This window comes from Paraburkholderia ferrariae NBRC 106233, from assembly GCF_000685035.1.
In the GTDB taxonomy this organism is placed as follows: Bacteria; Pseudomonadota; Gammaproteobacteria; order Burkholderiales; family Burkholderiaceae; genus Paraburkholderia; species Paraburkholderia ferrariae.
Map to the genome: position 1 here is coordinate 55627 of NZ_BAYB01000034.1, position 47839 is coordinate 103465.

Annotated in this window: 40 protein-coding genes and 3 pseudogenes (1 of these 43 cut by a window edge); 11 read left to right on the forward strand and 32 right to left on the reverse strand. The window is 60.5% G+C overall.

From position 1 onward, the window contains the following. The 7 genes from BFE01S_RS29500 to BFE01S_RS29530 form a co-directional block, all read right to left on the reverse strand. Positions 1-113, reverse strand: the 5' end (the start) of a protein-coding gene (locus tag BFE01S_RS29500; RefSeq protein ID WP_028228594.1) for an alpha/beta fold hydrolase. The gene continues 709 nt to the left of window position 1, outside the view; the window shows 113 of its 822 coding nt (coding positions 1-113); the start codon lies at positions 111-113; its stop codon lies beyond the left edge, outside the window. 241 nt (positions 114-354) lie between these two features. Next, positions 355-1293: a helix-turn-helix transcriptional regulator gene (locus tag BFE01S_RS40700; RefSeq protein WP_084170233.1), complete on the reverse strand. Its 939-nt coding sequence runs from the start codon at positions 1291-1293 to the stop codon at positions 355-357. Positions 1294-1677: 384 nt separating this feature from the next. Then, a complete protein-coding gene (locus BFE01S_RS29510; RefSeq protein ID WP_028228595.1) occupies positions 1678-2424 on the reverse strand; it encodes an SDR family NAD(P)-dependent oxidoreductase in 747 nt (248 codons plus the stop codon). A gap of 171 nt (positions 2425-2595) precedes the next feature. Then, positions 2596-3237: an HD domain-containing protein gene (locus BFE01S_RS29515; protein ID WP_028228596.1), complete on the reverse strand. Its 642-nt coding sequence runs from the start codon at positions 3235-3237 to the stop codon at positions 2596-2598. 66 nt (positions 3238-3303) lie between these two features. Continuing rightward, a complete protein-coding gene (locus BFE01S_RS29520) occupies positions 3304-4773 on the reverse strand; it encodes a catalase (RefSeq protein ID WP_028228597.1) in 1470 nt (489 codons plus the stop codon). A gap of 150 nt (positions 4774-4923) precedes the next feature. After that, positions 4924-5220: a hypothetical protein gene (locus tag BFE01S_RS44680; protein WP_156967191.1), complete on the reverse strand. Its 297-nt coding sequence runs from the start codon at positions 5218-5220 to the stop codon at positions 4924-4926. Positions 5221-5223: 3 nt separating this feature from the next. Further along, a complete protein-coding gene (locus BFE01S_RS29530) occupies positions 5224-6702 on the reverse strand; it encodes an efflux transporter outer membrane subunit (RefSeq protein WP_028228599.1) in 1479 nt (492 codons plus the stop codon). A gap of 100 nt (positions 6703-6802) precedes the next feature. Here BFE01S_RS29530 and BFE01S_RS29535 point away from each other — a divergent pair, with 100 nt between their 5' ends. From BFE01S_RS29535 to BFE01S_RS29545, 3 genes are all read left to right on the forward strand, one after another. Continuing rightward, positions 6803-7420, forward strand: a complete 618-nt coding sequence (locus BFE01S_RS29535; RefSeq protein WP_028228600.1) for a TetR/AcrR family transcriptional regulator — start codon at positions 6803-6805, stop codon at positions 7418-7420. Positions 7421-7496: 76 nt separating this feature from the next. Then, the gene (locus BFE01S_RS29540; protein WP_042338993.1) at positions 7497-8618 is read left to right on the forward strand and encodes an efflux RND transporter periplasmic adaptor subunit; all 1122 of its coding nucleotides are present in this window, start codon (positions 7497-7499) and stop codon (positions 8616-8618) included. Then, complete coding sequence (locus BFE01S_RS29545) at positions 8615-11713, forward strand: efflux RND transporter permease subunit (RefSeq protein ID WP_028228602.1); 3099 nt, start codon at positions 8615-8617, stop codon at positions 11711-11713. The genes BFE01S_RS29540 and BFE01S_RS29545 overlap by 4 nt, the downstream gene beginning before the upstream one ends. Positions 11714-11740: 27 nt before the next feature. On the opposite strand, the gene BFE01S_RS29550 is transcribed toward BFE01S_RS29545, so the two are convergent. The 5 genes from BFE01S_RS29550 to BFE01S_RS40705 form a co-directional block, all read right to left on the reverse strand. Then, positions 11741-11971, reverse strand: coding sequence for a hypothetical protein (locus BFE01S_RS29550; protein ID WP_028228603.1), 231 nt, complete (start codon positions 11969-11971; stop codon positions 11741-11743). A gap of 147 nt (positions 11972-12118) precedes the next feature. Then, positions 12119-13093 (reverse strand): NAD(P)H-dependent flavin oxidoreductase, encoded by a 975-nt coding sequence (locus BFE01S_RS29555; protein ID WP_028228604.1) that lies wholly within the window; start codon positions 13091-13093, stop codon positions 12119-12121. A 115-nt stretch (positions 13094-13208) separates the two neighbouring features. Further along, complete coding sequence (locus BFE01S_RS29560) at positions 13209-13997, reverse strand: enoyl-CoA hydratase/isomerase family protein (protein ID WP_028228605.1); 789 nt, start codon at positions 13995-13997, stop codon at positions 13209-13211. Positions 13998-14007: 10 nt separating this feature from the next. After that, entirely contained in the window at positions 14008-14775 is a 768-nt protein-coding gene (locus tag BFE01S_RS29565; protein WP_028228606.1) for a 3-hydroxyacyl-CoA dehydrogenase, read from the reverse strand. Positions 14776-14788: 13 nt separating this feature from the next. After that, complete coding sequence (locus BFE01S_RS40705; RefSeq protein WP_245621227.1) at positions 14789-15223, reverse strand: acyl-CoA dehydrogenase family protein; 435 nt, start codon at positions 15221-15223, stop codon at positions 14789-14791. Positions 15224-15528: 305 nt separating this feature from the next. On the opposite strand from BFE01S_RS40705, the gene BFE01S_RS40710 reads away from it, so the two are divergent. Continuing rightward, positions 15529-17106 (forward strand): AMP-binding protein, encoded by a 1578-nt coding sequence (locus BFE01S_RS40710; RefSeq protein ID WP_052421020.1) that lies wholly within the window; start codon positions 15529-15531, stop codon positions 17104-17106. A 394-nt stretch (positions 17107-17500) separates the two neighbouring features. Here the strand turns inward: BFE01S_RS40710 and BFE01S_RS40715 are convergent. After that, a pseudogene (locus BFE01S_RS40715) lies at positions 17501-17728 on the reverse strand (transposase); the annotation flags it as partial. Between the two features lie 93 nt (positions 17729-17821). Here BFE01S_RS40715 and BFE01S_RS29595 point away from each other — a divergent pair. From BFE01S_RS29595 to BFE01S_RS29605, 3 genes are read left to right on the forward strand one after another with little or no spacing between them, the layout of a single operon-like run. Then, positions 17822-19024, forward strand: coding sequence for a CaiB/BaiF CoA transferase family protein (locus BFE01S_RS29595; RefSeq protein ID WP_028228608.1), 1203 nt, complete (start codon positions 17822-17824; stop codon positions 19022-19024). Between the two features lie 22 nt (positions 19025-19046). After that, positions 19047-20201, forward strand: a complete 1155-nt coding sequence (locus BFE01S_RS29600) for an acyl-CoA dehydrogenase family protein (RefSeq protein WP_042339025.1) — start codon at positions 19047-19049, stop codon at positions 20199-20201. Positions 20202-20229: 28 nt separating this feature from the next. Next, positions 20230-21012 (forward strand): SDR family oxidoreductase, encoded by a 783-nt coding sequence (locus tag BFE01S_RS29605; RefSeq protein ID WP_028228610.1) that lies wholly within the window; start codon positions 20230-20232, stop codon positions 21010-21012. A gap of 87 nt (positions 21013-21099) precedes the next feature. On the opposite strand, the gene BFE01S_RS29610 is transcribed toward BFE01S_RS29605, so the two are convergent. The 13 genes from BFE01S_RS29610 to BFE01S_RS29670 form a co-directional block, all read right to left on the reverse strand. Beyond that, entirely contained in the window at positions 21100-22632 is a 1533-nt protein-coding gene (locus BFE01S_RS29610) for a methyl-accepting chemotaxis protein (RefSeq protein ID WP_028228611.1), read from the reverse strand. 486 nt (positions 22633-23118) lie between these two features. Then, positions 23119-24597 carry an aldehyde dehydrogenase family protein gene (locus BFE01S_RS40720; RefSeq protein ID WP_084170235.1) on the reverse strand — a complete coding sequence of 493 codons (1479 nt, stop codon included), beginning with the start codon at positions 24595-24597 and terminating at the stop codon, positions 23119-23121. A gap of 163 nt (positions 24598-24760) precedes the next feature. Then, a complete protein-coding gene (locus tag BFE01S_RS29620) occupies positions 24761-25432 on the reverse strand; it encodes an OmpW/AlkL family protein (RefSeq protein ID WP_169742679.1) in 672 nt (223 codons plus the stop codon). A gap of 285 nt (positions 25433-25717) precedes the next feature. Next, positions 25718-26902, reverse strand: a complete 1185-nt coding sequence (locus BFE01S_RS29625; RefSeq protein ID WP_028228613.1) for an acetyl-CoA C-acyltransferase — start codon at positions 26900-26902, stop codon at positions 25718-25720. Positions 26903-26952: 50 nt separating this feature from the next. After that, positions 26953-27303: a hypothetical protein gene (locus tag BFE01S_RS29630; protein ID WP_156967192.1), complete on the reverse strand. Its 351-nt coding sequence runs from the start codon at positions 27301-27303 to the stop codon at positions 26953-26955. A 90-nt stretch (positions 27304-27393) separates the two neighbouring features. After that, positions 27394-28536: an acyl-CoA dehydrogenase family protein gene (locus BFE01S_RS29635; RefSeq protein WP_028228615.1), complete on the reverse strand. Its 1143-nt coding sequence runs from the start codon at positions 28534-28536 to the stop codon at positions 27394-27396. Further along, positions 28533-29342 carry an SDR family NAD(P)-dependent oxidoreductase gene (locus BFE01S_RS29640; protein WP_028228616.1) on the reverse strand — a complete coding sequence of 270 codons (810 nt, stop codon included), beginning with the start codon at positions 29340-29342 and terminating at the stop codon, positions 28533-28535. The genes BFE01S_RS29635 and BFE01S_RS29640 overlap by 4 nt, the downstream gene beginning before the upstream one ends. A 166-nt stretch (positions 29343-29508) precedes the next feature. Continuing rightward, entirely contained in the window at positions 29509-31659 is a 2151-nt protein-coding gene (locus tag BFE01S_RS29645; RefSeq protein WP_028228617.1) for a 3-hydroxyacyl-CoA dehydrogenase NAD-binding domain-containing protein, read from the reverse strand. Between the two features lie 34 nt (positions 31660-31693). Beyond that, positions 31694-32902 (reverse strand): acetyl-CoA C-acetyltransferase, encoded by a 1209-nt coding sequence (locus BFE01S_RS29650; protein WP_028228618.1) that lies wholly within the window; start codon positions 32900-32902, stop codon positions 31694-31696. An 82-nt stretch (positions 32903-32984) separates the two neighbouring features. Then, positions 32985-34154: a 2Fe-2S iron-sulfur cluster-binding protein gene (locus tag BFE01S_RS40725; protein ID WP_084170238.1), complete on the reverse strand. Its 1170-nt coding sequence runs from the start codon at positions 34152-34154 to the stop codon at positions 32985-32987. After that, positions 34108-35229 (reverse strand): fatty acid desaturase, encoded by a 1122-nt coding sequence (locus tag BFE01S_RS29660; protein ID WP_028228619.1) that lies wholly within the window; start codon positions 35227-35229, stop codon positions 34108-34110. The genes BFE01S_RS40725 and BFE01S_RS29660 overlap by 47 nt, the downstream gene beginning before the upstream one ends. Before the next feature lie 555 nt (positions 35230-35784). Further along, positions 35785-38391, reverse strand: coding sequence for a LuxR C-terminal-related transcriptional regulator (locus tag BFE01S_RS29665; protein ID WP_169742680.1), 2607 nt, complete (start codon positions 38389-38391; stop codon positions 35785-35787). Positions 38392-38953: 562 nt separating this feature from the next. Continuing rightward, entirely contained in the window at positions 38954-39781 is an 828-nt protein-coding gene (locus tag BFE01S_RS29670) for a crotonase/enoyl-CoA hydratase family protein (RefSeq protein ID WP_028228621.1), read from the reverse strand. 425 nt (positions 39782-40206) lie between these two features. Between BFE01S_RS29670 and BFE01S_RS43540 the strand changes: the two genes are divergently transcribed. After that, positions 40207-40374 (forward strand): hypothetical protein, encoded by a 168-nt coding sequence (locus BFE01S_RS43540; RefSeq protein WP_174464471.1) that lies wholly within the window; start codon positions 40207-40209, stop codon positions 40372-40374. 107 nt (positions 40375-40481) lie between these two features. Here the strand turns inward: BFE01S_RS43540 and BFE01S_RS43545 are convergent, their stop codons facing one another. Next, complete coding sequence (locus BFE01S_RS43545) at positions 40482-40748, reverse strand: hypothetical protein (protein ID WP_084170241.1); 267 nt, start codon at positions 40746-40748, stop codon at positions 40482-40484. A 194-nt stretch (positions 40749-40942) separates the two neighbouring features. Here BFE01S_RS43545 and BFE01S_RS29690 point away from each other — a divergent pair, with 194 nt between their 5' ends. Next, a complete protein-coding gene (locus tag BFE01S_RS29690; protein ID WP_028228624.1) occupies positions 40943-41194 on the forward strand; it encodes a type II toxin-antitoxin system Phd/YefM family antitoxin in 252 nt (83 codons plus the stop codon). Further along, positions 41191-41580 (forward strand): type II toxin-antitoxin system VapC family toxin, encoded by a 390-nt coding sequence (locus tag BFE01S_RS29695; protein ID WP_028228625.1) that lies wholly within the window; start codon positions 41191-41193, stop codon positions 41578-41580. Before BFE01S_RS29690 ends, BFE01S_RS29695 begins: the two co-directional genes overlap by 4 nt. A gap of 43 nt (positions 41581-41623) precedes the next feature. On the opposite strand, the pseudogene BFE01S_RS29700 reads toward BFE01S_RS29695, so the two are convergent. The 3 genes and pseudogenes from BFE01S_RS29700 to BFE01S_RS29705 all read right to left on the reverse strand — a co-directional run. After that, positions 41624-41839 (reverse strand): annotated as a pseudogene (locus BFE01S_RS29700) (transposase); the annotation flags it as partial. 160 nt (positions 41840-41999) lie between these two features. Next, on the reverse strand, positions 42000-42818 hold the full coding sequence (locus BFE01S_RS44685) for a hypothetical protein (protein WP_156967194.1): 819 nt from the start codon (positions 42816-42818) through the stop codon (positions 42000-42002). Between the two features lie 105 nt (positions 42819-42923). Continuing rightward, positions 42924-43136, reverse strand: a complete 213-nt coding sequence (locus tag BFE01S_RS29705; protein ID WP_156967195.1) for a Clp protease/crotonase-like domain-containing protein — start codon at positions 43134-43136, stop codon at positions 42924-42926. 330 nt (positions 43137-43466) lie between these two features. Here BFE01S_RS29705 and BFE01S_RS40730 point away from each other — a divergent pair, with 330 nt between their 5' ends. Further along, the gene (locus BFE01S_RS40730) at positions 43467-45674 is read left to right on the forward strand and encodes a TonB-dependent siderophore receptor (protein ID WP_042339001.1); all 2208 of its coding nucleotides are present in this window, start codon (positions 43467-43469) and stop codon (positions 45672-45674) included. Positions 45675-46096: 422 nt separating this feature from the next. Here the strand turns inward: BFE01S_RS40730 and BFE01S_RS29715 are convergent, their stop codons facing one another. After that, positions 46097-47545 (reverse strand): MFS transporter, encoded by a 1449-nt coding sequence (locus tag BFE01S_RS29715; protein WP_028228628.1) that lies wholly within the window; start codon positions 47543-47545, stop codon positions 46097-46099. A gap of 110 nt (positions 47546-47655) precedes the next feature. Beyond that, positions 47656-47839, reverse strand: a pseudogene (locus BFE01S_RS29720) (urocanate hydratase); the annotation flags it as partial.

Consider the following 47839-nt stretch of genomic DNA (forward strand, 5'->3'; position numbering starts at 1 on the left):
GCATCCCATGCGTCGGCACAGAGAGGCCATCCATGGGAGAAGACGATCGGGGTGCCGGTGCCCCAGTCCTTATAGAAAATTTCGGTACCGTCCGTGGATTTGAAATAGCTCATTATGCAGTCCTGATAAAAATGGATTGACGGGATACTTCGGTCCGGGCAATACGGCCGTCAGGCCGGATCGGCGATTGCGAACAGTCCGCGGTACTGGCACCGTCGCCTTTGATTTCCAGCGTACCTGCAGAAACCCACGTAATCTTGGACGAAGCAACGATACGATGGATAAACCATGGGCGATCGCGGCGGAGCCGAACCGCCCCAGCTTCGATGCGTCGCCGGCGATGCTGGCGTGAACCTAGCGTCCGCGATTGTGTTGACGCCAATCCCTCGGGCCACACCCTTCATGGCGCGAAAATACGCGCGAGAAGTGACTCTGGTCGAAAAATCCGCAGTTCGACGCGATAGTGGCCAGGCTCTCGTCGGTGTCGCGCAATTGGGTTTTGGCGCGTTCGATCCGGTGCTTCAGCAGCCACTGATGGGGCGTGAGTCCGGTTGTCTGTTTGAACGCCTCGGAAAAATAGCTTGCGGAAAGGCCGCACTGGCCCGCGAGGTCGAGGATGGAAGGATTGTCCTGCAGATGAACCTCGAAGAACTCGTTGACTCGCCGCATCTGCCACGGGGCCAGTTCGGCGCGGCGAGCACGATTCGGCGTACTGGTATCGCTATACCGTACGACCACATGCTCGCAGAAAGCCAGCGCAATGTAATCGATAAGCAATGAACTGGCGGTATCGGTCTGTTCCAGAATCGTCTGCAATGTTTGCGAAAGGCGAAACAGGACGGGATCGCTTGCGCCGAAGCCCCGTTGCATGAGACCTCCGATGCGCCGCCGCCCTTTTTGATAGGCAAATTCCTCAAGGGTGCTTTGGGAAAGATAGAGCCGGATGTTATCGAACGGAAAATCGAGCCGGCGCGTCGGCCCCGTGCGCAGGTCGAAAAGATAACTATGGCCCGGTATGCACGACGTCGCTTCGTTGAAACTTGCCCCTGAATAACGAACGTCGGAATCCGGACACATGACCAGCGGAATCTGGAAAACAAACGCCTCTTCCGGTCGTGGCGGCAGAGAGCGTCCGGGTTGCGGCCGGTCGTTTGTTAACCTCGAGAAGGAGATGGGGGGACTCTGCGAAACGATACCTGCGCACACGGTCGGCGCTTCCGGCAGGCTGAACTGCCTGGCGATCGTTTCCTCCAGCGACGGCACATCCAGATCTACCGGACTTCTCTCGTTCATTCATCTCGCTCGCGAAGGGGCCGTGCCGACGATTCTGCCGTTGCCGGGTGACGGACGGGTGGCGGGGGAAGACGGAATGGCCAATCTAACCGAATTTTATTACGGCTGCGCGAACCGGTCATCGTTGTCGAAAATAGCTGGCGGTTGGAGCCTGGGGTTGCGGTCAGGCTCGCAATGATTGACCTGGTGGAAGAGAGGTGACCCGCGAATGCGGGTCACAGTCGGGAGGGGGCACGCGTGATCAGTTTGCTTCAGCGGCCTCAGTCGTCGCGCGTCAGTTAGACGGGTAATACACAAAAACCCGGGCAATCCGGAACGACCGTGACGTTTGCTTCGCGGGTTCGCGTATGCAGACCGTGCGGGTGCAGCTTCGCTAACGATGCTTCATCGCATGCCGCCGCTGGCAATAATGTGTTCACCGGTCAACCACTTTGCATCGTCGGAGGCGAGGAAAACCGCGATCGACGCCACGTCGTCCGGTCTGCCCACGCGCCCGAGCGGCGTCTGTCCGACCGCCGAACTCTCGAACTCCGATCCGATCACGCCGGCGCTTTGTGCGCCTTCGGTTACGATCACGCCCGGATTGATCGTGTTCACGCGGATCCCGCGCGGCCCGAGTTCGCGGGCGAGCGCGCCGGTGATGGAATCGACCGCGCCTTTCGTGCCGCTATAGACGGCGGTCATGGCTGGCGTGAACGTCGAGACGACGGAACTGACGTTGATGATGCTGGCGCCTTCGCCGAGATGCTGGACGGCGGCCTGCGTGGTGAGCAGAACGCCCAGCACGTTGACGTCGAACTGCTTGCGGTATTGCGCTTCCGTGAACGCTTCGATGGGTGCGAACTCGTAGACGCCCGAGTTGTTCACGAGGATGTCGAGGCGGCCATACGTTTCGATCGCTGCGTCGACGATGCCTTTTGCGTCGGCGGCTTTCGACACGTCGCCGCCCACGGAAACCGCGTTTCCTCCGGCCGAGGCAATCGCGGCTACGACATCATCCGCGCCGGTCTTGCTGCTCGCGTAGTTCACCACGACCGACGCGCCTTCTGCCGCGAGCGCCTTCGCGATGGCGGCGCCGATACCCTTCGATGCGCCGGTTACGACGGCCACTTTTCCTGCCAGCTTGCTCATGATGTTCACCTCAGTGTGCATGAATCCGTTGATGGAAACCTGAGTCGCGGCGCACTCGATGCGAGCGCCAATGCTTTCTGCCAGTGCGGCCTTGTGCGCCGGTTCGGTATCGAAGTGCAGAACGCGTAGCGCGAAGCGAGTCGTCGCGCGTCGATCCGCAGGATTTTTTCCTTAGCCCGGCCACGACGAATTGCGGATCACGGAACAAAAATTCCCGCGATGGAAATGCGGTTCCTTGTCGGCGATCACGTCGGCCTTCACGTTGCCGAAGGTGGTTTCCGGTTTGTGTTTGATGCCGTCGTAGAAGGCCTGAATGATCTCCTCCTTGAAGTGTGGCGGGCGTGGATGCGCGTGCGTCACGGCTTCGCGTTCCTCGTCGGAAAACTCGTGGTAGGAGAGTCCGAGCACGTCCATTTCGACGCCGGCCGTCACCAGCGCGACGATCGGGTGCATGTGGCGTGGAATGCCGGGCGTCGTATGCAACGCAATGGCCGTCCAGACGAGATCGATGTCGCCCGCCGTGATGCCCCGCGCCGAGAGAAAGTCGCGAGCCGCATTGGCCCCGTCGACTTCGAAGCGCTCGGTGGCGCTGCTGTACGCACCGGCAAGCCCCACGTCATGAAACATGGCGCCCGCGTACAACAGTTCCGGATCGAATTTCAGGCCGCGGCGCGCCCCCTCCAGCGCACCGAACAAATACACGCGGCTCGAATGATGAAAGAGCAGCGGGGTGGACGTGTCGCGCACGAACTCGGTAATTTCGCGTGCAAGCCGACTGTCGGGCACGGCGACATCCTGAACGAACTGTGACATGGCGTTTCTCCATCGAGAGGTGAACGCACGCAGGCGCCCAGGCGGACGCCGCGCGCGAATGGCCCGCTACTTCGTTTCACTCGTCGCCGCGAGTCTGGCCAGGGCCTCGCGAACGCCGGCGCCGTACTCGGGGTCGGCCTTCGAGCAATTGAGGATGTGCCGTTCCTGGATCGAAGCCTGAACGGAGGCCATCTGGCGAGCGGTGTTATCGAACAGCACCTGCTGCTGCGCCTTGCTCATCAGACGAAACAGATCGCCGGGCTGCGCGAAGTGATCCACGTCCACGCGATGGTCCCAATGGGCGGCATCGCCTTCGAGGTGCAGCGGCGGCTCGTGAAGCCCGGGGCGCACTTCCCACTCGCCTGTGCTGTTCGGGTAGTAAGAGGGCGTGCCGCCGAGGTTGTCGTCGGTGCGCATGGCGCCGTCGCGGTGGTAGCTGTGCACGGGGCACTTCGGCGCGTTGACGGGAATGTGATTGAAGTTCACGCCGAGCCGATACCGCTGCGTGTCGCCGTAAGAGAAGAGGCGCGCCTGCAGCATCTTGTCCGGCGAAAAGCCAATACCGGGCACCACGTTCGCGGGCGAGAAGGCCGCCTGTTCGACCTCGGCGAAGAAATTGCCGGGGTTGCGGTTCAATTCGAGAACGCCCACCTCGATCAGCGGGAAATCGCGTTTCGGCCAGACCTTGGTGAGATCGAACGGATTGAATGGCAGCAAGCTGGCTTCGTCGTCGGTCATCACCTGAATGAAGAGCGTCCAGCGCGGAAATTCGCCGCGCTCGATGCTCTCGTAAAGGTCACGGCCATGCGTTTCGCGGTCCTTGCCCACGAGTTGTTCGGCTTCGCTATCGGTCAGATTCTCGATGCCTTGCTGCGTACGAAGGTGAAACTTCACCCATGTCCGGCGATTGCCGGCATCGACAAGACTGAACGTATGGCTGCCGAATCCGTGCATGTGGCGATAGCTGCGCGGAATACCCCGATCGCTCATGACGATGGTGACCTGGTGAAGCGCCTCCGGCAAAAGCGTCCAGAAGTCCCAGTTGCTGTTTGCGCTGCGCAGTCCCGTGCGCGGATCGCGCTTGATCGCGTGGTTCAGATCGGGAAAGCGTAGCGGATCGCGGAAAAAGAACACGGGCGTGTTATTGCCCACGATGTCCCAGTTTCCTTCTTCGGTGTAGAACTTCACCGCGAAGCCCCGGATGTCGCGCTCGGCATCGGCGGCGCCGCGCTCGCCCGCCACGGTCGAAAAGCGCAGGAATACCGGCGTGGTCTTGCCGATTTCCGAAAAGAGCTTTGCCTTGGTGTACTGCGTGATGTCGTGCGTCACCGTGAAGGTGCCGTGGGCGCCCGATCCTTTGGCGTGCATGCGTCGTTCGGGAATGACCTCGCGGTCGAAGTGTGCGAGTTTCTCGATCAGCCAGATATCCTGCAGCAGTGCAGGACCGCGCGGGCCGGCCGTTTCAATGTTCAGATTGTCGACAACGGGCGCGCCCGTTGCGTGATCAAGACGCGTAGACGTATCGCGATTTGTCATGCCACGACTCCAGGAGGTTGTGCGGGACCGGCGCAGCGCCGTAGCGTTCCGGGCTGGTGGACGCGCGAAGCTTTGCGGGCAAATCAGTGTGCTGTTTCTGCAGGCGCAGCGAAAGCGGGAGGCAACTGCCGCGCTGCGGCGGCCGCTCGATCAACGCGTGATGAACGGCGGAGGCATCGACTTGTCGATGTGAGGCAAGCGTACCTGTTGGGTAGCAGAGCGATCTTGGATAAAACCACGATTCGATGGACGAATCGTGGGCGGTTGTACGCACAGTAGGCGTGCGCTGTTGTGGGAAGGCGAGGGGAATCCGGCGCGTGGTGCGCCGGTTTCCCGCAACAGCGATTTCGCGCGCTCGATACGGCGCATCTGCCGCGTGACGACATGCTCGCAAAAAGCGGCTGCGAGCGAATCGACGAACGGCGAATCGACGAACGGCGCGCTCATTCATCAGCGCGAGGACAGCGACGGCTGCGTCTGGAGCGAGGCCGGGTCCCAGCCGCCGCCGAGCGCCTTGAACGTCGAGATCGCCGCACGCGCGGATTCCGTTTGCGCTTGCGCGCGTTCGTCGGCGGCCTGAAGCAGGGTTTCGTTGGCGTGCAATACGTCGATGAAACTCGCGGCGCCGCTCCGGTATGCGGTCATGGACGAATCCTTCGCTTTGGACAGCGACGATTCCGCGTGCGCTAGCCTGGCCGCCTGCGACTCGCGATTCACCAACGACGAGAGCGAGTTTTCCACGTCCTCGGTGGCGCGGAGGACGGACTGGCGATACGCCGCGAGCGCTTGCGCGTCGGCGCCCTTCGCGGCGTTGACATCGGCGTTGATGCGCGCGAAGTCGAACAGGCGCCAGCGCAGCCCGACGAGCCCGGCCGCCTGGCTGGCGCCGCCCGAGAACAGCGTACCGGCCGCGGCCGAGGTCGCGCTGCCGAGGAATGCGTTCAGCGAGATCGTGGGGTAGTACTCGCTGATCGCCGCGCCAATGCGCGCGTTGGCGGCGGCGAGACGACGTTCGGCGGCGATCAGGTCGGGACGCCGTTGCAATAGATCGGCGGGCGTGCCCATGTCCGCGAGCGGCGGCGCAACGGGAATCAGGGACGGCGGACTCAACTCGGCCCGGTGCGTGCCAGGTGGTGAGCCCAGCATCACGTCGAGCGAATTCAACGCCGCATCCAGCGCCGCCTGGAGAACGGGTACGCTGGCCTGAACCTGGTCGAGCGCGCCTTGCGCCTGCTGAACCTGATAGTCGGCGGCCGCGCCCTTCGAATACAGGAGCGTCACGTCTGCGAGCAGCGCCTGCTGTGTCTGCACCTGCCGGTTCGCGATATCCAGACGGGCCTGGAGGCCGCGTATCGTGACGTAGATATCCGCAGTCTGGGCCGCGACGGCGAGCCGGGTGGCGACCGCCGCCGCCTGCGTCGCGGAATAATCGGCGAGCGCGGCCTCCCGCTGGCGCCGCAGGCCACCAAAAAGATCGATCTCCCAACCGGCCTCCAGATCGGTTTCGTACTCGGTGCCCCAGCGCGCGTAATCCGGCGTGGCATTGAGCAGTTGCCCCACCGGCGTGTCGATCGACTGATAGGCGCGCGCCGCCGAGGCGGAAACCGAGGCCGAGGGAAGCAGCGCCGCGTTGGCCGTGCCGAGGCGCGCGCGTGCCTGATCGATTTGCGCGACGGCCTGGGCCAGGTCCAGATTCCGGGCCAGCGCCAGCGAAACATAGTGCGTGAGCAGCGGGTCGTTGAAGCCTTCCCACCATGCAGAAAGATCGGCAGCCGGAACCGTTGCCGCGCTGGCCGCCGGCGGCTGGGTCACGTAGTGCTGCGCGAGCGGTGCATCGGGGCGGTGGTAGTCGGGACCCACGGCGCAGGCCGAAAGGGTGGCGGCACCGGTCAGGAGAACCAGTAGAACAAGTGGACGACGCAAAGACATGATCATCTCGGGAGCGACAACGGGAAGGAGGGGAGATTGTGACCAATATACAATACGGTCACAAGTTGTCAACCACCGTGTGAGGGGCTAAGCTTGAGACATGAACAAGCCTATTCCCTCCGCCTCCCCGTCCCGTGGCCCCTCGGACCACGAAGTTCGCGCCCAGATCGTCGAAGCTGCAACGCAATACTTCAGTCGCTACGGCTATGAAAAGACCACGGTTTCCGATCTCGCGAAGGAAATCGGGTTTTCGAAAGCCTATATCTACAAATTTTTCGACTCGAAACAGGCGATCGGCCAGGTCATCTGCGCCAATCGCCTCGCCGCCATGATTGCGGCCGTCAGAGAAAATGTCGACGACGCGCACAGTGCGACGGAGAAATTTCGCCGTATGTTCAAGGCTTTACTGGAGTCGGGTAGCCGGCTTTTCTTCCAGGATCGCAAGCTTTACGATATTGCCGCTGTGTCGGCCGCTTCGCCCTGGCCGTCCATCAAAGGCTATGAAGAACAGATTCGCCAACTCATTGCCGACATCCTGCGGCTCGGCCGTGAAACCGGCGAATTCGAACGCAAGACGCCGATGGACGAGGCGGTGAATGCGATCTTTCTGGTGATGAAACCGTACTTCAATCCCTTGCTGCTCCAGTACAACCTCGACGCCGCCGACGAAGCAACGGTCCAGCTCGCGAGCCTGGTACTCAGAAGTCTTGCCCCCTGAATCCGGATGTGACTATTGACTAATTTAGTCACTAGAATCAAAATGAGACCTCCTGTTCTTTGCGAGGTGCGACCTCATGTTCCGGCGCCATCATTTTGTCTACACACTGAGCCTGGCTTCGCTCGTCCTCGCGGCGTGCGGCGAGCGGCCTGCCGCTGATCCGCGTACCGAGGCGCCGCTCGTGCGGACGAGCGTCGTCCACGACGCGGCGCGCGCGAACCGGTCGTTTTCTGGCGTCGTGGGCGCTCGCGTTCAGAGCGATCTCGGTTTCCGGGTTCAGGGCAAGGTCATCGAGCGCCTGGTCGATGCGGGCCAGACGGTCAGGCGCGGCCAGCCCCTGATGCGTATCGATCCGATCGATCTGGGACTGCAGGCCCGTTCGCAGCAGGAACTCGTGGATGCCGCACAGGCGCGCGCCACGCAGACGGCCGACGACGAGGCCCGCTACCGGGATCTCGTTGCGGCAGGCGCTGTGTCGGCGTCGACCTACGAGCAGCTCAAGGCGGCCGCCGATGCCGCCCGGGCCCAACTCGTCGCGGCGAAGGCGCAAGCGGTGCTCGCCAGTAACGCCTCCGGCTACGCGGTCCTCGTGGCGGACGCCGACGGCGTGGTGGTCGAGACACTGGCCGAGCCGGGCCAGGTGGTCGCGCCGGGGCAGATCGTCGTGCGGCTCGCGCATGCCGGCCCCCGCGAGGCCGTTGTCCAGCTTCCCGAGACACTGCGTCCCGCGCCGGGCTCGATTGCCGAGGCAACGCTGTATGGCGCGGACACGAAGCCGGTGCCCGCCACCTTGCGTCAGCTCTCCGACTCGGCCGACCGGTTGACGCGGACCTACGAGGCGAGGTACGTGCTCGAAGGTGCGCTGTCGAATGCGCCGCTTGGTGCGACCGTGACCCTCGATCTCGCCGGCAACGCCGCGCGGTCGCAGGCCGCGATGGAGGTGCCGGCCGGCGCCTTGTTCGATCCGGGCACGGGCGCCGGCGTCTGGACCGTCGACCGGCCGCAGTTGCGGGTGCGCTGGCACAAGGTCCGCGTCACCGCCTTGAGCGACGACACCGCAACGGTGACCGGCGATCTTCACGATGGCGACGAGGTGGTGGCGCTCGGCGCCCAGTTGCTTCACGACGGAGAACGCGTGCGCGTCGCCCAGGACACGGCGGCGACAGCGCCGGTCTCGCAGGAAGGAGCAGCGCAATGAGCGGTTTCAACTTGTCGGCGCTTGCGGTGCGGGAGCGCTCGGTCACGCTGTTCCTGATCATACTGATTTCCATCGCGGGCACCATTGCCTTCTTCAAGCTGGGGCGGGCCGAAGACCCGCCGTTCACCGTCAAGTCGATGACGGTCATCACGGCCTGGCCGGGCGCCACCGCGCAGGAAATGCAGGATCAGGTGGCCGAGCCGATCGAGAAGCGCATGCAGGAGTTGCGCTGGTACGACCGTACCGAGACCTATACGCGTCCGGGGCTGGCCTTCACCACCGTGACCCTGCTCGACAGCACGCCGCCCGCGGACGTGCCCGAGGAGTTCTACCAGGCGCGCAAAAAGCTTTCCGACGAAGCGGGCAACCTGCCGCCCGGCGTGATCGGTCCGCTCGTCAATGACGAGTATTCCGATGTCACATTCGCACTGTTCGCGCTCAAGGCGAAAGGCGAGCCGCAACGATTGCTGGTGCGCGACGCCGAGGGGCTGCGCCAGCGACTCCTTCATGTGCCGGGCGTCAAGAAGGTGAACATCATCGGCGAACAGCCCGAACGGATCTATGTGTCGTTCTCGCACGAGCGCCTCGCGACGCTCGGCGTGACGCCGCAGGATATCTTCGCAGCCCTGAATAACCAGAATGTTCTGACGCCCGCCGGTTCGATCGACACGCAGGGCGCGCAGGTTTTCATTCGTGTCGAAGGCGGTTTCGACAAACTGCAGACCATCCGCGACACGCCTGTCGTCGTCCAGGGCCGCACGCTGAAACTCTCGGACGTGGCGACCGTCGAGCGCGGTTACGAAGACCCGGCCACGTTCCAGATTCGCAACAACGGCGAACCGGCGCTGCTGCTCGGCGTCGTGATGCGGGACGGCTGGAACGGGCTCAGCCTCGGGCAGGCGCTCGACAAGGAAGTCGCATCGATCAATACCGGGCTGCCGCTCGGCATGAGTCTCACGAAGGTGACCGATCAGGCCGTCAACATCCATTCGGCGATCGACGAGTTCATGGTCAAGTTCTTCGTCGCGCTGCTCGTCGTGATGGTCGTGAGTTTCGCGAGCATGGGCTGGCGCGTCGGCATCGTGGTGTCGGCTGCGGTGCCGCTGACGCTCGCGGGCGTGTTCGTCGTCATGGCTGCAACGGGCAAGAGCTTCGACCGCATCACACTGGGTTCGCTGATTCTCGCGCTGGGCCTGCTCGTCGACGACGCGATCATCGCCATCGAGATGATGGTCGTGAAAATGGAGGAGGGCTATAGCCGCGTGCAGGCGTCGGCGTATGCGTGGAGCCACACGGCCGCGCCCATGCTCTCGGGCACGCTGGTCACGGCCGTCGGCTTCATGCCGAATGGCTTCGCGCGCTCGACGGCGGGCGAATACACGAGCAACATGTTCTGGATCGTCGGCATCGCCCTGATTACTTCGTGGATCGTCGCCGTCGTGTTCACGCCGTATCTCGGCGTCAAGCTGTTGCCCGATATTCCCGTGATCGAAGGCGGTCACGGCGCGATCTACAACACGCCGAACTACCAGCGCTTTCGCCGCTTCCTCGGGCGCGTGATCAGGCGCAAATGGATGGTCGCGGGGATCGTGGTGGCATCGTTCGTGGTCGCCGTGACCGGAATGGGACTGGTGAAAAAGCAGTTCTTCCCGACCTCCGATCGCCCTGAAGTGCTCGTGGAAGTGCAGATGCCTTACGGCACGTCGATCGAACAGACCTCCGCGGCGACGGAAAAAGTCGAGGCGTGGCTCGCGAAGCAGCCGGAAGCGAAGATCGTGACCTCCTACATTGGAGCGGGCGCACCTCGCTTCTATCTGGCCATGTCGCCGGAACTGCCCGATCCCTCCTTCGCGAAGATGGTGATCCGCACGAATGACGAGAAGCAGCGCGAGGCGCTCAAATTCCGCCTGCGCAAAGCCATTGCCGAGGGTCTTGTGCCCGGGGCGCAGGTTCGCGTCACCCAGCTCGTGTTCGGCCCTTACTCGCCTTACCCCGTTGCGTTCAGGGTCATGGGCCCGGACGCCCAGACCTTGCGCACCATCGCCGCGCAGGTCGAACGGACCATGGACGCCAGTCCGATGATGCGAACGGTGAACACCGACTGGGGCCCGCGCGTTCCCACGGTGCATTTCACGCTCGATCAAAATCGGCTCGGGGCGTTTGGCCTGACGTCGAGTTCGGTCGCGCAGCAACTGCAATTCCTCCTGACCGGCATTCCCGTCACGCACGTGCGCGAGGACATTCGTTCGGTGGAACTCGTCGCGAGGTCGGCGGGCGAGATCCGGCTCGATCCGCAGCGTATCGACGGATTTACGCTGATCGGCGCGGCGGGTCAGCGCGTGCCGCTCTCGCAGGTGGGCAAGATCGACATCCGCATGGAAGATCCGATTCTGCGCCGACGTGACCGGACGCCGACGATCACCGTGCGTGGCGATATCGCGGAGGGACTGCAGCCGCCCGATGTATCGACGGCGATGCTGGCGCAACTTCAGCCCATTATCGCGAAGCTGCCGGAGGGCTACCGGATCGAGGAGGCCGGGTCCATCGAGGAAGCCAGCAAGGCGACGAAGGCGCTCGCGCCGCTGTTTCCGATCATGATCGCGCTGACGCTGCTCATCATCATTTTTCAGACGCGCTCGATTGCCGCGACCCTGATGGTGTTTGCGACCAGTCCGCTGGGGCTGATTGGCGTCGTGCCGACGCTGCTGCTGTTCAACCAGCCCTTCGGGATCAATGCGCTGGTGGGGCTCATCGCGCTCTCGGGCATCCTGATGCGCAACACGCTCATTCTGATCGGCCAGATCGAAGAGAACACGCACCTAGGCATGGCGCCGTTCGACGCGGTGGTGGAGGCCACCATCCAGCGCTCGAGGCCGGTGATTCTGACCGCGCTCGCCGCGATGCTGGCCTTCATCCCGTTGACGCATTCCGTGTTCTGGGGCACGTTGGCTTATACGCTGATTGGCGGGACATTCGCGGGGACGATTCTGACGCTGGTGTTTCTGCCTGCGATGTATTCGATCTGGTTCAAGATCCGGCCCGAGGCAGGGGAAAGCCACCCCGCGCTCGAATCCAGCGCCGACACGATTACCTAGATGTTTCCGCTTGTGGCCCGGCTCCGATCAACCGGAGCCCAGGTCGGCTGGCACGCGCAGGCGGGCTAGCTGGCTGTACACCATCTGGTGCTGAACAGGCAGGCCATCGGCGATCCGGGCGCCGAAGCGGGCAGTCTGCGTGGCCGGGTCGAGGTAAGGGAACGCGTCACCCGGGCATGCTTCGACACGAGCGAACGCCTCTCCGAAGCGCCTCGCATACTCGGGCGGAAGGGCGTTGCCGTTCCGCTCGCGAAACATGGTGTGTCCGTCGAAAATGCGAAGTTCGATTTAGTTAGACTCCAGTATTTAACATAACATAATTTATCAATATTTTTTGTGTTACGGCTTTTTATATGATGAGCAAAGGCTGCGAATGCCTGATAACCAGGCACCGCATGTGACGCATTATGTTTTGCAGAAGCTTCGTCCACGCTCCAGAGCACCTTGGCAATCGGCAACAATACGCCCGATCAGCTCAGCGCAAGTCGGTATATCGCGGATAAGGCCAACCACCTGGCTTGCCCAGACGAGCCCGTTGTCGACCTCGCCACTTTCCAGTGCTGAACGTCCGCGTACCCCAGATACAAGCGGCTGGACATCGCTAAACTCACACCCACCCGGACGCCGCTCCAGTGCGACGACTTCGTTCGAGATCGCGTTCTTGAGCACGCGGCCGCTATTGTGAAGCGTGCGGAAAATCAGTTGCGTGTCGCGCTCGCTAGCCGCCAGTAACGCTTCCTTGATAGCGCGATGGATCGGTGCCTCCTCAGTTGCGCAAAAGCGGGTTCCCATGTTGACGCCCTCCGCTCCGAGCATCAATGCAGCGGCCAGACCCCGCCCATCGGCAATCCCTCCCGACGCGATCAGAGGGATCTTCACCTGGTCGGCAGCCGCGGCAAACAGCACAAGACCGCCGACATCATCCTCACCAGGGTGCCCCGCGCACTCAAACCCATCAATCGAGATCGCATCCACGCCGTTGCGCTCGGCCGACAGCGCGTGTCGTACCGACGTGCACTTGTGGACAATCTTTACGCCCGCTGCTTTAGCTTTGTCAATAAACGTCTTTGGATTATTGCCGGCTGTCTCCAGGACCTTCACGCCGCTTTCGATCGCCGCATCCAGATAGGCCTCGTACGGCGGCGGATTGGATGATGGCAGAATCGTCAGGTTCACGCCGAACGGATTGTCGGTCAATTCGCGACACCGCCGGATTTCGGCAGCAAGCGCCTCGGGAGATGGCTGGGTAAGGCTCGTTAGCACGCCAAGGCCACCTGCGTTGGACACGGCTGACGCAAGTTCGGCGCGTCCAACCCACTGCATGCCCCCCTGGATGATCGGATAACGAATCCCCAACAATTCGGTAACTCTGGTCTTCATATCGTTCCTGCCTGCTCAAAAATGTCCGGGACTCGTGTTCCGGTAATAGATTTCGTTGCCAACGGAACCCGGTTGCGCCAAAGAGTGCATGTCACTGCCGGGCAAACGGCAAGGACTATCGTCCGGAAAACACCGGCGCACGCTTGGCAAAAAACGCCGCAATCGCCTCCTGAAAGTCCTCCGTTTGGGTGCTTGCCTTGAAGGCGTCCCGTTCGGAGTCAAGGTGAGTCGCGAGATCATGCTCAAATGCACTCCGCGTCAGCCGTTTCATGCGGCCATATGCCAGAGTTGGCCCAGTTGCCAACCGACGCGCAAGCGCGAAAGCCTCATCCTGAAGCCCGGCCTCTGGAACGACACGATTGACGACTCCGAGCCGCAGTGCCTCGGCCGCATCGAACGTCTCCGACAGCAAGGCGATTTCCATGGCGTGGCGCAATCCGACTATCCGCGGCAAGCTCCACGAACCCGACACATCGCAGCTGGCCCCCACGTTTGCATAGGCGAGATTGAAACGCGCGCCCTCTGCGGCAACCACAAGGTCGCAGGCCAGCACAAGGCTCAAGCTGCCGCCCGCAACCGCACCCTGCACTGCGGCGATGACTGGCGCATCAAGCTTGACCAGCAACTTGATGCCCTCGTGCATGCAGCGGATGAGCTCTTCGGCTGCGGTCGCTCCACCGTCCCGCAGAGCCGCGAGATCGCCGCCGACCCCGAATGCGCGCCCTTCGCCCCTGATGACGACCGCCCGGATGCTGCGATCCGCAGCTATCCCCTCGCATGCGGCAAGGAACGCGGCCGCAGTGGGAACATCCAGCGCGTTCATCGCATCGGTTCGATTAAACACAACGCTCGCCACTGCACCGTCACGTACGACTACAACCAGATCTGTTCCGTTTGCACTCATATTGCACCTCCTATTTCGCAGCCATCCGGATCGCTCCGTCCAGTCGGATCACCTCGCCGTTGAGCATCGCGTTCTCGATGATGGATTGCACGAGTTGTGCATATTCACGCGGTCGGCCAAGTCTCGGCGGAAACGGCACCTGCTGCCCAAGCGAGGCCTGCACGTTTGAAGGGAGTCCCATCAACATTGGTGTCTCAAAAATGCCAGGTGCGATGGTCATCACACGAATACCGTACGTGGCGAGTTCTCGTGCAATCGGCAGCGTCATGCCAACGACGCCAGCCTTCGACGCAGAATAGGCCGCCTGTCCGATCTGTCCATCGAATGCGGCGATAGACGCGGTGCAGATCACGACACCACGTTCGCCATCTTCATTCGGCTCGTTGTCGCGCATTGCCGAGGCGGCAAGGCGGATTACGTTGAAGGTACCGACCAGGTTGATTTCGAGAGCGCGGGCGAAGCTCTGCAATGCATGCGGCCCTTGCCTTCCCAGTACTTTCTCGCCCGGCGCGACGCCTGCACAGCAAATGACGCCGTGCAGTCCCCCGAACCCGGTGACCGATTGCGTGACCGCGTTCTGCACGGAAGCCTCATCGGTGACGTCGGTACGTACGAACCGTACATCACCGCCCAACTCGGCCACGTGCGCATCGCCCGCCTCGCTATTCAGATCCGCGAGTACCACATGGCCACCGCGAGCCAGAATCATCCGCGCGGTTGCAGCACCCAGCCCGCTCGCTCCGCCAGTAATGAGGAAAGTCTTGCCTTGAATATCCATGTAATACCTGCCCTTAGCCTGTGTAGATGCGTCCAAAAATATTGCGTGCTATGACCCATTTCTGGATCTCGTTCGCTCTCTCGTAGATTTCGCCGATCTTCGCGTCGCGATAGATCGATTCCAGCGGCATCAGCTCCGATGTGGCAGACAGTTCGCGCACAAAGCCATACGCTCCGCACACCTGGATCGCATCATGTGCAACATCTACCGCCAGTCGGCTCCCTGTGAGCTTGGCCATCGCAGCCTCCACTTCCGCGTTGCCCTCGACCGCATGATCGAACGCTGCCTGCGCCATCGCGACGCCGATTGCTCCGATGCCCATTCGCCCGAGCGCGAGCGCACCCAACGCCACCCGCAGACCACCGTTTTCAGCACCTGTCACGTGGTCGTCGGGAACGAAGACTTTGTCAAACACCACGTCGGACGTCAGTTGGGCGGGGTTACCCATCTTGAATCTGGCGCGTCTCGTCGGGCAACCAGGTGTCGTGAAATAACGTATCCGCTCTGCGGACGGCCTGGACCATGGGGTGTCTCCTGAAATAATGAAATTCGCCCCTTGCCGCGCGACGGTATGGCGTCAGGCTCGGACGTCGTCGCGGACGTCACAACGAGTCATTTCCGATAAGGTAAAGAGTCGCAGGCGAACTCCCCCCATACTTTGGTCTTGTCCGAGGGCAGTCCACCTCGGCGATCCTTAGAACCAAGATGAGCCGGGCACACACCGGCATCACAACAGTCTTAAGGAGACTCAGAATGACGTGCACGATGATCGATCAGTTGGCGTCCGCGGCGCAGCGCGCGCCGGATGCGCCCTATTCCTTCTACGAAGATCGGATCACGACGTTTGGGGAACTCTGGTCACGGTCGCGACGCGTGGCAGGTGCACTGCGCCAGATGGGCATTCCGCAGGGGCAGCGTGTCGCTTATCTGGGCAAGAACACCGACCGTCTCATAGAAATCATTTTTGGTGCGGCGATCGCCCGCAATACCTGCGTTGTGCTGAACTGGCGACTCGCCATGCCCGAATGGCGAGATGTACTTATCGATAGCGGCGCCACTGTGATCTTCGCCGATTTCGAATTCGTTGAGCACGCGCGCCGGCTTGCCGATCAGGTCGGCGCCGTAACCCGGATCGTCTCGATCGACCTATCGGCGTTACCGGACGACGCGCGCGTCGTCGACTACGACGCGATGGTCGACTCCGCCCCCACTCTCGAACCGGTCGACATCGACCCCGAAGACGATTTCCTGCAGCTTTACACGAGCGGCACCACCGGCAAACCCAAGGGCGTACCGCAGACGCACGCAATGCATCTGTCGCAGCTCGCACAATGGGAGTCTCGCTTGGGGCCATTTCCGGCAGGCGAGCGTTTTCTGGTATTCATGCCACTGTTTCACGCAGCCGGCATCACCTACCCGCTTTTCGCGATCAGCTACGGTACGCAAGTGGAAATCCACCGCGCCCCCGTCCCGGAAAGGATCGTCGAAGCACTCAACTCCGGGCGAATTTCGTCGATGGTTGTGGTACCGACCATTCTCGCGATACTACTCCCTCACCTGAAACCCGGCGCCTTCCCGGCGCTTAAACGGCTCCACTACGGGGCTTCGGGAATCAGCCGGGACCTGCTGCAAAAAACAATGGATGTGCTCAAGTGCGATCTCGCCCAGATCTATGCCGCAACTGAAACCACGGCCGCGTTGACAATCCTGACGCCTGATGATCATCGCCGCGACAATGGTGCGTTGTGGTCGTCGGCCGGCAAGCCCGGTGCGGGCGCGCGTGTCCGAATTGTAAGTACCGCCGGCGGCCGCGATCTGCCGCCCGGCGAAACCGGGGAAATCCTGATTCAATCAGGCTCAATCTTGCGGGGATACTGGCGCAACGAGGCCGCCACGCGTGAGGTGCTGGTTGACGGTTGGTACCGGACCGGTGACCTCGGTTATGTCGACGCGGAAGGCTACTGCTATGTGGTCGATCGCTTCAAGGACATGATCATCTCGGGTGGCGAGAACGTCTACTCCTCGGAAGTCGAAAACATGCTAGCCGAGTTCCCGGAACTGGCCGAGTATGCCATCGTAGGCGTGCCCGATCCGCAGTGGGGAGAAATCGTCACTGCATGTGTCACTTATAAACCCGGTGCCCACCACTTGACGCTCGAAGAGTTGCAATCGCGCATGCGCGATCAACTCGCGGGCTATAAGGTTCCCCGTCGGCTCGAGGTGTTTTCCGCACTGCCGCGCAATCCGATGGGCAAGCTGCAAAAACACGCGTTGCGCAACGCAATCCGCGATCGCAACGACCAGCGGGTTGCCTCGGAAGCACAGGGCTAGATCTCCGTCGGCCGACCACAGGGGTCATTGTTTTCGCCGGGTAGAAGACGAAACGAACCACGGTCCTGCTGTTCATTTCAATACCGTTCGACGTATTCCCGGCGGCCATAGCGTCTTCCCTCAGATATGACCGGGCGTGCCAGAACTGCGACACGCTCCGTCAAAACGCTCCCTCGAAGTGGTGAGCCGCTAACAACATAATGCACCTGTAGCTGTAGCACGAGACTGCCACGTGAAATGAACAACGATGAACAGCCGCAGCACGCGTCAAACGATCGGTGACCTCTTGAGCAGGACCAGCTTGCGCTTTCACGACAAGCTGGCCATCCAATGCGGGACGACCAGCTGGACATACGGTGAATTCGATTTATTGAGAGTCACGTAAATCATGACATCACCAAAGCTCGGCTTGTTTCCAGCAGGCAGCGATGATCGATTTGCGCTTCTGGCCGCTCTTGAGCTTGCATCGAGCGGTGTGCTTCAGTTCGGCCAGGTTGTTCGGGCAGAAATTCGCCAATGCGTGCCGCTTGAGCCAAGCCCACAGGTATTCGACTGGATTGAGGTCCGGGGCGTACCCGGGCAGCAGCGCCATCTGGATGGCGCCATCCGTGCCGTCGAGATACCCCTACTTCTGGGTGGGGCGAAAAAAATTGCTTGCCTAAGCTGTATTGCAACGTAACCACAAAACGCTTTAGCACCGTCCACCACTCCTGATATGAAATCCACCGAGCAACACCCCGCCCGAAGCTCGGGTCCCCTTTCTGGCATCAAGGTCGTTGAATTTGCCGGGTTGGGCCCGGCGCCGTTCTGCGCCATGGTGCTTGCGGATCTCGGCGCACATGTGCTGCGCATCGACAGGCTGGGCCCTCCTTCAGCTGGCGCGGCCATGTTCGACCCGGCTAAGGAGATCCTGCAGCGGGGCCGACAGGTGGTGGCGTTGGACCTTAAGCGTCTTGAGGCTCGCGAAGCGGCGTTGCGCTTGATTGGCGAGGCAGACGTGTTGATCGAAGGCTTCCGGCCGGGGGTCATGGAGCGCTTGAGTCTGGGCCCCGAGCGTTGCCTGACGGCGAATCCGCGCCTCATTTTCGGCCGCATCACCGGTTGGGGCCAAGAGGGGCCACTGGCGCATACCGCCGGTCACGACATCAATTACCTTGCACTATCAGGTGTGCTAAATGCCATCGGTCGACGTGACAGCGGACCTGTTCCCCCGTTGAACCTCGTTGCCGACTTCGGCGGTGGTGCGATGCTATTGACTGTGGGTGTGCTCGCCGCGCTCCTGCGCGCACGCATTGATGGAAAGGGCCAGGTCGTTGACGCAGCCATGATCGACGGCTGCGCGCTACTGGAGGCGATGACACTCACGTTGTTCGCAATGGGTGCCTGGCGCGACGAACGGCAGGCCAATCTCCTCGATGGCGGTACGCCGCGCTACGACACCTACGCTTGTGCCGACGGCAAGCACGTGGCGGTTGGCGCGCTGGAGCCACAGTTTTACCACCTGCTGCTGGAAGGTCTATGTCTGGCCGACGACCCGGCAATGCAACAGCCGGATGACCGTACGCGCTGGCCTACCCAGCGCGAGCGCATCGCTGCCGCCTTCATGCGCCACCCGCGCGACGAATGGGTCCGGCGCTTCGAGGGGAGTGACGCCTGCGTCAGCCCGGTGCTGTCGTTGTCCGAAGCCCCGCATCACCCTCACAACCGGGCACGAGGCACTTTCGTCACTGTGAACGGCCTGCTCCAGCCAGCGGTCGCCCCGCGCTTCTCGGCAACCCCAACTGACGCTCCGCCACCTTTACCAGGACCCGATGCCTACGGCGCATCAGCGCTGCGCAGTTGGGGCTGGCCGGAAGCCGACGTCCAGGCGCTCGTTGACCAAGGCGTTCTCTGCCATGGCGCCGACAGCGGCGACTAACAAACCCAACGGAGAGCATGACATGTATGACCTGCGTTCCCGCCGTTCGTGGGAAAACGACGATGCGGTCCAATTCCGCGACTCGCTTCGCCGCTTCCTGGCCACGGAGGCCGTGCCGCGCGACCCGACGTGGCGGGAGCAAAAGCGCGTCGACCGCGATTTCTGGCGCCAGGCTGGCGAGTTGGGATTCCTGTGCCCCAGCCTTCCCGTGGAGTACGGCGGCAGCGACACCAACTTCAGTTTCGAGGCCGTCATCGAAGAGGAACTGGGATACGCCGGAATTACCTCTTTCGGCCATGCCGTGCACGGTCCAATAGCAGCCCACTACATTCTGCGCTACGGCACACCCGAGCAATGTCTTCGCTGGCTGCCAGGTATGGCCTCCGGCGAGCTGATCGGCGCGATTGGCATGACTGAGCCTGGCGGCGGTTCGGATCTGCAGGCGATACGTACCACGGCGCGACGCACAGGTGACCGATACGTGATCAACGGCTCCAAGACGTTCATCACCAACGGCCAAAACGCTGACGTAATCGTATTGGCGGTAAAGACTGACCCGAGCCAGGGTGCACGCGGCGTCAGCATGATCGTTCTCGAAACCAATGACCTTGCCGGTTTTCGCCGCGGGCGAAACCTGCACAAGATCGGCATGCATGGCAGCGACACGGCCGAATTGTTCTTCGACGACGTCCGTGTGCCAATTGGCAATCTCCTTGGCGAGGAAGGTCAAGGCTTCATCCAGATGATGGAGTCCCTGCCCCAGGAGCGCCTCGCGATCGCCCTTGGCGCACAAGCCACGATGGAGCGCGCGATCGAGATCACGGTGGAATATGTCAACGAGCGACAAGCCTTCAGGCAGACACTGATGGACTTCCAGAACACACGCTTCCAGCTCGCTGAATGCCTGAGCAACGCATGCGTGAACCGCGCCTTCATCGACCAGTGCGTAACACAGCACGTGTCCGGCGGGTTAAGCACGGTCGATGCGTCGATTGCCAAGGCCTGGTCAACTGACCGCCAGTGCGAGGTGCTGGACAAGTGTCTGCAATTGCACGGCGGCTACGGCTTCATGGAAGAGTACCCAATCGCCCGGATGTACGCCGACGCGCGCGTGCAGCGCATCTACGGGGGTGCGAATGAAATCATGAAAGAACTTATCGCGCGCGCACTTCGTTGAAGTGCTACAACTCGGAGGAAACACCACGATGGATTATTCGCAGAAGAACGTCTTCGTCGCTGGTGGCTCCAGCGGCATCAACCTCGCAATTGCCGATGCATTGGCTTCTGCCGGCGCCCGCGTAGCCATTCTTGGCCGGCAGCAGGCCAAGATCGATGCCGCGCTCGCACAGTTGCGCCGCCATGGAGGTGACGTCCGAGGTTTCGCAGCAGACGTGCGCGATGCGGCTGCCGTGCAGCAGGCTGTCGAGCAAACCGCGCAGGACTTCGGCCCACTCGACGTCGTGATCTCCGGGGCCGCCGGCAACTTCATCTCGCCCGCGGCGGAGCTCTCGCCCAACGGATTCAAGTCGGTTATGGATATCGACGTGCTTGGCACCTTCCACGTCATGCTCGCGGTCTGGCCGCACCTGCGCAAACCTGGCGCCGCCATCCTGAACCTCACCGCAGCGCAGAGCTGGATGGCTACCCCCGGTCAAATCCACGTGTGTGCGGCCAAATCCGGCGTCGACCAGATCATGCGCACACTAGCAATCGAGTGGGGCCCCTCGGGTGTGCGGGTCAACTCCATCGCGCCCGGGCCGGTCGCTGACACCGAGGGGATGGCGCGCCTGGCGCCCACACCTGCAGCAGCGCGGGCCTGGACCCGCGCAGTGCCGCTTGGCCGCTTCGCCTCCAAGGACGACATTGTGCGCGCCGCGCTGTGGCTTTGTTCATCCGCTGCGGACTACGTGACCGGCGTCGTGCTCTCGGTAGATGGGGGCTTGTCGCTCGGAGGATCGAGCGCGGTGGTCGGTGCCATGGCGAGCTGATACAGAACGAAACCTTGGGGGAGAGCGATCCGGGTCGCCCACGCGTGTCGGGTCGCGAACGACATCCTTTTCGTAACGAAGACAGAATTACGTCTCCGGCATAGCAGGCTTGAAGCCACCGGTGTCGAGTTTAAAAATGTTAATCGCTCCGCGCAGGCTGTTTGCCTGATCGTCCAGGAATTGTGCTGAGGCAGCGGACTCCTCGACCAGCGCCGCGTTCTGCTGAGTTACCTCATTCAATTGGGTCACAGCTTGCCTGATCTGTTCAATCCCTCGACTTTGCTCTCCTGACGCCGCCCCGATCTCACTCATCATCTCCGCTACGCGCGAAACTGTGCTTCTAATCTCCAGCATTGCCCCGCCCACTTGATTGACCAGCTTTGTTCCTGTATCAACCTGCTCGACAGACTTACCGATCAAGTTCTTGACGTCTTTTGCTGCACTTGCGGAGCGTTGCGCAAGCGCACGAACCTCACCGGCGACGACCGCGAATCCGCGGCCTTGTTCGCCGGCACGAGCTGCCTCGACCGCCGCATTGAGCGCCAAGATGTTGGTCTGAAAAGAAATACCCTCAATCAAGCCTATTATTTCGGCGATTCTTGTCGAACTGCCATTGATTTCATTCATGGTATCAATCATGTTCGAAACCACTTCATTGCCCCGCGCCACGCTTTCGGAAGCGTTAGTGGACAGACTCTGTGCGTGAAGTGCGTTTGTCGCGTTTTGCTGCACGGTGCTTGTGAGCTCCTCCATACTTGCAGCCGTCTGTTCCAGTGACGCAGCCTGCTCTTCGGTGCGCGCGGACAAATCGAGATTCCCGACGGCTATTTGCTTCGATGTGGAGGCTACAGATTCGGCAGATGTCTTTACGATCAGCATCGCGCCGCTGACACGATCCATCAATTGGTTGAACGCACGGGCCGTTTGACTGACCTCATCGCGACCGTCCGCAGGAATGCGTTTAGTTAAGTCATGCGAATCGTTTGCTTCTTGCAGGATGACTTGCATATTCCCCAACGACCTCTGGATAGTGCGCGAAAGGACAATGATCCACGGAACGACTACCAGCACAACCAAAACCAAAACAACGGCAACACTTCGCACGGCGCCCCGGTTGATCCGCTCCGCGTTCTCGCGCGCCTCATTGCCACGTTCGCTCGCGGTCGCAATCATCGCGTCGACCCCCGCCTGAATCTGGTGAAATTCGCCGTGATAGAGTTTCACTATCTGGTCGTTTGCTGATTTCGGATCGTGTGTCGCCAGTTCTATCAGTTGACGCGATTTCTGATCATATGCACTCCAATGCGAGAGCAGCGACGCCAGATCCCGTTGCTGATCCGCGGATCGAAACAGCGGAGCAATTGTTTTTCCCCACTTCTCAATGTTCTGTTCCGCATCTGCAAAGATCAATCTTGTGTCCGCGGATGTTGGGTCCAATTCAATCGTCGAGAGCGCACTTGCCTTGATCTCCGTGAGGCCTCTGATTTGCAGCTCGTGACGGTTCGTGTTCGCGCCTGCATCACTTACACCTTTGAATCCAACGAAAGGGACTATTATTCCCAAGCTCGCAGCAATGAGCGCCGCGATAACCAGAATCCGCAATCTAAGTCTGATCGTCATTTTGCGTAAGTGTCTTCCATTGTGAATCCATCACTGTCGACGCTAGTCAACAAGCGTCTGCGATAATTCCTCATATCATTCGTACTACTATAATTTAATCTCGAATGACGTCATCGCCGTTGCCGGAAGTAAACCCGCAGCATCCATGTCAGCGCGTGGTTCCTTCCGCAAGCCCATCTTCAGATCACCCCGCGTCACTTACGGCCACCAAACCTGATTAATCAATGGCTCATCGGTCAGTCCCAAGCATTTTCACCTTGTTGGCCTTGAACCAGTTGAAGTGGGTCACCAGCCTCCAGCCAGTCAGGTACTCGACGATATCGCTTTTGGCAGGTCTGCCCAACGTGCCACTTATCGCCTGACAAAAGCAGTAACGCCGCGCACGCTCCAATGTCCGCGGTGTCATTGAAACCCATGCGAGACCCCGGAATCTACGACGTGTTGATCCGATCTAACGATGGGAGCCACCGCAAGGTGGGCTGGCAGTTACGCAATCTTCACGATCACGGACTTGGTTTCCAGATAGTGCTCGAAAACCTGCTCACCATTCTCGCGCCCCCAGCCGGATTGCTTAAACCCGCCAAACGGAATGGCGGGATCGGGGCTGAGCTGCGTGTTGACCCAGATCGTACCTGCATCAATTTTCTGCGCCAGTTGATGGGCTGCCGACAGGTCTCGTGTATAGATATGTGCTGCGAGGCCATATTCACTGTCATTAGCGAGCGACGCCAGTTCGTCAATGTCGTCATATGGCGTAGCCGTCAGGACCGGACCGAAGACCTCCTCGCGATAAACCGGATTGCTTCGGTCACGTGTCAGCAGGATCGTCGGTTCGACAAAATAACCCTCCCGATCGACACGGCCGCCGCCCATGACAACTTCAGCCCCGGCCTGGACCCCGGCCTGTACACGACCCAACACGTTATCAAGCTGCCGCTGGCTGACGACAGGTCCAAGCACTGTGTCCGGTTCGCTACCGGCACCGATCTTGAAACTCCGCGCCACCTGTGACACGCCATCAAGGATCTCGTCCACCCGATTGCGCGGTACAAACAGTCTTGTACCTGCAAAGCAAATCTGGCCTGAGTTGAAGAACACCGCCTGTGCCGCGCCCGGCACCGCAATGTCCAGATCCGCATCTGGAAGAATGACTGTGGGAGACTTGCCCCCCAGTTCAAGTGTCAGGCGTTTCAGATCGTTCGCGGCGGTGGCTATCAGACGCTTGCCGGTAGCGGTTGAACCTGTAAAGCTGACCTTCGCGACCCCAGGGTGCTCGACCAATGCCTGTCCGGTGCGCCCGTCGCCGAGAACGACGTTGAACACGCCGGGAGGGAATCCAGCTTCGTGCACGAGTTGAGCCAGCCGCAATGCCGAATAGGGCGTAGCCTCGGCCGGCTTCAGAACCACCGTGCAACCCGCAGCAAGCGCAGGCGCGATCTTCCACACCGCCAGCACCAGTGGATAATTCCAGGGCACGATAGCGGCAACAACGCCCACTGGCTGGCGAACGGTATACGCATGATGTGATCCCGCGGGCTGCAGAGCAGGAGCAATGGACTTGCCACCAAGCTTCGAAGGCCATCCCGCCATATAGCGCAGCCACATCGCAGTGAGCGGAACGTCGACGGTACTCGCAATCGCGATAGGCTTCCCGTTGTCGAGTGTTTCGATCGCCGCGAGCTCTGCAGCGTTGGCTTCGACCAGTTCGGCCAGCCTGTGGATCAATCGCTCGCGACCCAGTGGCGACAGGTCGCGCCATGCCGGAGATACGAAGGCTGCGTGCGCCGCCTGGACGGCCTGATTCACGGCGTCCGGCGTACTGCCCGGTATGTCACCGATCACCGTCGCAGTGGCCGGATCGTACACCGGCAGTCGCTCGGCGGCGGCGTCGTCGAGCCACTCCCCACCGATATAGTTTCGGCCAGCTGGAAGTTTCACATGCGGAATTTGACTGGGTGAATTCATGATGCGTGCTCCTCTTTGCAGAAATTGTTCAGAAATGCAATCCCCGTCTAAACGGCCAGATTGACCAGAGAACCATCGATGTTGCCGCGGCCCGCGCAGTAGAAGGACGCAGGACTCCGATGCGCTCTCGCGGTGATTGCATTGAGCTGCTTAATGGACGCCGCTAGAAGTGGTAGCTCACCCCCACATGGGCGATGATCGGATCGAGGCGAAGATCAACGTTCGCCGGTGGTCCGCCCAAAGCGGGGATCGTGCCGCTCGCGGATGTCTTGACAAAGATCTTTCTGACGTCGGCAAACACGGACCATCTTTTGTTGATGGGAACATCGAACCCGGCTTCAACGACTCCACCCCACGCGCTGTGCACCTTCAGGCCCGCGACGTCACCGTCGCTCGTGCTGATGACCCACGTATAGTTAACCCCGCCTCCGATGTATGGACGTACGGGTCCCCAATCCCCTAGTCCGTACGTCAATGTGAGCACGGCAGGTGCGTAGGTCACCTTGCCCAGATTGCCGGTAAGAGGAGGCTCAAAGTTTCTTAGCGTCCCGCCTGCCGACAGTTTTGTAGTCGGCGGCACACCCACACCCAGGCGGACCGTCCATCGCGGCGCAATCTCATACCCGAGTTCCACTGCGAACGAGCCGTTGTCCTGCAAGCCCACATCCGCTCCCGGAATCGGCTGGCCCGCAACCTTCGCCTGATCCGTATGGCCGTCAAAGAACACGCCCACCGGACCGGCGCGCACGGTCCATGGCGTTGTCTGTGCCATCGCACTTGAACTCGCCGCAAGTGGCGACAGTAAAAAAAGAGGGAACAGGATTTTGGATCGCATTGAGATGTCTCCGACTTCTATAGTTTTGAATGCGCCGTTGCGTTGTCGCGACGCATATTTGATATTGATCAATGCCATCCACGCATACACACAACCTAAGTATGGTTTGCCATGTTGTGCGCTCCCCGCTTCCGACGATTCTGCGAGCCCCATACCAGATAGCGCGCCAGAAATGACTTCGCGCCACTCACCCGGCCATGACTCCAACCGGGTGAGTGGCGCGATCGTTGTCGAGAAACCGGCTATCCGCGCCGCTATACTGCGCGTTCGCGCCGGTGATTGCCTTCAGTAGCGCTCGACGGCAATGGCGGTCGCCTCTCCTCCCCCGATGCAAAGCGATGCCATGCCCCGCCGCAGCCCCTGGCGACGCAGGGCGTGCAGCAGCGTAACCAGAATGCGCGCGCCGCTGGCACCGATCGGATGACCTAGTGCGCACGCGCCGCCACTAACGTTCATCTTCTGGTGCGGGACGCCGAGCTCCGACATGACCACCATCGGCACCACAGCAAACGCCTCATTGATTTCGTAGAGGTCAACGTCGTCGTTCTTCCATCCCGCTTTCACGAGCGCCTTCTGGATTGCCGCAACCGGTGCGGTGGTAAACCATGCTGGTTCCTGTGCGTGCATCGCCTGCGCCGTCACGCGCGCAAGCGGCTCGACACCGAGGCGGTTTGCGGTACGCTCACGCATGAGTAGCAAGGCAGCGGCGCCATCGTTGATCGACGAGCTGCTCGCAGCGGTGATCGTGCCGTTCTGATCAAACGCCGGCCGCAGCTTCGGGATCTTCTCGACATTGATTTTTCCCGGTCCTTCGTCGACGGAGATTGTCTGCGCCCCGGCACGGTCCTCGACATTGACAGGCACAATCTCGTCGTCGAACGCCCCGGTCTGGATGGCACGGAGCGCGCGTTCCACCGAAGCAATCGCAAACGCATCTTGCGCGTCGCGCGTGTAGCCATAGCGGGCGACGCACTGCTCTCCGAATGTGCCCATGCTTCGCCCTGCCTCATAGGCGTCCTCCAAGCCATCGAGCATCATGTGATCGAAGGTACGTGCATGGCCCATCCTGTACCCGCCTCGTGCCTGTTGAAGGAGATAAGGTGCGCGACTCATGCTTTCCATGCCACCAGCTACCACAACCTCTGCGCTGCCGGCCAGCAATGCGTCGTGGCCGATCATTACCGCCTTCATGCCCGAGCCGCACACTTTGCCTACCGTCGTACACGGCGTCGATCTGGACAACCCGCCGCTGATCGCGGCCTGTCTTGCTGGCGCCTGACCGAGTCCCGCTGTCAGGACGCACCCCATCAGCGCTTCAGATACTGCGTCAGGCGCGATGCCTGTGCGCTCAAGTGCGGCAGCGATCGCAATGCCGCCAAGCTGCGGCGCGGGAACGTTCTTGAGTGCCCCCTGGAATGAACCCATAGGAGTACGAACGGCACTTACGATCACGACAGGATCACTATTCATACGATATCCCCTCTTATATGGCTAACCTGAAATCTGGCGACACAAGATCCTTAGACTCTCAGGGTGCTATATAGAAGCGCGATCCCCGTGATACCGATTGCGCCGTGAAGGAACACCACCCAAAGCGGCGCTTTCGACCTAAACAGCACACGCAGCAGCAGCAGGCCGCCGATAAATCCCGAGAGCAGCACGCCGAACGCCCACCACGAGCGGATCGGCGTTGCCGCCTCGCCATGCAGATTCATTGCGAACAATGCAATGAGCGCCGCCAGACCGCCGAGACCATGACCGTTGCGTAACCAGGTTGGCCCCCAATGACCAAACGTTGCGCGAAGCGCCATGAGAAGGCCGCCACACGCTACCGCAGCGAAAGCCGCCACCATCCATTGTTGTGCATTCATTCTGAACGCCTCCTGTTTTGCTGCGGCGCGCACATACATCGTGGCCGCCGCATTCGTCCCGAGTCTCCACGCGACCCATTCGCGTCGGTCTCAGAGGCAGTTGGCCGTCAGACTGCGACCGATAATAATCCGCTGGATGTCCGACGTTCCCTCATAGATCTGGCACACTCGCGCATCGCGATAGATACGCTCGACCGGATAATCCTCGACATATCCATAGCCCCCAAGGGTCTGCAACGCGATCGAGCAGACCCTTTCGGCTGTCTCCGACGCGAAGAGCTTCGCCATACAGGCCTGCTCCAGACTCGCCTTACCGCTATCCTTGAGATGGGCGGCCGAAAGCACAAGCTGTCGTGCTGCCTCAAGCTGAGTCCTGGCGTCAACGAGGCGGAAATTCAACGCCTGGTGGTCAAGCAAGATTTTTCCGAATGCCGTCCGATCCGCGGCGTATCCTATAGCGTGATCGAGCGCTGCCTGTGCCATCCCTACACTTTGCGCCGCTATGCCGATGCGCCCGGCTTCGAGACTCGACAGCGCAATCCGGTAACCGTCATTGAGCTCGCCAATCAATGCGCCTTCGGGCACTACGAGATCGTCGAAATTCAGACTACAGGTGTCGCTCGCCTTTTGTCCCAGCTTCGCCTCGATCTTGATTACCGAATAGCCCGGTGCATCTGTCGGCACGAGGAATGCGCTGATGCCCCGTTTCGGATCATCCGGATTTGTCACCGCGAAAACAATCACGTAGCGACCTATCTCGCCACTCGTGATGAACTGCTTGCTTCCGTTGATGACAAAATCAGATCCGACTCGGCGCGCCCGCGTCCGGATCGCGCTCGCGTCAGAACCGGCGTGACTCTCAGTCAAGGCGAACGCGCCAATAAATTCACCGCGAGCGGCCGGCCGCAGGACGTCATCCTTCTGCCTGTCCGAGCCATAGCGCTCGAGAATCGCGCAGAACGGTGCGTTATGCACGCTCATTACGGTCGATACCGCGCCGTCGCCTTCGGCTACCGCCATCAGCGCGAGTGCATAGCCCACGTAGTCGGACCCCGCACCGTCATAGCCGGGAGAAACCGTCATGCCGAGCAGGCCAAGTTCGCCCATCGCCTTGAATATTTCCGGTTCAATCGCTTTTTCGTGCTCTCGGCGCGCGGCGCCTGGCGCGAGCTGCTCGCGCGAGAATCGCCGTACCGACTCGTAAATCAGCTCATGCTGCTCGCTCATCGTCATACCGCCGTATAGCCACCGTCAACCGTGAGCTCCGCTCCGGTGATCTGTTTCGCGAGGTCCGAGCAGAGGAAGAGAATCGCATTCGCAATGTCCTCCGGTTCAGTCAGACGCCCGTTCGGGATCAAACCCAGTACGAACGTTGTCGCCTGCTCGGGCGATGCGGCAAGCCCCTCCTTCAACAGCTCCTGGAGTCCGTTCGCCAGCAGCGGAGTGTTGCCCGGGCCCGGATGCACTGAGTTCACGCGTACACCGCTGGCCGCCCGCGCGAATTCGGCGGCCATCGACTTGGTCAGCACCGTGATGGCGCCCTTGCTCGCGGAGTATGCAGCCTGAGCAACCGCAGCCACCTGCCCGAAGACCGACGAGATATTGACGATCGATGCGCCGCCATGCTCCTTCGCGGTTCGCTCCAGCAGTGGATACGCTGCCTGACTGCCGATCCAGATGCTTTCGAGATTGATTGCAAGCAGTTGCCGCAATTCGGCGACGCTCGTGCGCAAGAACGGCTTGGTCAGCATCTTCCCTGCATTGTTGACCAGACCATCAAGTCGGCCGTTTGCCTGCTCTGCCACCGCGTCGATGACGCGTTGCCAGTCAGCCTCCGACGTCACATCATGTGCGTGACTCCACGCTTTCGTGCCGAGTGCGGCACATTGACTGGCTGCCTCGGCAGCGCCGTCTCGGTCCACGTCGGTCGCCACTACCCACGCGCCCGCCTTCGCCAGTTCCAGGCATGTACGCCGGCCGAAACCGCCAGCCGCACCCGTGACGAGAATTACCTTGTCCTTCAGAATCAGATTGCTCATGTCTCACCCATTGTTGTAGGCCTAAGCCGTTGGTCACTTCGCCCGCCTCCGGATACCTGATCGTTCCGCTCAGCCGACGACGCGCTCATGCATAAACTGGATGGACGCCTGCGTGGCTCCTGTCTTCCTGCTAGCGGACTCACACCGACGACCACCCGTCACGTTGTCACGCGCGATGGAACCGGTAGCCAGTCCCAACTGCCTCGGAGAGTTGTGCCGGTACCGTGAAACGCGGGCCGAGTTCAGATGCGAGCTCGGCGCAGCGCGCTACAAACCTGTCGAAACCGATGTCGTCAATTGCCGACGCGGGGCCACCGAGATAGCTTGGGAACGCCCAGCCGAGTATGGCTCCCAGATCCATTTCGCCGGCGTCGTTAGTTACCCCGTCGGACCAGCAGCGCGCCGCCTCGAGCAGTTGCGCGTACAACAGCCGTTCCCTGATAGCTGCCTGCTCCGATTGTCGGGCCTCCGGCAAGGTGTCGGCGAACGAACGCAGGATCGGCAAATCGAGATGCTTCGGCGCCGCCTCCGGGTACGCGTAGAAGCCTGCACAACGCTTGCGCCCGAAACGCTTCAATTCGACTACCTTGTCGATTACGGCATTGACATGTTCGTGACGGTCGTCTGCCCATGCGCCCTTTTCCTTGCTGCGGAAGAAGTGCGAGATGTGATGCAGCACATCCAGTCCAACTTCGTCGGCCAGTGCTAGCGGCCCCACGGGCATACCGAGCGCGACTCCTGCGTTCTCGATACGTACGGGGTCCACTCCGTCTGCGAGCAGGCGAATTCCCTCGCGGATGTAAGCGTCGACGCAGCGCGTCGTATAGAAGCCGTAGCCATCATTTACAACGATGGGCGTCTTGCGGATCTGGCGGATGTAGTCGAGCGAACGAGCCAACGTTTCTGGCGAGGTCTTCGCGCCGACGATCACTTCGACGAGCGCCATGCGCGGAACAGGCGAGAAGAAGTGCAGCCCAATGAAGTTCTCGGGCCGCTTGCTCCCTTCAGCGAGCCCATCGATCGGCAACGCCGATGTGTTCGTCGCGAAGATTGCATGTTGACCCAGCACCGCCTCCGTCTGCGCAGTGACCTGCCTCTTCACTTCGACATCCTCGATGACCGCCTCAATCACGAGATCGCAGCCTTCGAATGCCGCATAGCTGCCGGCGGCGGTAATGCGCGCAAGCAGCGCGTCGCGGACTTCGACCGACAGTTTGCCCTTGTCAACATCCGCCTGCAGTGATGCTGCAATGCCGGCGCGGCCAGCGTCCGCAATCTCCTGGGTACGGTCGAGCAGCACCACGTCGATGCCTGCCTGCGCCGACACCTGCGCGATTCCCGCGCCCATGAAGCCCGAGCCGAGAATGCCCAGCTTGCGCACGCACGACGACGGAATACCGGCCGGGCGGCGTACGAGCTTGTCGGCGTCCTGTTTGGCAAAGAACATCGAACTGATCAGATTCTGCGCAGTACGGCCCTGGACCAGCGTCGCGAACAGCTTCTGTTCGAGTTTGAGCGCCTTGTCGATTGGCAGTTTTGTGCCCTCGTACACTGCGCGCAGGATGGCGTGCGGTGCCGGATAGTTACCGTGTGTGCGGGCATGCGAAGTGGCGTTTGTAGCCGCCCACAGCGCCGAGTTGGCGGGCGTGTACGAATCGCCGCCGGGAACGCGGTAACCCTTGCGATCCCACGGAGCGACCGGATCGACCTTGCCGTCGATCAGCGCTTGACGTGCCACTTCGAGCAACCGTTCGGACGGTACGACTTCGTGCACCAAACCAGTCTGCCGGGCGGCGGCGGCGCTCAGGTCTCGGCCGTCGATAAGAAGCGGAAGGCTCTTCACAATGCCGACGAGACGCGGTAGCCGCTGCGTTCCACCCGCGCCGGGCAGCAAGCCGAGCTTCACTTCGGGGAATCCAAGCTTCGCGGACGGGACGTCGGCAACCACGCGGTAATGGGTGGCGAGCAGCAGTTCGAGGCCGCCACCGAGCGCGAGGCCCGGCGCTGCGCCCACGACCGGCTTGCCTGCCGTCTCGATGTGGCGGAACAGGTCGCCAAACAGCGCAATGCGCCGCGCTGCTTCGTTTGAATCGACGCCCGGAGCGGCGAACGCCGCCATCTGCGCGAGATCAGCACCCGCGACGAAGCTCGACTTCCCGCTCGTGATAATGATGCCGCCGACCGCATCGTCGTCAATCACTGCATCGAACGCGGCTCGCAATTTTTCTGCCAGCGCTTGCGTCAACACATTCATCGATCGCCCGGGCATGTCGATGGTAAGGACGGCGATGCGCTCGTCAATAGTCGTTGTGATCATGATGTCCACACTTGAATAGGGTCGATAACACGCGTCAGACGCGCTCAATGATGGTCGCCACGCCCATCCCGGCACCGATACACAGCGTCGCGAGCGCAGTCGAGCCACCGGTGCGCTCGAGTTCATCCAGCGCGGTGCCCAGAATGATCGCGCCAGTCGCACCCAGCGGATGGCCCATCGCGATCGCGCCGCCGTTCACGTTCACGCGGTCCTCGTCGATACCGAGTACTTCCATGAAACGGATCGGCACCGCAGCGAACGCCTCGTTGATCTCGTACAGGTCGATATCCTTCGCCTGCATGCCGGCACGCTTGAGCGCCTTCTCAGCAGCAAAGGAAGGCGCAGTCAGCATGATGGTCGGCTCCGAACCGATTTCAGCGAAGGCGCGAATTCGCGCACGCGGCTTGAGGCCCACAGCCTCACCCGCTTCGCGCGAGCCCAGCAGCATCGCGCAGGCACCATCCACAATCGCCGACGAATTGCCAGCGTGATGACGGTGCTCGATACGCTCGACCTCCGGATAGCGCGCGATTGCGAGCGCGTCGTATCCTGCCTTCACGCCGAGTTCTGCAAACGAAGGTTTAAGGTTTCCCAGCGCTTCGACAGAAGTCGTCGGGCGCACCGTTTCATCGCGATCGAGCAGCACGTTGCCGAGCACATCGCGGACGGGCACGATCGAGCGTGAAAAGCGCCCATCTGACCACGCGCTCGCCGCACGCTGATGGCTTCGTACTGCGAACTGATCGAGTTGCTCACGGCTGTAATGCCACTTGCTAGCCATCAGGTCCGCACTGATACCCTGCGGGATGTATTGCGTGAGAAAAGCGATATGGGGATCGACACTCCACGCGCCGCCGTCGGAAAGGATCGGCACGCGCGACATCGCCTCGCACCCTCCAGCGATCACGAAATCAGCAGACCCGGCAGCAATCTTCCCGGCGGCCATGTTGACGCTTTCAAGCCCGGAACCGCAAAAGCGGTTGACCTGAACGCCCGCGGTCTCTTCGGAATAGCCAGCAGCCAGAGCGGCGACGCGCGGCAGACATTGGCCCTGCTCTCCCACCGGGCTGACAATCCCGAAAATGACATCGTCGACGCGGCGGGTATCGAGACCGCTGCGATCACGCAGGCCTGCGAGGACGGTGCTCGCAAGATGGACAGCGGTGGCCTCATGCAGCGAGCCATCCGGCTTGCCTCGTCCGCGAGGCGTACGGACGTGATCGTAGATATAGACAGTCGACATCTGAGTTCCTATGCAAGTCTGCGGCGCAGCGGCAATGCGTCGCGGAGAATTACGTGAAATATTTCGTCCCGGCGAATCTTGATCAAACCCCCGAGGGCTCGAATTTGTCCGCGTGGATGCGGTCCGTGCTGACGTTCAGCGTGCGCAGGCGTTTCTCGACCGCCTCGACCATCGGTAGTGCGCCGCATACGAATGCGGACAGCGAGTGATAGTCGACGTCAAGCTCCTCGTCGAGCACGGCCGTGACCAGCCCCCGTCGGCCTTGCCACGCACTGCCAGCGGGTTCATGCGACAGAACCGGCACAATCCGCACGCGCTCAGGTCCGGCGATGTTCTTCAGGCGCTCCAGGCGATCCAGCGCGAACAGGTCCGAGGCCGTACGCACTCCGAATACGATCGTGACAGGATGATCCGGATAGCGTTTCAGGCGATCCTCGGCAATCGACAGGATTGGCGCGATACCTGTACCACCTGCAATGCACAGAGACTCTCGTGGCGTATCGTCGATACCCATCTGGCCGAACGGTCCTTCGAGCCAGATCCGAACGCCGCTCCGGTCCTCCGCCGCAAGCCACTCGGAGAAGCGGCCGCCAGGCAGGCGCTTGATCAGGAAGCCGACTTCGTCGGTGCCCGCACCGCTGGAAGGAGCGTCATAGAACGAAAACGAGCGGCGGACAAACGACCCGGAAACGGCAAGCGCGGCATACTGGCCAGCCTCGAAGACGAGCGGCTCCTCAAGCTTGATACGGAGATCGATAACGTCGCCCGGCAATAGTTTCCAGCCACAGACCGTGCCGGGAATCGATTTGGGAAGCACAACCTGGTGATCAACCAGATCGACATCAATCACCAGGTCGCTGCGCACCTTCGCCTGGCACGCCAAAATGTAGCCGTCGTTCAGTTCTTCGTTAGTGAGCGGCGACAACGCGAAGTCCACGAGCGGACTGATCCGGCCCGACACAAGCCGCGTCTTGCAGCGTCCGCATGTACCCACGCGGCAGTTGTGCGGGTAGTTGATGCCCTGCTCGAGCGCCGACATCAGCAGCAGATCACCGCGCCTGACGTCAAACCCTTCCGAGCCGTTGCTCAACGTGACGTGGCAGTGTCCGCTCGCGGGCCCGCTGGGCACGGAATCATTCGATGCGGGTTTGACCGCGAAAGTCTCTGTAGGCATGGTCTCTTTCTTCCCCGGAATCGAACTCTGCTCACACTGCGTACGCATAGCGCGCACGGGCCACGTCGGGATGCTCATTGAGTTCCTCCCAGCCGGCACGGATGTTCTCAGCTTCAGCGATCTCGCGTTCCTGCGGAGTCGCGTAATTGCGATCCCAGTCACGCAGCAGCGGCTTGATCATCTGAAACCAGAGCGGCGGCACGAACGCAAGCAGCAGACACATCAGGAACTGGGGCTGCTTGGGGCCGGTGCGATCCGGTACCAGCTCATAAAACGGGCGATAGCCGTCTTCGTGGTGGCCACGGTGATTGGTAATCTCAAGCGCGAAGATCCGGACGAACGGCGTGAGATGGTTCCACGTCTGATGCGACTCGAAGCGACCCGGCTTCCCGGTGACAAGGCCGTAGTGCTGCGTGTAGTTGAAGACTTCCAGGAACGTGCGAGGCCCGATCAGACAGACCGCAACGCAGGCAGCAGCACCGGACCAGCCACCGACCGCATACAACGCGGCAACAAATCCAGCGAGGAGTCCGACACGGTACACCCACGCATTTCGCGGATCCCACCAGTGACGGTTGCGCTTCGTCCACATCAGCTTTTCGAGGTGGTACGACTCGACGATCTGACCGTAGAACGTGCGCACCAGGTGACCGTACAGGCCATCACCGCGGCGTGCATAGTCGGGATCTGCTGGCGTCACAGTGCGCACATGGTGCGTGACCACGTGCGTGATTTCGCGCCACGGATCGAAGATCAGCACCATGCCGAACCTGCCGAACCAGCGCAGGAATGCGTTCTCGCGATGGAAGAGTTCATGTAGCGCGGGTGCTGATATGACGAACTGGATAAACAGCATCGTGACAAATGCACCGATCTGCGCCGACGCCCCCACAAAGTGTCCGGTTCCGACAAGCCGCGCATAAAGGAACGCGAGACCGAACCCGAGAATCAACTGGAACACGATGATGCTGTCGTAAAGCCACGGGAAACGGGTATCCCGGACCGACAAATCAGGTTCAAGAAAGGCATCGAAGAACAGGAATGCGAAGAGCACTCCGGTCCCCATCCATACATAATTTCCACCGAGCCATAGACCGTACGCCGCTATGGCGAGCAGTACGGAATTCAATGTGTACTTCAGGTAGTCGAACATGACATCCTCCATGTAGGTCTGTACGAGAGTCTTCGCACTCTGAAGGTAATTCTTGTCGACTTTGAATCCATAGAACCCAACCATTAGTCGGGGTGAAGTGCGATGCTCCGCCGCACACAAAAGTGCACGCTGCGCGCCCGCAAGCAGAACCGGTGCGCAGCAAACTCGGTTGCATTACTTGCCGGGCTTTATTTGACTTTCCGGCTGGCCCTGTTTGGGCGGCTCACTTCGGCCGTCAGGCCGCGAGGTATTCAGGCCAGCCTGGAATAAGGGAGTACGCCTGCCTCGAGTGCGGTGCGCATCGTCGACATCGCGATATCAATGCGGCCGGAAACATTCTCGCGACGGCGATGTCGCCTTCTAGCAGAAGGAGTTCCCGTCGCTCCCATACCTTGCACCGGAGCGACGGGCCGAGGACGGGTAGGAGGTTAACAATAGCCACTCAACTGCATACGATCACGATGACCCTATCATCGTCAGCAATTGAGCACGTTCACGCCGGTATACGGGCGTGACAGGTCGCTGTCACGCTGGACAAGATTGCAGGTGGCGCGATCACCTGGAAAGCAGGTTCAGCGACCTGGATCGCGCCAGCGCCGATGCTCGATTCTTTACCCCGAGTTTTGCGTACAGGTTGTACAAATGCCACTTGACCGTTGCGACCGACAACGACAACCTGTCCGCTATTTCCTTGTTCGACAAACCTGCTTCGATCAAGCCGAGAAGTTCCAGTTCACGTGTCGTCGGGGCCTCACCGACAAGGCCGACGTTCTCGAGCGCATGCATCTGCTCGAGAACCGGGTTACCGGTTACCTTCAGTCCAGAGCAGATTTCGGTAAAGAATCGTCGCTCCTCCTCGGTTACAAACGGCCAGTCCTTAGGTCGGGTGTCGTTCACAAGCCCTGCAATCAAATCCGGACGGTCACGGAACGGTCGAATGTAGCGACGGCGCGCCGCCAATGATATAGCGCGTGTGAGATGGCGTGCGGCCGAGACGGAGTCATGCGTACAGTGGCTTAGGTGCGCTTGATTCAGCGCCAGTTCGATCAACCGACCAGTTCGTCCCTGCGCCCGTGCTCGCACGGATTCGCAACCAATCAGCGCGGTGGCCTGCCTGAATTTTCCGGATGCGACTTGTAAATCCAGGACCGTCATCTCAATCAGGTCTCTTATGGTTGCGTCATGTGCGACATGGACATCACTCATCAGACCTTCGCTCCCCAACCGCACGCCAAGGGACGCAGCCTCTTCCAGTGCTTCGTCCAGACGCCCAAGTTGGACGAGTCGGCGCGCGATGAAGCACGACAACATCATGCTCAATCGGGATGGATAGACTGATGCCATTTTCCTGAGCACCGGCAGCGTAATGCGATCAGTGTCGTAACCATCCCATAGCTTTACGGCAGCGTCGAGCCCATGTGCGGTCGTGTCGATAATCCCGTGCGAGACCACCTTCCGCAGACCACGTCCGAGCAGTTGCTCAGCCTCTTCGCGCAGGCCCATCTCAACCGCGCACTTGGCCGCAAGCATGGCGAGCGTGCTGCATATGCCAGCCGTGTCGCCGAGTTCTCTGGTAGCCAGTCGAAGCGCGTCCGTCAGTTCGCGCCAGGCCGCAGCGTAGTCGCCTTCGCGCAACGGGATCAATGCATTAATGGCTGACACCCAGCCTTGCCCGTACGCACTGCTCGATTGGGAGATGCTCGCAAGCGCAATTCGAGTCATATGCCGCGCATCGGTTAAGCGGCACTCGTTGACATCGTGAATGGCACCCGCGCATGCGACCGTCGCAACATCAAACGGCGCGTCCATCATCGTCAACGTATCGCGCTCCGCAGCGTCCAGCCATTGCTGCGCTTGCGGTTTCACCGTTTCAAGGTGATCCGTATAAACGTCAATGGCGAGACGGATGACCTCTATTCGGCGGCCTATATGCGCTAGATCGACACTATTGGTGCATTCTTCCTCGTGCGCCTTCTGCAGCCGCTTCATCAGGCGCGCCATCTCCTGCCGCGCAAGTTCGTAGCGACGGCTAAAGACGAGAGCCCAAACATACCAGTAATCCGTCTCCCAGCCTCCGTATTCGCCAAGCACGTGCAACTGCTCGACCCAACGCAGATAGCGATGCAGGTAACCCATGTTGCTGACGAAGTCAGGCGCACTACGCTCCACGATCTGCGCGGCAAACGTGACTTCGTGAGCGGCAAGCGCGTAGTCAATCGCATCTGCACAGCGCAACTGCTTGTCGCAGCACACGGCGGCTCTCAAGAGGATGGCTTGGCGATCGTGTGCAGGCATGCTGTGTACAGCCTGGTCAGCCAGGTACTCGCGAAATAGGTTATGTAAGCGGAATCGCTGACGCCCTTCGACTGGTATGAGAAATACGTTGTGCTTCCACAAATAGACCAGATGCTTTGAACTGTCCGAATCCCCTGTTGCCTCTTCCGCAAGCAGCGCGTCGAAATCACGCAGTAGCGAAAGCTTGAGCAGAAATGCACGCAATTGAGGATCAAAGCCTTTCAGCACCTGCGAGTTGAGCAACGTTGCGAGATCCTGATCCGCGCCAGAAAAAGCCGCCAGCGTTGCTTCCGGGTCCGAGGACGAAGCCAAAAGGATTTGCATCAACCGGACCGCTGCCGGCCAGCCTTCGGTATGGCGGACAACTTTATCGATGGCCGCACCTGTTAGCTTCGCGCACAGCGCGACGCCGAACATTTCGCGTACTCCGGTCGCATCGAGGCTTAAGTGCTCCGTCCCATATTCCACTGACAGGCCTTCCAGTTTGCTGCGGACTATTTCAACAGGAGGGGTCTCGGCGCTAGACAGTACCAACCGGACCGATGATGGAGTGCGAAAGACAAGCCCATTCAGGAGGTCGGCTAAAGCGGGATCCTCGCAATAGTCCAGGTTGTCGACGAAAAGGGTGACGGGCATAGGCAAACGCTGCATCCTGCGCACGACCCGCTCGATCCGCTCTGCCGCCAGTTCGCTCCCTTCATGCATCATCTGAAGCGCATCAAACGAACTGTGTTCCCCGCCCGACGCATCGAGCCGAGCCTCCAGGTAGCCCAGCAGGCGGTCGATCGTTAGGTCGCGGTCGTCATGAGAAAACCACCAGCAGACCATTTCCGACCGGACACTGTCGCAATAGAGCTTGCTGAGCAACACAGTCTTCCCGTACCCAATTGGCGCAACCACCGAAGTGAGCTTTGGCGGCCGTTCGCGCTGTTCTTGCCATGCTGTAAAAGCGGCAGTCCGGATAACCGGGAATGAAAAGATAGGCGGTTGCGCGGAAGTCGCGCCGTGACCTGGGGGCCAGTCCATTCCGTCACGCGGGGGCGAGAGCGTTTCAGGACACGCATCAGCTGGCGATTGAGCTTCGTCGCCTAAAACGAGTATCCCTGTCCCTGCATTATGTAAAATGGGGCCATATTCAACTTTCGCTACCACGCGTCCTCCTGGACTGCACGCCGATTGTCTTCTGAATGCCACCGGTCGTGCATTTGTCTCCGTTACTATTTATGCACCTTGGATGTATGTTAAACATCCCATCAAAATTCACAACGAACCCCATACTTTTGTATTGGAGGTTGGGTTTGGCGCGCAGCTGAAGTGCTGTTTTCAGAAAGTCATCGTTCGGGTCAGATGTGACCTCGGGCATCCCTGCGGCCCATCCTCTCAAGAGGTCTTTTGACAATCAACGACCTGAAGCGCTGTCAGTGGCCGACTAGAGATCAAAGCGCGGTGTACGTCTTTCGCGCTGGGCGGCCACCGCCTCTGCGAGATCGCGTGATAGCAGCGTGGCAGCATTCCAATCCGCAACTTGGCGCAATCCATCTGCGACGCCGTGATCGCGTGCGTAGAGCATCGCCCGCTTCGTGCCCCGCAACGCTAGCGCCGGCTTGGCCGCCAACTCGGTGGCGAGAACGCGCACGGCCTGCATTAACGCGCCTGCTGTTTCGAAGAGGCCACTGACCAGACCAATATGTTCTGCATGAGCACCGTCGAATTCGCGTGCCGTATAAACCAGCTCACGCGCCCGGCCATCCCCAACTAGCTGTGGCAACCGTTGCAGCACTCCCAGATCCGCAGTTACCGCAAGATCGAGCTCCTTTACACATAGCCGCGCATCACGGGTGGCGTAACGAAGGTCACATGCACAGGCAATGTCCATGGCGCCACCAAAGCACACTCCATGCAGCGCCGCGATCACGGGCACCCGGCAACGCTCGATCGAGCTGACGCAGTCTTGCAAATCCTCGATCCATCGCCCGAGCCGCTCACGATCACGGCCGGCGCAGCCAGTACCCGCACCGCAGTTGCCGTAAAGATCCGCCAACACGGATAAGTCAATTCCGGCACAGAAATGCGCGCCCTCCCCGTTCAGCACCGCTACTCGCACGTCGGGACGCTCGTCGAGAGCGTCGAAAACGGTTCGCAAGGCGTGCCACCCGGCCACATTCAGCGCGTTGGCCCGTTCGGGACGTGCCAACGTGACCCAAGCCACGCCGTCTTCCACCGCAACGCGTACACCAGAGTTGTTCGTCGCATTCATGACACAACGGCCACTAAAGCGGCGAACGCAAATAGCTGCCGCGAGGGATTAGCAATCGGTAGCATCGATGTGTACCTCGGTGGATGGAGGTGGTCATACAACGGCGCGCCATTGGCACGACGCAGCCTCATCTTCCCCGGCCACCACGTCAGCGTCCCCATACGGAAGTCGGGCCTGCAGCCCGGTCTCATGCCCTCGAACCAGACAGCGTCGATCCTCACCGGCACCCCGACTTCTGGCTGGGGTAGCGAAATACCCGTTGGCCAGCAACGCCTGTACCGTGCGCCGGGAGAGCGCGAGCTGGCATGCGTCTCCATGCACTGCGATTATCGGTACGACAGACTCAAGAACACACCGGGTGAACTGGTGGAACAGGAGGCCGCGCTCCGCTCGTCATTCGCCGTCATGCGGGCACAACGGATCTTATGACCCTCGCGGAGGAAGTTCTGGGTTTTTCGAAAATGAACTTCAACGGCTTTGATCTGTACGGACAGCTTCCGGCCACGATCGAGACCTCGCGTCGTGTTGCCGGGATCGGTGCCTTGCTCGACCGTTTTGCGGACCGCTCCTATGACTACCGGCTTTTCACGTAATTTTCCAGGTCAGGACATTTTCTGCCCTGCACCCTTCAGTACCTCGGTCTTCAGATCCGCCTCGTGAGCATCGCCTGTTTCCGATATTCGAGAAGGCATGTTCATTTCTAGCGAGCGACGTGCCGGGCGAGTTGCTGGCGAATGCGCGCCAGATAGTAGTCGCCGACCGAGTGGTCGGCGACCTGTCCAGGCGTGACGTGATGCATTGCTGGCCGGCGCACACCGAGATAGCGGTAAAGCGCCGACACGAAAGGCTTATGGGTTTGCCCAAGCTGTCGGGCAGCACGTTCGACACGTGTATCACCTGCCTGCTGTCGAAGCCACACCAGCGCCTCGCGGTCAGCTTCGTTCACGATCCTCACCAGATGTTCCATACACGTGCACCTGTATAAAAACACAGTACTGTTAATATATACAGGTTTTCGCCCGACTGCAACGACGATCGGGCTGCTCATCCCCGCTTTCTAAGGCAGCAGCCAATTGTTCGGGGCTTGCTCGGAAGAATGGTTGCTGGCCAGCCGTCTGCAGAGTAAACTAAGTTCAGTAAACTAAGTTTAGGAGTGCAACCATGCACATCTACAACATCCATGATGCCAAGACCAATCTGTCGCGGCTCATTGAGGAAACTGTGAATGGCGGTGAGCCGTTCGTGATCGCCAAGGCTGGCAAGCCGCTGGTCAAGGTCGTGCGGATTGATGTTGAGCCCGGAAAGTCACCCCGGCGTATCGGTTTTATGAAGGGGCAGATTAAGGTCCCGGCTGACTTTGACACTATGGGTGCTGATGAGATCGCCGGTATGTTTGAGGGCAAGGCGACATGAAGCTGTTGCTCGACACCCACCTGCTGGTCTGGGCCGCCGTCGATGATCCTGCACTGCCTGATGAAGCACGCGTGGCGATCGAGGACATTGAAAATGTCTTGTACTTCAGCGTCGCGAGCCTGTGGGAAATCGTGATCAAGAGTGCGCTGGGACGTGACGATTTTCAGGTCGATGCACGCGTGCTCCGCCGAAACCTGCTTGACGCCGGCTATGAGGAATTGTCCATCGAAGCCCAGCACGCATTCGAAGTCGCAGCCCTCCCGCCGCTGCACAAAGATCCGTTTGACCGGCTACTTGTCGGCCAGGCGATGGCCGAAGGCATCATGCTGCTCACCCATGATGAACAGATAAAGCGATACGAGTTCGCTCCGGTCCGGTACGTCTAGGAACCTGTCCGCATTTTTGTGGGCGAGGCGGTTCAAGGAATCGTTACCCGCGAGCCTGCGTGAATCGGTCACCAAACAGAATAGCAAACTGGTTCATGGCCGATTTCCGGTCGAAGGCAGCGCGAACAGATTTTGCCAGGACATTGCGTAGCGCCAGCCAGAGCAGCTTGATGGCAGCCTCGTCGTTCGGGACGTGACCGCGGGTCTTGATGATCTTGCGTAACTGCATGTTCAGGCTCTCAATGGCGTTCGTTGTGTAGCCGCCCACGTCTTCATAACGAATGCAAGACTTGCAAGTAATATTGTGACGATAGGCAGTATGAGGTCGATATCAACACTCATACCGTACCGCCTTTCCTTTGGGCGCGGTAGCATCGTTCTCCAGTTCCAAGAATTTCTATGCAACGCAGCGGGGTTGTTTACCGCCTTATACGTCCGGACAGAATTTCAGCACGAAGATCCACACCAGTAGATCGAGCAAATTCATCCATTGAGTTCCATCGACGTGTTCCATCGGGCAGCCCAAAATAGAGTTCGCTTTCTTTCGGATCGTCATCCATTTTTGTCGAGCCGATAGCACCTGAGGCTTTCCACGCCATTGCGACCAAGGTTGTCTTTCCTGTGGGCGACACATTTAACACGCGAATCCAGGCTGCATGTTCCCCAAGCGGTGCGGTGTTGTCCCGCTGCTCAGCATCCACAACCGAACCCTTGGGCGCCCATCCGACGAGCACAATCTTTGTTACTTTTCCAGAAGAATCGAGCTGCTCCTGCCTCTGGACCTTTCCGCCGAGGAGTCTGAATCGTGCCAAAGGAATATGAGAGTTCGCCGGGAAAAATTCTGAAATTACCCAATCACCGCCCGAAGAGACAATCGGAACGTCCCGCCGTCGGGCGTAACCATACACCCCACTGAGGTGGGACAAAATTGAGCGAGGAACAAGGGAGTTCGGAAAATAATATCGAGCCGGCTTAAAGTCATTTGTCTCCGATCTGATCGAATTCTCCGCGTTCATATCCAAGGCTAGCTGCCGGGGCTCGATAGTCAGTGATACGAGCCGAGGCCCCTCAATTTTCGCGAAATAAGGTGGCTTGGATGATTCGATAATTTCCGGAGTTGCCGATGCTTGATTTGAAATTCCCAACGAAATTATAGCCAGAATAAAGGTATAAATTTCCAGGCTGTAGCTAACATGGTTAAAGACCTTCCCAATACGTACAATAAATTTCACTTTCATATACTCACCACCGCCAATTTCATGTAGCTGATTTTAGTTTTCAAAACGTGACAGTCCTGCATCTCTCTGAACCACGCAGAATTAGCCGCTTGTGCATTTCACGCGCTACCGGCAGACACCGATCAAGTTTCTCTTCCATTTTTTCGACATAATTTTCTTCGTATAGGCGAAAAATAATAGATCATACGAAGAAATACGTTTGGCCCAATGGATGGCCATATCAAGAAGGTCGTCATGCTTGGTGACATGATTTATAAGGTTATATTCGAGCGCGGTCAGGGCACCAATTTCTCCGCAGCCATATACAAGCTCTGCCATAACATTCGCGGATACCACCTCGCGTATGAGCATTGCCCCAATCGCGCATCCTATCTATATCGTCTCGTTTCGTCTGGACTTTCTTACCGCGACAGAACCATAAAACTTCCCGGCAACTGCCAGGACTGATTGCCCGCGACCCAGGTGCGGGCCACCGGCAGTCCTGCAACCGGCTAACTCGCTTATCTATTCATCCCTCTTCCCAAACCAGCTTTCTAAAAAATTACTAGAAATGATAGTGATTCGCATTTAGAATTCGATCCCCGTGGCAATAGGGGCAAAACATCAGCACGCCGCGACTTCCATCGCGGCCCAGGAAACGGGGAAGAAATGCGGGCAGAAATGCAAAAGAAGGCGCTGGCCATGCTGGTCGGCGTGGCGGTGACGACGATGTCGTTGGAGATAGCGCATGCGCAGGCTGTCGCTGGCGAAGATGCGGGCAAGACTCAACAGGACACGGCGGGAGAGCCGCCAAGGGGCACGAGCACACTGCCGGCCGTTGCGGTGAAGGCGGCCCGCGAATCCGCCTTTGGTCCGGTGAACGGCTTCGTTGCCAACCAGGGCAGCGGCGCGACCAAGACCGACACGCCGGTCCACGAAACGCCGCAATCGATCTCGGTGGTCGGTCGCGCCCAGCTCGACGATCGCAACGTCACGAACCTCAACGACGCGCTCCACTACACGGCGGGCGTACAGACCTACTACAGCAACGACATCCGGAACGATGCGTTCAACATCCGCGGCTTCAGTTCGGACTTTTTCTACCTGGACGGCACGCGCTTGCCCGCCGTGCCGGGCCGGGCGCTCGACCAGTGGCGCGTCGATCCGTTCCAGCTCGAACGTATCGAGGTCCTGAAGGGACCGGCGTCGGTGCTGTACGGTCTCGGCGAGCCGGGCGGCGTCGTCAGCATGGTCTCGAAGATGCCGACCGACTACGCACGCGGCCAGGTGGATCTGCTCGCAGGCAGCTACAACCATTACGGCATCGACATCGACACGTCGGGCCCGCTGGACGCGGACAAGCGCGTGCTATACCGCTTCATCGCCTCCGAGACTTATAGCCAGAATCAGGTGGACTTCGTGCACGGCACGCGCACGCTGGTGGCGCCGTCCGTCACGTTGCGCCCCAGCGCCGACACTTCGCTCACCCTGATGGCCACGTATCTGCATGACGATACGATGGACACGAACAACTTCCTGCCCTACTACGGCACCGTCGCGCCGACCCTCTACGGCCAGCGCATACCGACGAGCCTCGCCACCAGCAACCCCGGCTACGAGAATTACGACAAGACGCAATATTCGTTCTCCTATCTGTTCGAGCATCGTTTCAGCCCGGACTGGACCTTCAGGCAGAATTTCCGCTACTCGCACCTCGACCTGAACAACCAGGCGTTGTTCGGCTACAGCCTGAGCGCCGACCAGCAAACCATGCAGCGTGCAGCGATGAACCTGCGTTCGAGCTTCAATGACGTCGATATCGACAACCAGTTGCTCGGCAAGGTGAAGACTGGGCCGGTCGATCACACGCTGCTGACTGGCTTCAACTTCACGAACCAGAACTTCACCGACAACGAAGGCTACACGTACACGGGCTACGCGCTCAACCTGTACGACCCGGTCGCCCTGAGTCTGCCGGTGGTCGCGCCGTCGTTCAACGACACGCAGATGCGCCAGGTGCAGCGCCAGTTCGGCCTCTATGCGCAGGACCAGATGGCATACCAGAAGTGGCGCCTCGTGCTGAGTGGACGCGAGGACTGGGTCTCGTCGAGCAACCTCGACAACTTCAGCGGCGAGACGACCGACCAGCACAACAGCGCCTTCAGCGGCCGCACTGCGCTGATGTATCTGTTCGATTCGGGGCTCGCACCGTATATCAGCTACTCCACGTCGTTCCAGCCCGTGATCGGCGTGAACGCCTATGGCGGAACCTACAAGCCGCTCAAGTCGAAGCAGTGGGAACTGGGCCTGAAGTACCAGCCCGCTTTCATGAACGCGAACTTCACGGCCGCTCTGTTCGACCTGCGCCAGAACAATGCGCTCACCGCCGCTCCCGATCCGGCGCTTACCGGCAACGTGCAGACGGGGCAAACGCGCAGCCGCGGTCTCGAACTCGAAGCGACTGCGGAGCTGACCGAAAACCTGCGTTTGCAGGCCGCGTACACGTTGCAAGACGTCAAGGTCACGCAAGGCAGCGCGGACGATCCGACCGTTGGCAAAACGCCCACCGCGACACCCCGCAACCTTGCTTCCGCATGGCTAGACTATTCGCTCACGGATGGCCCGCTGCGCGGCATGGGCTTCGGGACGGGTGTGCAGTATGTGGGCCCGACCTACGCCGATACGGCGAATACCTTGCCGGTGGGTTCGTTCACGCTCGTCGATGCGGCCATTCACTACGACATCGAGCACTGGCGATTCGTGCTCTTAGCGAACAACCTGCTGGATCGCACCTATGTGGCGCGTTGTGGCAGCGTGACCCGCTGCCAGTACGGACAGCGTCGCAATGTACTGCTGACGGGGCGCTATGCATGGTGACGCGTGGCGGGCGAGCTTCGGCGATCGCTAAATGCCGCTTGCTGCAATCGGCCCCGAAGATTCCAAAACGCGCACCGCCGATGGTTTAACTGGCTACCGCGTCACAGCGCCCGCGGAAACAGCCTGCCCGGCTCTCGGCCATCGCTCACATGTGTACACGACCCCGGTTGATTCGTTGATTTGCCCGCGTGGTTCTGCCAACGCCGGCCGGCACGACCTCCATGCCTTCTGACTCGCCACACATCATCGAAACGAAGGTGCATGACGAGCAAGATCGGCGAATGGACCAGGGCCCTTCCCGGGCCGGCCATGACGGTGGCCGCGGGGGGAGATAAGCGCCGTGACATGAGCCGGCTGCGAAATACCGCGCCTGCTACTAAAGTATTCACGTGCAGCGTTGATAGATTGACGCGCGGCCACCATCACTCCCCGTCGACGGCCGAAAGCGGCGCAGCAACGCGTTCCAGCGGTCTTCGCTCCGCGTCCACACCCCAGATCGCCGCAACCACCGCGGCCGCAACCATCAGCGCCGAGCCCACGAGATAACCCGTGAATACCGCCTCGGGCCGATGGGTATCGATCAACCGCCCAAAGAACGCCGGCCCGACAATGCCGCCAAGCCCGGTTCCAAACGCATAGAAAACAGCAATCGCAAGCGCGCGGATCTCCAGCGGAAAAGACTCGCTCACCGTTAAATAAGCCGAGCTTGCTGCCGCCGAGGCAAAGAAGAAAATCACGGTCCATGCCGCCGTCTGCATCGTCACCGTGAGCCATCCATGCGCGAACAGATAACCGCTTGCCGTCAGCAACACGCCCGATAATCCGTACGTTGCAGCGATCATGACGCGGCGCCCCACCACATCGAACAACCGGCCCAGCACGAGCGGCCCCAGAAAATTCCCCAACGCAAACGGCAACAGGTAAAGCCCGACATCGCCTCCCGGCACGCGATAGAACTCGGTGAGAACGAGTGCGTAGGTGAAGAAAATAGCGTTGTAGAAGAACGCCTGAGCCGTCATCAACGAAAGACCGACCAGCGCGCGGCGCCGATGGCGCACGAAGATCGCGTGCAGCACGACCCGCAGCGGCGTATGCGTGCGCGCATGCAACCGCAATGGCTTGGTCTTCACGTCGTCGAGTGCATGCCCCGCTTCGCGAAAACGCGCTTCAATGGCTGCCACGATCGCGCGCGCCTCGTCGTGACGGCCATGCGTGAGCAGCCAGCGCGGGCTTTCGGGAATCCATCTGCGCATGGGCAGGATGATCAGTGCGAGGATGGCGCCGATGAAGAAGCAGGCGCGCCAGCCCCAGTCCGCAGGCAGAAGATGCGGATCGAGCAACACGAGCGAGCCGGCCGCGCCGATGCCCGCACCCACCCAGAACGTGCCGTTGATGCTGAGGTCGGCCCACCCGCGCACGCGCGCCGGTGTGAATTCCTGGATCGTCGAATTGATGGCCGCGTACTCGCCGCCTATGCCGGCGCCGGTCAGCAGGCGAAAGATCATGAAGCTCGCGAAGCTCCATGAGAAGGCGGTAGCCGCCGTGGCGAGCAGATAGACCGCGAGCGTGATGAAGAAGAGCCGGCGTCGCCCCAGCCGGTCGGTGAGCCAGCCGAATCCGAGTGCGCCGCATACGGCACCGACGATATACGCGCTACCGGCAAGCCCGATTTCCGTATTGTCGAAATGCAGCGATGGGCTGGTCCTCAATGCGCTGGCCACGGCGCCGGCCAGCGTCACTTCGAGTCCGTCCAGCAGCCAGGTGACGCCCAGCGCCACGACCACGAGCCCATGAAAGCGCCCCCACGGCAGGCGGTCGAGCCGTGCGGGCAGGTTCGTTTCGAATACGCTGGCTGTGTCGGCGGTTTTCATCGATGGGCATGCGGCATGCTGTTTCCGTCTGGAGAGAGCCGGAAGCAGCACACCGCATGCCCGGAACAGCTAACGTGCGCCTGCCCCCGGCGCCATGCTGGCCTCGCCGCTCATCGGCCGAGCATCGGCAGCTTCAGGCCCGCTTCGCGCGCCGTCTGCTGCGCGAGTTCGTAGCCGGCGTCCGCGTGGCGCATCACGCCCGTCGCCGGATCGTTGTGCAGCACCCGCCCCAGACGCTCGTGCGCCGCCGCCGTCCCGTCCGCCACGATCACCACGCCCGCGTGCTGCGAGAAT

Excerpts from the sequence above, each read along its gene's own strand:
- BFE01S_RS40700 (WP_084170233.1), bottom strand. The coding sequence starts at position 1,293 with ATGAACGAGAGAAGTCCGGTAGATCTGGATGTGCCGTCGCTGGAGGAA.
- BFE01S_RS29510 (WP_028228595.1), bottom strand. The coding sequence starts at position 2,424 with ATGAGCAAGCTGGCAGGAAAAGTGGCCGTCGTAACCGGCGCATCGAAG.
- BFE01S_RS29515 (WP_028228596.1), bottom strand. The coding sequence starts at position 3,237 with ATGTCACAGTTCGTTCAGGATGTCGCCGTGCCCGACAGTCGGCTTGCA.
- BFE01S_RS29520 (WP_028228597.1), bottom strand. The coding sequence starts at position 4,773 with ATGACAAATCGCGATACGTCTACGCGTCTTGATCACGCAACGGGCGCG.
- BFE01S_RS44680 (WP_156967191.1), bottom strand. The coding sequence starts at position 5,220 with ATGAGCGCGCCGTTCGTCGATTCGCCGTTCGTCGATTCGCTCGCAGCC.
- BFE01S_RS29530 (WP_028228599.1), bottom strand. The coding sequence starts at position 6,702 with ATGTCTTTGCGTCGTCCACTTGTTCTACTGGTTCTCCTGACCGGTGCC.
- BFE01S_RS29535 (WP_028228600.1), top strand. The coding sequence starts at position 6,803 with ATGAACAAGCCTATTCCCTCCGCCTCCCCGTCCCGTGGCCCCTCGGAC.
- BFE01S_RS29540 (WP_042338993.1), top strand. The coding sequence starts at position 7,497 with ATGTTCCGGCGCCATCATTTTGTCTACACACTGAGCCTGGCTTCGCTC.
- BFE01S_RS29545 (WP_028228602.1), top strand. The coding sequence starts at position 8,615 with ATGAGCGGTTTCAACTTGTCGGCGCTTGCGGTGCGGGAGCGCTCGGTC.
- BFE01S_RS29550 (WP_028228603.1), bottom strand. The coding sequence starts at position 11,971 with ATGTTTCGCGAGCGGAACGGCAACGCCCTTCCGCCCGAGTATGCGAGG.
- BFE01S_RS29555 (WP_028228604.1), bottom strand. The coding sequence starts at position 13,093 with ATGAAGACCAGAGTTACCGAATTGTTGGGGATTCGTTATCCGATCATC.
- BFE01S_RS29560 (WP_028228605.1), bottom strand. The coding sequence starts at position 13,997 with ATGAGTGCAAACGGAACAGATCTGGTTGTAGTCGTACGTGACGGTGCA.
- BFE01S_RS29565 (WP_028228606.1), bottom strand. The coding sequence starts at position 14,775 with ATGGATATTCAAGGCAAGACTTTCCTCATTACTGGCGGAGCGAGCGGG.
- BFE01S_RS40705 (WP_245621227.1), bottom strand. The coding sequence starts at position 15,223 with ATGGGTAACCCCGCCCAACTGACGTCCGACGTGGTGTTTGACAAAGTC.
- BFE01S_RS40710 (WP_052421020.1), top strand. The coding sequence starts at position 15,529 with ATGACGTGCACGATGATCGATCAGTTGGCGTCCGCGGCGCAGCGCGCG.
- BFE01S_RS29595 (WP_028228608.1), top strand. The coding sequence starts at position 17,822 with ATGAAATCCACCGAGCAACACCCCGCCCGAAGCTCGGGTCCCCTTTCT.
- BFE01S_RS29600 (WP_042339025.1), top strand. The coding sequence starts at position 19,047 with ATGTATGACCTGCGTTCCCGCCGTTCGTGGGAAAACGACGATGCGGTC.
- BFE01S_RS29605 (WP_028228610.1), top strand. The coding sequence starts at position 20,230 with ATGGATTATTCGCAGAAGAACGTCTTCGTCGCTGGTGGCTCCAGCGGC.
- BFE01S_RS29610 (WP_028228611.1), bottom strand. The coding sequence starts at position 22,632 with ATGACGATCAGACTTAGATTGCGGATTCTGGTTATCGCGGCGCTCATT.
- BFE01S_RS40720 (WP_084170235.1), bottom strand. The coding sequence starts at position 24,597 with ATGAATTCACCCAGTCAAATTCCGCATGTGAAACTTCCAGCTGGCCGA.
- BFE01S_RS29620 (WP_169742679.1), bottom strand. The coding sequence starts at position 25,432 with ATGCGATCCAAAATCCTGTTCCCTCTTTTTTTACTGTCGCCACTTGCG.
- BFE01S_RS29625 (WP_028228613.1), bottom strand. The coding sequence starts at position 26,902 with ATGAATAGTGATCCTGTCGTGATCGTAAGTGCCGTTCGTACTCCTATG.
- BFE01S_RS29630 (WP_156967192.1), bottom strand. The coding sequence starts at position 27,303 with ATGAATGCACAACAATGGATGGTGGCGGCTTTCGCTGCGGTAGCGTGT.
- BFE01S_RS29635 (WP_028228615.1), bottom strand. The coding sequence starts at position 28,536 with ATGACGATGAGCGAGCAGCATGAGCTGATTTACGAGTCGGTACGGCGA.
- BFE01S_RS29640 (WP_028228616.1), bottom strand. The coding sequence starts at position 29,342 with ATGAGCAATCTGATTCTGAAGGACAAGGTAATTCTCGTCACGGGTGCG.
- BFE01S_RS29645 (WP_028228617.1), bottom strand. The coding sequence starts at position 31,659 with ATGATCACAACGACTATTGACGAGCGCATCGCCGTCCTTACCATCGAC.
- BFE01S_RS29650 (WP_028228618.1), bottom strand. The coding sequence starts at position 32,902 with ATGTCGACTGTCTATATCTACGATCACGTCCGTACGCCTCGCGGACGA.
- BFE01S_RS40725 (WP_084170238.1), bottom strand. The coding sequence starts at position 34,154 with ATGAGCATCCCGACGTGGCCCGTGCGCGCTATGCGTACGCAGTGTGAG.
- BFE01S_RS29660 (WP_028228619.1), bottom strand. The coding sequence starts at position 35,229 with ATGTTCGACTACCTGAAGTACACATTGAATTCCGTACTGCTCGCCATA.
- BFE01S_RS29670 (WP_028228621.1), bottom strand. The coding sequence starts at position 39,781 with ATGAATGCGACGAACAACTCTGGTGTACGCGTTGCGGTGGAAGACGGC.
- BFE01S_RS43540 (WP_174464471.1), top strand. The coding sequence starts at position 40,207 with ATGACCCTCGCGGAGGAAGTTCTGGGTTTTTCGAAAATGAACTTCAAC.
- BFE01S_RS43545 (WP_084170241.1), bottom strand. The coding sequence starts at position 40,748 with ATGGAACATCTGGTGAGGATCGTGAACGAAGCTGACCGCGAGGCGCTG.
- BFE01S_RS29690 (WP_028228624.1), top strand. The coding sequence starts at position 40,943 with ATGCACATCTACAACATCCATGATGCCAAGACCAATCTGTCGCGGCTC.
- BFE01S_RS29695 (WP_028228625.1), top strand. The coding sequence starts at position 41,191 with ATGAAGCTGTTGCTCGACACCCACCTGCTGGTCTGGGCCGCCGTCGAT.
- BFE01S_RS44685 (WP_156967194.1), bottom strand. The coding sequence starts at position 42,818 with ATGAAAGTGAAATTTATTGTACGTATTGGGAAGGTCTTTAACCATGTT.
- BFE01S_RS29705 (WP_156967195.1), bottom strand. The coding sequence starts at position 43,136 with ATGGCAGAGCTTGTATATGGCTGCGGAGAAATTGGTGCCCTGACCGCG.
- BFE01S_RS40730 (WP_042339001.1), top strand. The coding sequence starts at position 43,467 with ATGCGGGCAGAAATGCAAAAGAAGGCGCTGGCCATGCTGGTCGGCGTG.
- BFE01S_RS29715 (WP_028228628.1), bottom strand. The coding sequence starts at position 47,545 with ATGAAAACCGCCGACACAGCCAGCGTATTCGAAACGAACCTGCCCGCA.